The sequence below is a fragment of the Micromonospora humidisoli genome (assembly GCF_016900955.1).
Classification (GTDB): domain Bacteria; phylum Actinomycetota; class Actinomycetes; order Mycobacteriales; family Micromonosporaceae; genus Micromonospora; species Micromonospora wenchangensis.
Window position 1 is genome coordinate 1 of sequence record NZ_JAFEUO010000013.1, and the last position, 57,671, is coordinate 57,671.

Sequence of the window (57,671 nt, forward strand, 5' to 3'; positions counted from 1 at the left end):
GCCGCGGGCGTGGATGTAGTCGCCGAGGGCTTTCATGCCGGAGGGGAAGCGGGTGGGGTCGCCTTGGAGGTTGCCGGCGGAGTCGCGGTTGGGGTTCATCCAGCAGTCGTCGACGACGACGTATTGGTAGCCGGCGTCTTTCATGCCGGTGTTGACCATGGCGTCGGTCATCTGCCGGATCAGGGTTTCGTTGATGTTGCAGCCGAAGGTGTTCCAGCTGTTCCAGCCCATCGGCGGCGTCCGCGCCACCCCATTGTCCAACGCCTGCGCCATCGGGGCGCGTACGCCCACCAGGACGCCCGCCAGGAGCAGGCCGGCCGCTGCCGCCCGCCCCCAGTTCCGGGCCCGCACGAATCGCTTCACGAGGTCTCCAATCAGTGGCGCCGCCCCGGCCGGAGCCTGCGCGGGACGCGGGAATCCGTCCGCTCGACCACCCGGTGTGAGCGCTAACAATGGCCCCTCATGTTACGGAAGCGTTTCGAGGTATTCAACTGCTTCCATGGATCGATCCATGGCCTACCGCTCCGCCGCCGGGACGGAGACTGCGGCGGCATCCGTGGTCATGGAGCCATCATGGAGCCATCGACGCGCCTGACATCGAATACGATGGCTCCATGCCATTTGGCTCCAGACCTGGTCGACGGGCCCGCGGTGAGATCGAGGAGCTACCCAGCGGCTCCCTGCGGGTGCGGGTGTACGCCGGCATCGATCCGGTGTCCGGGCGGCGACGCCACCTCACCGAGACGGTGCCCGCCGGACCGACCGCCGCGCGGCAGGCCGAATCCGTCCGCAGTCGACTGCTCGACACCGTACGGCGGCAACACGAGCGTCCGCCGGCACCGCCCACCCCGGCCGGCGACGCCCGGCCCGTCCCCGTCGACCCCACCCGCGACGCCCCGGTACCCGTCCCCACCACGGTGACAGGTCGGGCGACCGGGCCGCAGCGGCGCAGCCGCCGACGGGGCGAACCCACGCTGACCACCATCGCCCAGCTGGCGGACGTGTCGGCACCCACCGTGTCGAAGGTCCTCAACGGCCGCTCGGGGGTCGCGGCGGAGACCCGCGCCCGGGTGGAGGCGCTGTTGCGCGAGCACGGCTACCGCCGCCCGGAACTGGGCACCCCGCACGCCAGCATTGAGGTGGTCTTCTACGGCATGCAGAGCAACCTGGCGGTGACCATCATGCAGGGCGTGCAGCAGGTGGCCGGGGCGCACCGGTTCGCCGTCGGCTTCACCGACGCCCGCCGGCAGGTCTCGGAGGGCCGGTTCTGGGCCCGTGACCTGCTGTCCCGCCGCCCGACCGGGGTGATCGCGGTCCACCTCGGCTTCACCTCCGAACAACACGCCCTGCTCGCGGCGAGCGCGATCCCGCTGGTGGTCCTCGACCCCACCGGAGAGCCGCCGCTGCACGCCGTCCCGTCGGTGACCTCGACCAACTGGAGCGGTGGCTTCGAGGCCGCCCGGCACCTGCTCGACCTCGGCCACCGCCGGATCGGGGTGATCTCCGGACCGACCGAACGGCTCTGCGCCAAGGCCCGGCTGGACGGCGCGCGGGCGGCCCTGGAGGCGGCCGGCGTCGGACTACCCGCGCGTTGGCTGCGCCACGGCCACTGGTTCTCCTTCGAGGACGGCCTCAACCACGGCCAGGAACTGCTCCGGCAGGACCCGGCGCCGACCGCGATCGTGTGCGGCAACGACCTGCAGGCGCTCGGGGTCTACGAGGCGGCCCGGCTGGCCGGCCGACGGATTCCCCGGGACCTCAGCGTGGTGGGCTTCGACGACATCCCGTACACCATGTTCTGCGGGCCGCCGATGACCTCGGTGCGGCAGCCGTTGACCGAGATGGGCGCCGCCGCGGCCCGGATGGTGCTGACCCTGGCCGCCAACGAGCGCCTCGCCCAGACCCGGGTGGAGTTGGCGACCACGCTCGTGGTGCGGGACAGCACCGCCGTCGCGTACGGCAACTGAGCCGGCCCGGTGACGTGGGCGGATCGCAGAAACCTGTCCTTGTCGTTACCGAACGGTTTCGAGTAGCATCCGATCCGATCGATACGGCAGGTCGGCGGGGCGCGGTTTCCCCACCTGTGGCGCACCGTCGACGCGCCCCCGGCACGCCTGTCGAGGACACGCAGCACCACAGGTCGCCCGGCCCGGCGCGACGCGGGCCGGGCACCCGCGAGGACCCAGGGAGGGACCAGGCCAGCCGTCACCGCCAGTTCGCCCGCCGCCCGCGTTCCGTGATGACGAATATCACGGCACGCGGACGACACTCGGCCGCGTCACCGACCCCTCCTGGGCGACACGCCGCGTAGACTCTCGCTGATCCAGCGTTGTCCACGGCGTGTGCGCCCATGCCTCGTGTCCGTCGTCCCTGCCCGGACGCCGGGCCGGGCCGCTGCGCCGGCAACGGGCTGCGGGGCGGACCGAGAGGTGTGGGATGACTGTGCGCGCTCCAGCGATGAGAGACGTGGCCCGCCTCGCCGGAGTGTCCCACCAGACCGTGTCGCGGGTCCTCAACGGCCATCCACACGTACGGGAACAGACCCGCCTGCGGGTCCAGGCCGCGATCAGCGAACTCGGCTACCGGCCGAACCGGGCGGCCCGCACCCTGGTCACCGGGCGGTCCCAGGTGCTCGGTGTGGTGGCGCTCAACACCACACTCTACGGCCCGGCCTCCCTGCTGTCCGCGTTCGAACTCGCCGCGGCCGAGGCGGGATTCGCGGTCAGTGTGGGCAGCGTGCGCAACCTGGACCGCACCTCCATCACCGCCGTCGTCGAGCGGCACCTCGCCCACCGGGTCGCCGGGATCGTGGTGATCGCGCCGGTCGAGTCGGCCGGTGAGGCGCTGGAGTGCCTGCCCACCGACATTCCGCTGGTCACCGTGGACGGTGATCCCCGGCGACCGGTGCCGCTGGTCACCATCGACCAGGTGGAGGGGGGCCGGCTGGCCACCAGGCACCTGCTCGACGCGGGCCACCGCACGGTCTGGCACGTGTCGGGCCCGGCGGACTGGTTCGACAGTGCCGGGCGGATCGTGGGGTGGCGGGAGACCCTGCAGGCGGCGGGCGCGGAGATCCCGCCGGTGCTCCAGGCCGACTGGTCCGCCGCCTCGGGATACCGCTGCGGGCAGATGCTGGCCCGGACCCCGGAGGTGACCGCGATCTTCACGGCCAACGACGACCTCGCACTGGGCGTGCTGCACGCGCTGCACGAACATGGCCGGCGGGTGCCGGAGCAGGTCAGCGTGGTCGGCTTCGACGACGTGCCGGACGCTGCATACTTCATCCCGCCGTTGACCACCGTCCGGCCGGACTTCGACACCGTGGCGGAGGCCAGCCTCGACCTGCTGCTCGCGCAGATCGACGCGGGCGTCGACCATCGGTTGCGGCGCACCGTCTCCCCCACCCTGATCACCCGGGACAGCGTCGCCCCACCCGGGTGACCGGTCGGCCGCGCCGCCGTCGTCACCGCCGCCACCTCCGGCCCCGACCGGGCCGACGCCGCACCGCGCCCACCAGCTATGGACAGCGGTCACTGTTAACGTTAACGTAACGACAATCGTCAATTCTCGGGAACGACCTCGGACCGCCCGGTGACCTTCCTTCCGATCCCGGGTCCGGCCGACGGCGGCGTGACGCCCGTACCGCACACCTCCGGCGCGGCGCTCCCACCCTGGAAGAAAGGCCATCGATGAAGGGCAGTCTGCGCGCAGCGCTGGCAGCCGTCGTCCTCGGTCTCGCGGCAGCCACCGTCCTGGTGACCGCACAGCCCGCGAGCGCGGCGACCCTGACCAGAGTGACGGGATTCGGCAACAATCCCACCAACCTCAACATGTACATGTACGCCCCGAACACCCTGGCGGCCCGACCGGCGCTGCTGCTCCTGGTGCACTACTGCGGCGGCTCGGCCAGCGGGATCTTCAACGGCAACGGGCACGACTACGTGACCGCCGCCGACCGCTACGGCTACCTCATCGTGGTGCCCGAGGCGACCCGCAGCGGAAACTGCTTCGACGTCTCCACCCCCGCCGCGCTCACCCGCAACGGCGGCGGCGACTCGACCGGGATCATGTCCATGGTCGCGTACGCCCGCCAGCGCTACGCCGTCGACCCGGCGCGGATCGTGGTCTCCGGTTTCTCCTCCGGCGCGATGATGACCAACGTGCTCGCCGCGCAGTACCCCGACGTCTTCTCCGCCGCGTCGGCGTTCTCCGGGGTGCCGGCCGGCTGCTTCGCCACCACCGACGGGTCACTGTGGAACAGCAGGTGCTCCGGTGGCACTGTGATCAAGACGGCGCAGCAGTGGGGCGACCAGGCCCGCGCGATGTACCCCGGGTACACCGGCCGCTATCCCCGGATGCAGCTGTGGCACGGCGTCACGGACACCACCCTGGCGTACCCCAACTTCGGTGAAGAGATCAAGCAGTGGACCAACCTGCACGGGTTGAGCACCACGCCCACCGCCACCGACCGCCCGCAGTCGTCCTGGACCCGCACCCGGTACGGCGGGACGGGCCCGCAGTCCCCGGTCGAGGGGATCAGCATCGCCGGGGTGGGTCACCAACTGCCGATGGCCGGCCAGCTCGGGTACGCCATCACCTTCCTCGGCCTGGACGGCACCGCACCGACGCCCACACCCACCGTGACCCCCACGCCGACGGCCACCCCGACGCCCACCCCGACCCCGACGCCGACGGCCACACCCACGCCGACCCCGACGGTCACCCCGACCACCACGCCGACGCCCACGCCGACGTCGTCGCCGCAGTCGGGGGCCTGCCGGGTCAGCGACACGATCAGCGCGTGGAACAACGGGCTGACCGCGAGCATCACCATCACCAACACCGGGAGCACCACGCTCACCGGCTGGTCCCTGGGGTTCACCCTGCCCGCCGGGCAGGTCATCACCGGCGGCTGGAACGCCAGCTACGCACCGAGCAGCGGCCAGGTCACCGCCACCAACGTCAGCTACAACGGCACGTTGGCCCCGGGGGCGTCGACGACGATCGGCTTCCAGGCCACCCACACCGGCAACGCCGCCGCCCCCGCGACGTTCACCCTCAACGGTGCGACCTGCGTGACCGCCTGACCCGCCACGGCCGGGTCACCCCGTCGTCGTCCCCGCGCGGCAGCGGAGGGTGACCCGGCCGCCGGGGCGTACCGCACCATCCGTCCACCACCAGGAGATCCCGTGCGAGAAAACCGATTCCTCCGCCGACGGCCGGCGCTGGTCGCCGCCACCGCCACCGCGCTCCTGCTCGTCACCGCCGCCGCCACCCAGACCTCGGCCTCGGCCGCCGCCGCCGGCTGCCAGGTGAACTACACCGTCAGCTCGTCGTGGCAGGGTGGCTTCGGCGCGAACGTCACCATCACCAACCTCGGCGACCCGGTGGACGGGTGGCGGCTGACCTGGAGCTACGCCGCCGGGCAGACGATCACGCAGCTCTGGAACGGCAGTTACACCCAGGCCGGCGCCCAGGTCACCGTCACCAACGCCAGCTACAACGGCGCGATCCCCACCAACGGCAGTGCCAGCTTCGGCTTCAACGGGGCGTGGACCGGCAGCAACCCCGCCCCCACCGCGTTCAGTCTCAACGGCACCACCTGCACCGGCGGGGTGAACCCGACCACCGGACCCCCGCCGACCACGCCCCCGCCGACGACGCCGCCGCCCACCACCCCGCCACCGACCACCCCGCCGCCCGCCACCAGCCAACCGTGTGACATCTACGCCGCCGGCGGCACCGCCTGCATCGCGGCGCACAGCACCACCCGGGCGCTCTACGCTGCCTACAACGGCTCGCTCTACCAGGTGCGCCGGTCCTCGGACAACACCACCCGCAACATCGGGGTGCTGTCGCCGGGCGGGCGGGCCAACGCCGCCAGCCAGGACAGCTTCTGCGCGAACACCACCTGCGTCATCACGATCATCTTCGACCAGTCCGGGCGCGGCAACAACCTCGGTTACCAGGGTGCCGGCGGCGTCGGTGGCGCCGTGCAGCCGGCGGTCGCGAACAAGGAGTCGGTGACGGTCGGCGGGGACAAGGTCTACTCGCTCTACATCCCCGGCAAGAGCAGCTACTGGCGTGACGGGCACCTGACCGGGGTGCCGACCGGTGCCGCGCCCGAGGGCATGTACATGGTCACCAGTGGCACCCACGTCAACAGCGGCTGCTGTTTCGACTACGGCAACAGCGAGACCACCAGGCGGGCCGACGGCGCGGGTGCGATGGACGCGATCTACTTCGGCACCAGTTGCTGGTTCGGCGGCTGCTCCGGCTCCGGCCCGTGGGTGCAGGCCGACCTGGAGTACGGCCTCTACCCCGGCGGCAGCAGCTCGTGGAACTCCAACCAGCGGGCCTTCACCAGCAAGTTCGTCACCGCCACCCTGAAGAACAACGGCACCTCCCGGTTCGCCATCAAGGGCAGCAACGCCCAGTCCGGCAGCCTCTACACCCTCTACGACGGCGCGCTGCCGCGCGGGTACAGCCCGATGCGCAAGCAGGGCGCGATCATCCTGGGCAGCGGCGGGGACTGCTGCATCGACAACACCAACCAGAGCGTCGGCACCTTCTACGAGGGGGCGATGGTCGCCGGCTACCCGTCCGACGCCACCGAGAACGCGGTGCAGGCCAACATCACCGCCGCCGGCTACCGCTGACCCGATGGTCGAGGAGGTCCGATGCAGCACCGTGTCGTCCGTCCGGCGACCCGACGGGTGGCCGTCCTGCTCGCCACCACCCTCCTGCTCGTGACGGGCCTGGTCGGCGCGACCGGGCCCGGGCCGGCGCAGGCGTGGGACAACGGCGTGGCCGACACCCCGCCGATGGGGTGGAACAGCTACGACTCGTTCAACTGGAGCGTCACCGAGGCCGACGTCCGGGCCAACGCCGACTACATGGGCGCGAACCTGCGCCAGTACGGCTGGCAGTACATCGTCGTCGACTGGGCCTGGTACTTCCCCGGGCAGCACAACGGCAGCCCCAACCAGGACGCCAACCTGCAACCCCGGCTGCGGATGGACGCCAACGGGCGGCTGCTGCCCGACACCACCCGGTTCCCGTCGGCGGCCGGCGACAACGGGTTCAAACCGCTGGCCGACCACGTGCACGCCCAGGGGCTGAAGTTCGGCGTCCACCTGATGCGGGGCATCCCCCGGCAGGCGGTCGCCGACAACGTGCCGATCCTGGGCACCTCGTGCCGGGCCAACCAGATCGACGCCGGCAACAGCGCGGCCTGGCTCAACCTGATGTGGGGGCTGGACATGGCCAACCCCTGCGCCCAGGCGTACCTCGATTCGGTGTTCCAGTTGCTGGCCGCGTGGGGCGTCGACTTCGTGAAGATCGACGACATCGCCGCGCCGACGTACCGGCAGGCGGAGGTCGAGGGCTACCGGACGGCGATCGGGCGCAGCGGCCGGCCGATGGTGCTGAGCCTGTCGCCGGGGGCGACGCCACTGTCCGCCGGCCCGCACGTGCAGAGCAACGCGCACATGTGGCGGATCGTCAACGACCTGTGGGACAACTGGTCGTCGGTGGACGCGCTGTTCGACCAGTTGCGCAACTGGACGCCGTACCGCAGGACGGGGGCCTGGCCCGATCCGGACATGATCCCGATCGGCCGGCTGTCGAAGTACGGCCCGGTCGGCTCGCCGCGCTACTCGAACCTCAGCGCGGACGAGCAGCGCACCCTCATGTCGCTGTGGGTGATCAACCGGGCCCCGCTGATGTGGGGCGGCAACCTGGTGGAGAACCGGCCGGCGGAGCTGGCGTTGATGACCAACAGCGCGGTGCTGGCGGTCGACCAGCGCAGCGCCAACAACCGGCAGCTCACCGGCGGCACCCGGCAGGTGTGGGTGGCCGACGTGCCGGACAGCACGGACCGGTACGTGGCACTGTTCAACCGGGAGGGTGCCACGGCCACCGTGTCGCTGAACCTCGCCGAGCTGGGCATCGGTTCGGCCACCGCGACCGATCTGTGGTCCGGTGCGGCCCTGGGCACATCGACGGGGACGTTCAGCCGTTCGCTGCCCGCCCACGGCGCCGGGCTCTACCGGCTGACCCCGCAGACCACCACCCCGACCCCGACGACCGCCACGTTGACCGCCCGGCACAGCGCGAAGCTGCTGGACGTCAGCAACGCCGCCGCGAACGACGGCGCGAACGTCGTGCAGTGGGCCGCGAACGGTCAGGCCAACCAGCGGTGGCGGCTCTCCGACGTCGGCGGCGGCTGGTCCACGGTGGTCAGCGTCAACAGCGGAAAGTGCCTCGACGTCTACGGCGGCGCCGGCACGACCGCCGACGGCGCCCGGGTGGTGCAGTGGACCTGCAACGGGGGCACCAACCAGCAGTGGCGGCTCCAGGACGTCGGTGACGGCTGGGTGCAGCTGGTGGCCCGGCACAGCAACAAGTGTCTCGACGTGCTCAACGCCGGGCTGACCGACGGGGTGCAGGTCGTGCAGTGGACCTGCGGCACCGGCGCCAACCAGCAGTGGCGACGGACGCCGGTGTGACGCGGCAGGGACGCCTGCGCCGGTGAGCAGAGGCGCAGGGTCGGGTTCGCTCCCCGGCCCTGCGCCTTGTCGCTGGTCGCCCGGAGTGTTCCGGGTGCGACGGGTCTCCGGGCGGGCACCTCTGCGGGGGGGGTGCGCCGCCCGGAGCCGTCGGTCGCGTCGGTCAGCTGGCGGTGCAGGTGGGGGTCATCCCCGCCCCGCTACCGTTGCCCTGGAAACCGAACTCGGTCGACTGACCCGCACCGAGCACACCGTTGTAGTCCACGTTCGTGAACCGCACCGTCCCGGAACTACCACTGGCCGTCGCCGACCACGTCCCGGTCACACTCGACCCACCCGGCAGGGTCATGCTCACCGTCCACCCACGCGTACCCGACGAACCCGCCGTCACCTTCACCGTGGCCACGAAACCACCGGTCCACGAATTCAACGACACCGACGCCGAACATCCGCCGGTGGCCGGCGGAGTCGTCGGCGGTGGCGTGGTCGGGTTCGGCGGCGGCGTCGTCGGGTTCGGCGGCGTCGTGGTCGGGTTCGGCGGCGGCGTGGTGGGGCTCGCGCTGTCGAAGCCGAGGAAGCGGACGGCCTGGGCGGCGTCGAACGGGATGGAGTGCCCGTAGCCCTGGAAGCTGATCGCCTCCACCGGCGGCGTGCCACCGGTGCCGCCGTAGCGGGTGCGGGTGGCGCTGGTCTGCGGGTAGTCGGTGGAGCTGGGGGTCTGCGAGACACCGAGCACGTTGGTCCACTGCTTGACCTGCTCGCCGAAGTTGACGTAGCTCAGCGTGGTGTCGGTGGTGCCGTGCCAGATCTGCATCCGGGGCCGCTTGCCGGTGTAGCCGGGGTAGGCGTTGCGGACCAGGTCACCCCACTGCTGCGGAGTCTTCACGATCCGCCCGCCGGAGCAGTCGCTGTTCCACTCCGAGCCGTTGGTGGTGGCGAAGCAGCCGAACGGGACGCCGGAGGAGCTGACGCCGGCGTTGAAGACGTCCGGGTAGACCCCCGCCATCACGTTGGTCATCATCGCGCCGGAGGAGAACCCGGCGACGCCGATCCGGTTCGCGTCGACCGGGTAGCGGCTCTGCACGTAGTCGATCATCGACTTGAGGCCGACGGGGTCGCTGCCGCCGTTACGCCGCAGCGCCTGCGGGGAGGAGACGTCCCAGCACTTGCTGCTGCGGGTCACCGACGGGTAGATCACGATGAAGCCGTAGCGGTCGGCCAGCGAGCTGAGCCCGTAGCCGGTGTGCAGCGCCGGGCCGCTGCCGGTGCAGTAGTGCAGGGCCAGCAGCAGCGCCGGCCGGGCGGCCACCCGGTCGGGCACGTAGAGGTGCATCTGCAGGTTGGTCGGGTTGGTGCCGAAGTTGGTCACCTGGGTCAGCGTCGCGGCCGAGGCCGGGTTGGGGGCCGTGACCACGGCCGTGACGGTCGCCAGGGCGGTGGCGAGCGCGGCGGCCAGCAGTGCGAGTCTGGGTTTCATCGACGGTTCCTCTGTCGGAATCGGTGGTCAGCGGCGGACGGCGGGCTGTTCCGACGCGCGGGACGGCGGTCCGGACTGGCCCGGTCCGGGGCTGGGCCGACGATGGTCCGGCGGCGCGACACGCCGGCCGGCGGGTGGTGGTGATGCACCGCCGGCCCGACCCGGTACGCCCGGGTCGGGCCGGCGGCGGTGGTACTCAGTTGGCGGTGGTGCTCAGCTGGCGGTGCAGGTGGGGGTCATCCCCGCCCCGCTACCGTTGCCCTGGAAACCGAACTCGGTCGACTGACCCGCACCGAGCACACCGTTGTAGTCCACGTTCGTGAACCGCACCGTCCCGGAACTACCACTGGCCGTCGCCGACCACGTCCCGGTCACACTCGACCCACCCGGCAGGGTCATGCTCACCGTCCACCCACGCGTACCCGACGAACCCGCCGTCACCTTCACCGTGGCCACGAAACCACCGGTCCACGAATTCAACGACACCGACGCCGAACACCCCGACCCACCCGGAGGCGGCGTCGTCGGGTTCGGCGGGGTGGTCGTCGGGTTCGGCGGCGTCGTGGTCGGGTTCGGCGGCGTGGTCGTCGGGTTCGGGATGCCCGTACCGGCGTTGAGCGCGTTCAGCACCGAGTCGTACGCCGGCTTCTTGTTGCCGTTGCAGTCGAACAGCAGGGCGTTGTCGGAGCCGCGCCACGAGTCGCAGTCCCGCACCCCCCACACGGTGATGCTGGTGCACCGCGAGATGGCCATGCAGGCCCGGGTGACCGTGCCGAAGATGTTGGCCTGGTTGCCGCCGGTCATCACGTCCAGCTCGGTGATCTGGACGTCCACGCCCAGGTCGGCGAAGCGCTGGAGGTTGGCCTGGTAGTCGCCCGCGATCGTGGTGCCCAGGTGGGACTGGAAGCCGACGCAGTCGATCGGCACCCCCCGGGACTTGAAGTCCCGCACCATGTTGTAGATGCCGGTCGACTTCGCGTTGATCCCGTCGGTGTTGTAGTCGTTGTAGCAGAGCTTCGCGCCCGGGTCGGCGGCGCGGGCGGCCCGGAACGCCGCCTCGATCCAGTCGTTGCCGGTGCGCTGCAGGTTGGAGTCACGACGCCCACCGCTGCCACCGTCGGCGAACGCCTCGTTCACCACGTCCCAGGCGTAGACCTTGCCCCGGTAGTGGGTGGCCACCTGGGTGACGTGGTTGATCATCGCGCTGCGCAGGGCGCTGCCCGACATGCTCTGCGCCCAGCCCGGCTCCTGCTGGTGCCAGAGCAGCGCGTGGCCACGCACGCCCATGCCGTTGGCCTGGGCGTGACTGACCAGCCGGTCGCCGCCGGTGTAGCTGAACCGGCCCTGGGACGGCTCGGTGGCGTCCCACTTCATCTCGTTCTCGGCCGTGACGGAGTTGAACTCACGGTTGAGCACGGTGGTGTAGGTGCTGGTGGACAGCTTGCCCGTCGCGACAGCCGCGCCGAAGTAGCGGCCCTTCTCGGCCGCCGCCGCCCGCAGGGTCGTCCCGGCGCTGGCCACGGGGGCCATCGCCAACGTCATCCCGACGGTGAGTGCGCCGGCCACGGCGAGGGTCGCCGTGGCCAGTAGGGCTCTCTTGGGTCTCATGTCGCATCCTTTTCGAGGTGGGTGCAGCGGTGGTGGTGCTGAGGTGCCCGGTTCCCGGTGCGGTGGGCCGTGCCGGCCTGCGGCGTCCGCCGTCCGGCCGGCCAGGACGCACCATCGTGGCCGCCGTACCCGGCACGGACGAGGGACCGTCGGTGACGCCCGCGTCGCGTTCCGTGCCGACCGACGAACTCGGTGACCTCGACGCCGGGGCCGCAGCCCAAGTCGGCGCGAGGATCACCGGCTGCGGGCAACGGCGCAGCGCCTCCCGAAAAGGGCGCCATGATCCTCCTTCGAGGAGACCGGGCCGGCCGTCGACGGAGTCGCCCCACCCCTGGTCGGGGTCGGTCACGCCGTCGCCGGCAGCTGCTGATGGAAAGTCCTGACCCGACGTCCCACATGCCCTGGGGGGACGCCGCGATCCGAGGCTCGACCAGCACGGCTCGCCCGGTGAGCCATCAGGTGCGGTGGTCCTCGACATCGACTGTGAGCGATAACATGTGTTTCGTCAAGTCGTACCGCAGTGAGCTGGGTCGATCGTGGCGACCAGGTTCACCGGCGGAGCGGGCGGGCCGTAGAGTCTCTCGCCGTGATCGAGATCGGCACGCAGGTCGACCTGCTGCACCCCGCTGACCGGGTCTGGCACGCGGTGACCGATCCGGCGCTGCTGGCCCGTTGGTTCGCCGAGGCCGAGGCGGTGCCCGACCGGCCGGGCCGGTGGCGGGTGGGCACGTCCGGGCTGCCCGGCTTCGACGGCGACGTCGAGATCGCGGCCGTCCGACGGCGGGAGCCGGAACTGCTCGTCGTACGGTGTGTCGAGGGGGTCCGACACACCGAGCTGACCTGCGTCGTCACCGCCACCGGCGAGGGCTGCCGGGTGACCGTCCGGGAGACCGTGCAGCAGGGCGGGTGGTCCGTCGGGCAGGGCGCGCGCCGCGAGGAGTGTTACCGGCAGTCGCTGGCCGGACGCCTGCCCGCGCTGCTCGACTGGCTGGCCTTCCGGGAGGTCGACCTGCGGCGGGACAACGCCGCGCCGACGGCCGTGCTGCCGGTGGCGCTGATGGCCGAGGTGGCCCGCCCGTCGACCCGGAGCCGCACCGGCTGGGTGGTGGTCGGGTCGGGCGCGGCGGTGCTGGCGCTCGGGTTGGCCGGGTGGGCCCTGCTGCCGCAGGATCGGGAGGAACCGACAGTCGCGGCCCCGGTGCCGCCGTCGGTACGTCCGAGCGCCACGCCGGGACCGTCGCGCTCCGCCGCGTCGGCACGCCCGACGTCGGCCCCGCCGTCGCGCAGCGCCACGCCGAGCCGGTCGCCGTCACCGACCCCGTCGCGCACCCCCACCCCGACCCCGGCGGTCGCGGAGCCGTTGCAGGCCCGGTACGCGACGGTGTCGACCCGGGTCTTCGGGTACACCGGGGAGGTGGTGGTCGCCAACCCGGGCGGGACGCGGGCCACCGGGTGGACGGTCGTCGTCACGCTGCCCCCGGGCAGTTCGGCGGCGGAGGTGACAGGTGCCGACTGGCGGCAGGACGGGCAGTCGGTCACCTTCAGCGGCCCGGCCGTCGCGGCGGGCGGGACGCAGGCCGTCCGCTTCGAGGTTCGTACCGCCGACCCGGTCACCAAGGCGCCGCAGGGCTGCACGGTCGACGAGCGCCCCTGCGCCGGGCTGTGACGCCCCGCGCCGGCCGGGGTCCGTCGTGGACCCGGGCGGCGGCGACCCGGCTCCGGTCAGGCGGGCGGTGGCGCGGTGCTGTGGCGTACGGTCAGAGTGGTCGCCAGTTCCAGACGGACCTGGCCGGTCGGTTCCCCCCGACCGAGGGCGAGGGCCAGTTCAGTGGCGGTGACCGCCATCTCGCGCAGCGGTTGGTGCACGGTGGTCAGCGCCGGGTCGACCAGGGTGGCCACCGGCAGGTCGTCGAAGCCGACGACGCTGAGGTCGGCGGGGATCCGCAGCCCGAGCGTGCGGGCGGCCTGGTAGACCCCGACGGCCTGCAGGTCGTTGCCGGTGCACACCGCCGTCGGGCGGTCGGGGCGACGGAGCAGGTCGAGGGCGGCGGCCCGGCCCTCGGCGTCGGTCAGGCCGGCGTACCGGACCAGGTCGGACGCCACCGGCAGCCCGGCGGCCTCCAGGGCGGAGCGGTAGCCGTCCAACCGGGCCCGGCAGCACAGGACGTGTTCCGGCCCCGCGATCATCGCGATCCGCCGGTGCCCGAGCCCGATCAGGTGGCGGGTGGCCGATCGGCCGCCGGCCCAGTTCGTCGCACCGACGAACGGGACGTCCTCGGGCAGTTCGGTGGTGGGGTCGAAGACCACGAACGGGATACCCCGGGCACGCAGCAGCCGGTGCTGTTCCGCGTCGAGTTGGGCCACCATGACCAGGCAGTCCGGCCGTCGGGCGAGAGTGTCGTCGATCCAGTACCGGATCGCGTTGCGCTGCGGCCCGAACTCGGTGAGGACGACTCCGACGCGGTGTAGCCGGGCCACCCGCTCGACCCCCCGGATGATCTCCAGGCCCCACATGTCCTCGATCTCGTCGAAGACCAGTTCCAGCATGTTGCTGCGGGTGACCGGGGTGGCCCTGCGGTAGCCGTGCCGGCTGATCGCCGCCTCGACGCGGGCCCGGGTGTCCGCCGCGACGCCGGACCGGCCGTTGATCACTTTCGACACCGTCGGCACCGACACCCCGGCCGACGCGGCGATCGCCGCGATCGTCACCGGTCTGGTGGGAACGGCCAGCGACGCCCGTTCGCCGCCCGGACCGCCCGACTCGACGTGACTCAACCCGGCCTCCTCCCCGGCGGTGGCTGCCGGTCACGCCGGCAGCTGCGCGCGACCGGGCCGCCGGCACCGTCGCGCCGACCGCCGGCATCGTTCAGGGGGCCCAGGATAACCCGACCGCCGACGTCAGCCCTCCGGGTGCGCGGCGGGACCGGAGCGGAAAATTTCCATCGGCCACGGAAAGCATTCGAAGTCCACTCGGGACAGAGCGGCAGGTCACGACCGGCGGGCGGGGCCGGCGGACGGTCCGACCCGGTCATTGACGCACGTCGACCGATACTTGTAAGGTCTGCGGCGGAAACTTTCCGGGATCAGCATCCGATCGTTTCCAGGCGGGAGCCTCGCCACTCATCGCGGACGTCCTGGGCAGCGTCCGCACCCGCTCCGTTCCGGCCGGGCCGCCCGGCCGACGGACGTTCGACGACCCCCCTCCACAGGTGCCATCCCGGCGAGGAGTTCCCCTGATGAGTACCCAGCACCTCCGACGAATGCGACAGCGGGCCGGCCTGCTCGCCGGCACCCTCGCCGCCCTGCTCCTGGCGGGCCTGATGGTCGCCGGCAACGCCCAGGCCGCCGCCGGCTGCCGGGTGGCGTACACCGTGCCGGCCCAGTGGCAGGGCGGTTTCACCGCCGACGTCCATGTCACCAACCTCGGTGACGCGGTCAACGGTTGGAGCCTGGCCTGGACCTTCCCGGCCGGCCAGCGCGTCACCCAGGCGTGGAACGTGACGACCACCGCCGCCGGCGACCAGGTCACCGCGAAGAACCTCAGCTACAACGCGACGATCGCCATCAACGGCACCGTCTCCTTCGGCTTCAACGGTTCCTGGACGGGCAGCAACCCGGTACCGACCTCGTTTACCCTCAACGGGGTCGCCTGCACCGGGGGCGTGAGCACGCCGACCGGCACCACCGCGCCGCCGTCCCCGACGGTCTCCCCCTCCCCGACGGTCTCGCCGACGACCTCGCCGTCACCGTCACCCGGTGGCGACCCGATGGCGGCGGTGGCCGCGATGCAGCCCGGCTGGAACCTGGGCAACACCCTCGACGCGATCCCCGACGAGACCGCGTGGGGCAACCCGCTGACCACCCAGGCCCTGCTGCGGCAGGTGCGCTCGCAGGGCTACCGCAGCATCCGCCTGCCGGTGACCTGGAGCGACCACACCGGGCCGGCCCCGACGTATACCATCGACCCGGTCTGGTTGGCCCGGGTCCGCCAGGTGGTCGACTGGTCGCTGGCCGAGGGCTTCTACGTGATGATCAACCTGCATCACGACTCCTGGCAGTGGCTCAACGGCTACCCGGGCGACCGCACCACGGTCATGAACAGGTACACCGCGCTGTGGACCCAGCTCGCCACCACGTTCCGCGACCACTCGGCCAAGCTGGTGTTCGAGAACATCAACGAGCCGCAGTTCAACGGCACCGCCGACGACGCCCAGGGCGACGAGGTGCTGCGGGAGCTGCACCTGGCGTTCGTCCGCCTGATCCGCCAGTCCGGCGGCGGCAACGCCACCCGGCTGCTGGTGCTGCCCACCCTGCACACCAGCGGCGAGCAGGCCCGGATGGACGCGCTGAACACCACGATCAGCCAGCTGCGCGACCCCAACATCGCCGCGACCATCCACTTCTACGGGTACTGGCCGTTCAGCGTGAACATCGCCGGGGGCACCCGCTACGACAGCAACGTCGAGCAGGACCTGGTCGGCACCTTCGAGCGGGCCCGCGCCTCGTTCGTCGCCCGGGGCATCCCGGTGATCATCGGGGAGTGGGCGCTGCTCAGCTACGACTACACCCGGCCCGGCATCATCGAACGCGGCGAACTGCTGAAGTTCTTCGAGGCGGTCGGCTACCACGCCCGCACCCGCAACCTCACCACCATGCTCTGGGACGCCGGCTCGTTCCTCAACCGCACCACGTTGCAGTGGCGGGACCAGGGCATCTACGACCTGATGAAGGCGAACCTGACCACCCGCTCGGCCACCGCCTCCTCCGACCAGGTCTACCTGCCGCGCAGCGGCACCATCACCGCCAAGTCGCTCACCCTCAACCTCAACGGCACGTCGTTGCAGGGCCTGCGGCAGGGCAGCACCAACCTGGTCGCCGGCACCGACTACACCGTCTCCGGCAGCACGCTGACGCTGACCGCGTCGGCACTGACCCGGCTCGCCGGCAACCGCGCCGCCGGGGTCAACGCCACCATCGAGGCCCGCTTCTCCCAGGGCGTGCCCTGGCAGATCAGCATCATCTCCTACGACCCGCCGACCCAGTCGGCGGCCAGCGGGACGACCGCCTCGTTCGCCATCCCCACCCAGTTCCGGGGTGACCAGCTCGCCACCATGGAAGCCAAGTACGCCGACGGCAGCGGCGCCGGACCGGCCAACTGGACCTCCTACAAGGAGTTCTGGACGCACTTCCAGCCGGACTACACCGCCAACACCATCCTGCTGAAGCCGGAGTTCTTCGCCGAGGTCAACGACGGCCAGGTCACGCTGACCTTCCACTTCTGGAGCGGCACGCAGAAGACGTACCGGATCACGAAGTCCGGGAGCACGGTCACCGGCAGCCCGGCCTGAGCCGGCCGGGGCGTCGCGGACGATGGAGCGCGACGCCCCGGCCGACGGGGTGAGGGTGTCCCGCCGGGCCTCAGGGACACCCTCACCCCACCGGGGACCACGGCCAGGGCACCCGGTGACCGCCAGCTCCACCGCGCCGGGGCGTCGACACCCGCTGACGGTGTGCCACCCGGGCGCGGACGGTCAGGGCAGCCAGGACGCCTCCGCCGACGCCCGGGACGCCGCCTCCTCGTAGACCGCCAACGCCAGCCAGGACTCGGCGAACGCCTGCCCGTCGTCGTCGGTGAGCCGCCCGAAGGCGTCCCGGGGCCGAGACCGGGCCGCCGATCCCATCGCGGCGAGCAGGTGCGCGCCCAGGTCCAGGCGGGCCGAACGCAGCCTCCGCTCCGTCGGGTCGGCCAACGCCTGGATCGCCCGACCACCCGAGACGACCCGCTCAACCTGCCGACGCAGCAGCCCCAGGGCGGGATCGCCGAGCCGGGGACGGGGAGCGGCAGCGTCCGGAAGCCGGTCGGGCGGTGGCACCGCCGCCGCGCCATCAGCCGTCCTGAGCTGGCTCGTGTGCAGCCGGTCGTAGCCGAGGTCGGCGTGACCCGCCCAACTCTCCGGCAGGGCCAGCCCCGGCCCGTCGCCGTCGACAGGTCCCACGGCGAGCGCCTGGACGGTCGCCCGGCGGGTCGGATCGAGACGACCCACCAGGCGCAGCCGCGCCCCCACCGCCTGCCCCAGCAGGCGCAGGTTGGCCCGGTGCGGCAGGGCGGCGTGCTCGTCGGCGACGGTCAGCGTGAGGACCGCCCCGTCGGCGGTGTCGACCAGGACGGTGTGCCCGTGCCCGCCCAGCACCCGTACGGTCAGGAAGAGCAGGTCGGCACCGGCGGGCCGCTCCGGCAGCGGCACGGCCACCGCGCCGAAGGCCCGCCGGACCTGGTCGGGCAGGGGCTGCGTCCAGAGCCCGGCGAGGGGTTCGTCGGCCCAGCCGACCCCGGCGGCCCGGGCCGCGCGGACCGCCCGGCCGGCACCCAACTGCCCCGACTCCGAAGCGGTGCCGCCGGAGACCACCAGCCCGGCCCGGGTGAGCTGCCGGTGGCTGAGCCCCGACTCGCCCACCGCCACCGTCGCGTCACCCGCACCGGCGGCCCGGCCCACGTCCCCCGGGGCGAGGTCGGCGACCATCCAGAGTCGACAGTCGCGGTCGGCCAGGTAGGTGACCACCCCGGCGTACCCGGAATCGGCCACCACCGGGACCGTGCAGAGCCCGTACAGTCGCAGGCCGGCCTGTGGGTCGTAGGCCCGCCGGGCGGTGCCCAGCAACGCGCCGAGCTCACCGGCCGGCGCGTCCCCACGCAGCCGGTGGGACACCGCCAGCAGCTCCCGCAGGTCGTCGGTCAGATCGGCCAGCCGGTGCTGGGGTTCACCCTCCCGGGCGGCCCGCAGCCCCGCCGCGACCCGGGTGCCGGAGGCCGCCGCCCGGTGCAGGCCATTGGCCCGCGCCTCGTGCACCGCCCGCAGCAGGGCCGTCCGCAGCACCACCCCGCAGCCGACGGTCCCCGCCGCGAGCACCGCCACGCCCACCTGCCACAACCCGTCGGCGGCGGCCCGCTGCCGCCCGGTGGGTGCGGGCGGCGACCCGGCACCGGCCGGCACCGCGGCACCTGTCGACCCGGTTGGTGGGTCGACAGCGGCCGGGTCGACGGCCCGCGGCAGGGCCGCCCCGTCCCCCGGAGCCGCCTCCTCCCCCGGAGCCGCGTCGGCGGCCGGAGCCGCCCCACCCACCGGGGTCGCGTCGTGCACCGGAGCCGCGTCGTCCACCGGGGCCAGGGCGAGCACCGCCATCCGGTGCAGGCAGTTCGGCGCGAGCAGACAACTGCACCGGGCGTCGGCGGCGTGGCGCACCACCCCGTCGACCGTCACCAGGGTCACCGTGGTCGCCTCGTCGACCTGGACCGTCACCCCGCCGTCCATGCCGGTCACCGGCCAGCCGCCGGCCCGGACGACCGCGTCGTCGACCTTGCGGCGTAGCCGGGCGGGCAGCGCGTCCAACGCCTCGGCCAGCACCGGGGCGGTCACCGGCGGCAGGCCGGTCACTGCCGCACCTGCTCGCCGACCCACCGGGCCAGCTCCAACGGGCTCAACGCGGCCACCGGCATCCCCGCCGCGACCAGCTGACCCGCCGCCGCCACCGAGTACCGCGGTCGGCCGGTGTCGTCCAGGCTGGCGCAGCCCAGCACCTGACAGCCCGCCTCGACCAGTGCCCGGGTCTCGGCCAGCAGACCACCCATCGGGTACCCCTCCTCGAAGTCGCTGATCACCACCACCATCGTCCGCTGCGGAACGGTGACCAGCGACCGGGCGTAACGCAGCCCGGCCGCGATGTGCGTGCCCCCGCCGACGCTGACCTCCAGCAGCAGGGCCAACGGGTCGTCGACCCGCTCGGTCAGGTCCACCACCTCGGTGGAGAACGCGACGAAGTGGGTGCTGAGCGCCGGAACGCCGGCCAGCACGGCGGCGGTGAGCGCCGACCAGATCACCGACTCCTCCATCGACCCGGAGACGTCGACGACGAGCACCAGCCGCCAGTCCACCCCCCGGCGGGCCCGGGTGCGGAACACCGGCCGCTCCGGCACCAGCGTCACCCGGCCCCGCCCGTCACGGCGGGCGGTGGCCAGGTTGGCCCGCAGCGTCCGGGACAGGTCCAGCGGCCCGCCCGGCCGGTAGGTGGGACGCGGGGTGGTCAACCCGGTCAGCGCCGGACGCAGCCGGGCAGCCAACTGCCGGGTCAGCTCCGCCACGATCCGGGCCACCAGCGGGCGCAGCCGCGCCACCGTGGACTCCGGCAGCCCACCGGCGAGGGTGAGCAGGTCGCGGAGCAGTTCGACGGACGGGCGGACCGCCGCCGGGTCCAGCTCGGTGGCCGCGTCCAGCCGGCCCGCCTCCACCGCCCGGGCCAGCACCTCCTCGCGTACCCCGGGGCCGAACAGGGCGGACAGTTCCCCGGCCCACTCCCGTACGCCGGGAAAGGACACCTCCCGACCGGCGCGACCGGCCGCCTCGGCCGCCGCCCCCTCGCCCCGGCCCGCCCCGTACAGCTCGTCGAGGGCGGTGGCGTACCGGCGGGCGCGCGGCCCGACCCGAGTCGACTCCCGGCCGAGCACCAGTCGCCACCGGTCCACCGTCGACAACCCGCCGGCCGGGGTGGACCGGGTGGCCGGTCGCGTCGCGTCGGCGGCCGTCGGCGGCTCCGGCGACGGGTCCGGCGGCTCGGCGGCGAGCAGGCCCTGCGCCTGGAGCGCCAGTCGGCCCGCCGCGTCGGCACGCAACCGGATCAGCAGGGCGTCCGGATCGTCGAGCACCGCGATGTCGGCGTCCGGGCCGGTGTCGTCGAGCCGCCCCCGGACCACCTCCAGCAGCCGGTCCCGGCCGGCCGGGCTGACCACGTGGAAGCCGGCGCGCAACGCCGGCAACCGGGTGAGGAACTCCTCGTCGGGCAGGGTCTCGACCCGCTCCAGGAGCCCGTCGAACACCTCGCCGCTGGCCCGCAGCAGCGGTTCGGCGACGACCAGCAGCCCGGTCAGGTGGCCCTGGAGCTGCTGCCGCCCGGCGGGCGTGGACGCGGTGTCCACCCAGGACGCGACGAGTCGCCCGAAGGCGGCGGGTTCCCGCAGGCCCAGCAGCACCCGGACCGCCCCGGCGGCGGCGGCCATCAGCGGGGTGCCCCGGGCGGCGAGCCGGGCCAGGCAGTCGGCCAGCCGCAGCCCCGCCCCGGCGGCGTCGGCCCGCTGGGCGAGCGTGGCCAACGCCTCGGCGTCAGCGACGTCCTGGGCGCCGGTCAGCCCGTCGACCTGCCGGACCGCCGCGCTCTCCAGCGCCTCGGCGACCCGGCCCAGCTCGTCCGGCGGCAAGTCGGCACCGCCCGGCAGCTGACCGAGACGCAGCCGGTCGAGCAGCGCCAACGCGGTGACCAGCTCACCGAGGGTGCCCTCGGCCGGCACGGTGACCGCCACCTCGGCGAGCCGGCGGGCCGCCAGCCCGCTCAGGTCGCACCGGGCGGCGTCCGCCAGGCCGGTGATCACGGCGGCGACGGTCGGGCCGTCCTCGGCGCGTTCCCGCCGTCGCCGCTGCACCAGCGCGCCCTCGGCGGCCTGGCCGAGGGTCACCCCACGCAGCCCGGCCACCTCGATCGTCGCCTCGGTCCGGGGCGACCACTGCACCCGCCACCGGGTGGTGACCGCGTCGACCCCGCCGACGCCCGTGCCGCCGACCTGTTCGGCGTACGCGACGTCGCAGACCTGGAGCCGGTGCAGGGTGACCTCCCGCCGCCGGTCCAGGGCGGAGCGCAGCGGGTCCAGCCGCAGCTCCCGGGCCGGGTCGCCGGCACCGGGCAGCCGCAGCCCGGCCAGCAGCTCACGGACCGCCGGGGCCAGCCCGGAGCGGGGGGTGCCGGGGGCCAGCACGCCGCGCCGGTCCCCGACGAGCACCTGTTCCATCGCGTGGGCCACCGCCCGGCCCCGGCCGAGCACCTCGCCGTGGGCCAGCACGCTCTGGATCGCCTCGACCAGTTCGCCCCGGCCGGGCGCGGGCAGGCCGCGCAGCCGGGCCAGGTCGAGCGCGAGCCGGACGGCCTCCCGGGCCTCCCCCGGGCCGGCCGGGTGACCGGCCCGGCGGATCGCCGCGCAGACCGCCACCACGGCGTCCGTCGTCGCCGACTCGACGGCGGCCGGGTCGCCGTCGGCGGTGAGGACCGACTGCTGCCACTGCGGGTCACGGATGCCTGCCGGATAGCCCGACCGGGCGTCCAGCAGCCCGAACGTGTACGGCACCAGCGAGGTCACCACCTCCGACGCCCCGGTCGGGTCGGCCGGTGCCGGGGCCTCCTCCCCGGCCAGCAACGCCGGGGCGTGGAACGCGCCGACCAGGGCGGCGACCCGACGCTGTCCCGCCTCGGCCAGGCAGTGCCGCATCCGGGCCTCGCGGCGCAGGTCGAGGGGGGACACCCCGGGCCCCCGTTCGGCGTCGGCGCGCAGCGCCCAACCGACCGCGAGCGCCGCGCGGCGTACCGCCTCCGGGTCGGCGCCCGGGGCGCGGGCCTCGACCGTCCGGTCCCACAGGTCCTCGTCGGCCCGCCCGCTGCCGGCGGCGCGCAGCGCGCCGGCGAACGACAGGCCCGGCGTCGGGGCGGCACCCGGCTCCCGCTGCCGCCAGGCCGGGTCGGCCAGCGGCAGGTCACACGGTACGACCGGGACCCCGTTACGGGCGGCCCAGCGCACCGCGACCAGCTCCGGGGAGAAGTCGGCGAACGGGTAGAACGCCGGCCCGCCGCCGTCGCCGAGGACCCCGGCCAGTGCCACCGGGGCGGTGGTGGCCGGGTCGGCGAGCCACGGCAGCCACCGCCCCAGCTCCGGCGGGAGCTCCAGGAGCAGCACCTCGGGGCGGTATCCGGCCAGCAGCCGGGGCAGGGCCACCGCCAGCGCGGGCGAGTGGTGCCGTACCCCGATCAGGTACGGCCGGCGGTGCCCGGCCAGCGCGGCGACCGCGACCGTGGGGTCGACCGCCGTCGGCTCCCCGGCGGCGGGCGCGGTCGGGTCAGTCGGTGAGGACATCGCGCAGTTCCCACAGCCGCCGCCACAGTCGTGCGCCGTCCTCGGCCCGTCGCCGCACCGCGCCGTCCCAGTAGCCGAGCAGCTTGGCCCCGTCGGCCGGGTCGTCCTTGCGGACCACGCCGAGCAGGTGGCCGGGCAGCAGCGACACCACGTCCCGGTCGCCGGGGAAGTAGGCCGCCGCCAGCGCCAGCGACGACGCGACCGCCACCGCCTCGGCGGTGCTCATCACGGTGGACGGCCGTTCCACCTCCCAACCCTCGACCGACTGCCCGGCCCGCAGGTCACGGAACGCGGTGACCAGCGCCTCCAGCACGGCGTCGTCGACGGCGAACGGGGCGTGCACCCGCTCCAGGGTGGCGCGGGCCTGCCGCTGCACCAGGGCGATCTCCTGGGCCAGGTCGCCGATCGGGCCGACGGTCTCGAAGTTGAACCGGCGCTTGAGCGCCGCCGACATCTCCGACACCCCCCGGTCGCGCAGGTTGGCGGTCGCGATCAGGGTGAACCCGGGTGCGGCGGGGACGGTGGCGTCGGCGGTGCCGGACAGCTCCGGCACCGCGATCCGCCGGTCGGACAGGATGGACACCAGTGCGTCCTGGACCTCCGGCAGGCAGCGGGTGATCTCCTCCACCCGGGCCACCGCGCCGGTGCGCATCGCGGACAGGATCGGCGAGGGCACCAGCGCGGCGGCGCTCGGCCCGTGCGCGAGCAGCAGCGCGTAGTTCCAGCCGTAGCGGAGCTGGTCCTCGGTGGTGCCGGCGGTGCCCTGCACGACCAGTTCGCTGCTGCCGCAGATCGCGGCGGACAGCAGCTCCGACAGCATCGACTTCGCGGTGCCCGGTTCGCCGACGAGCAGCAGGCCCCGTTCCCCGGCGAGGGTGACGACGCAGCGTTCGACGAGCGCCCGTTCCCCGACGAACTTGGCGGTCACGGTCAGCGTGCGGGGCAGGTCGTCGCGGCGGGCCGACCGGGGCAGCTCCAGCGCGACGCCGCCGCTGCCGACGATGAACGTGACGACCGCGCGCGGCGTCAACCGCCAGCCCGGCGGCCGGGGCCCGTCGTCGTACGCGGCGAGGAACGCCAGTTCGGCGGCGTGGGCGTGCTCGGCCGGCTGGACCTGCCGGGCCGCCGGGGTGGTCGTGGTGCTCATCGGCGCCTTTCCGTAACGAGATCGTCGAAGCGGGGTGCGTCGCCCGCGCACACCCGGGCCCAGGCGAGCGCGAACAGCCGGGGCGGGGGAGCCACCGGGGAGACGATGCCCAGCGCGGTCACGCCGCCCTCGCCCCCGATCAGCAGCGGGAGTTTCCACCGTTCCAACGGCAGCAGCGGCGCCTTGAGCGTCAACCAGCCGCCGGGCAGGAACAGCGTCCGCCCGGCCCGGGGCCGTTTCGCCGCCACGACGTGCCCGGTGGCGGCCAACTCGGCGCGGGCGGCCTTGAGCCGGGCCGGCTTCCAGCCGGTCCACCGGGCCACGTTACGGTCGGTCGGATCGGGCAGGGCGAGCAGTTGCAGGTACAGCGCCGCGGCGTCGCCGCCCAGCCCGAGCGTCGAGGCGACCGTGGCGACCAGGTCCGGGTCCGACCGGGTCGGGTCCTGTGCGAAGCCGTCGTCCATCGCCGGGACGACGTGCGACACCACCTCGGTGAGCTGACCGCCGACCAACGCCCCCAGGGCCGCGAGGAGTTGCTCGTTGACGTGGTCGAGGCGGGCCCGCAGCACGGTCAGCGCCGGGTCGTCCGTTCCGGACAGCCGGGCCGGGTACAACCGGACGCGGTGCCAGCGGTCGGTCGGTGGGATCAGCACCGGGCCGACCTCGGTGCCGGCCGGGCCGGTCGTCACCGGCAGGCCGAACGCGCCGGTGAACGCCGGCAGCCTGGTGCCGTCCACGTGCCCGACGAACACGGTGAAGCCGGGGTCGGCCAACCGCTGCCGGGCCACGTCGGCGGCCACCGGCAGCGCCGAGCGGATCGGGTCGTCGACGGCCAGGTGGTACGCCAGCCACGGCAGTGTCCTGGTCAGCGCGATCAGCGCGTCATCGTCGTCGACGCCGGTGCCGGCACCGGCCAGCCACCGGCCGGTGGCCGCGTTGGCGACCCAGTGGAGCACCGTCGAGGCCGGCAGCGGGCTGGTCACCTCGGCCCGGTCCACTGCGACGATCAACTCGTCGGGCACGGGCCGCCGTGGCCCGTGCCGCCGCACCCACTCCTCGACGATCAGATCCTGTCGGGGCCCGTCGACCCACAGCTGCGCCGGGTCCTGCGGGATCAGCTGCCCGAGTAGCCTGCCGAAGGCCTGCCGACCGCGACCGTCGGTGCCCCAGAACCGGGCCGCCGCGGCGGGTGCCGCCGGGTCGGGCAGTTCGAGGATGGTCAGCAGTTCGTCGGGGGCCTTCCCCCACACGAGCCGGGGCAGGCCCGTCAGCAGCAGCACCGCCTCGGCGTGGCTCATGCCCGCCGTGTCGGACAGGGTGCGGGCCCACTCGGGCTGCCACTCCAGCGGCCCGTTGGCCCGGGCGAGCCGGACGAATGCGTCGATCCGCTGCGGCGTGACGTCACCTGTCGGCAGGATCTCCTCCTCGGTGATCCGGAAACCGGGCACCGCCGAGAACCGCCCGGTCGGCGTCCAGTCGAGCACCTCGACCTCCCGGTCGTCGGTGTCGACGGCGAGCACCAGCAGCCGCCGGCCGTCCACGGTGAGCACCTGCCCCCGGACCTGGTCGACCGGCTGGTGGGCGTCGGCGACCAGGGTGGCCCGCCGCAGCCGGCTGCCCGGGGCGAGGAGCCCGGAGCGGGCGCACACCTCCAGCATCGTCAGCAGCGCCTCGCGGACCTCGGACAGGCAGATCGGGGCCACCGCCCGGTACATCGCGGCCGGCAGCACCCCCAGCAGGTCGAACCAGTCGAGGTCACCGTCGAGCTGGATCCGGGCGGCAGGCGTCGGGTCGGGGCCGGTGAGCGCGGCACCCGCGCTGGCGATCAGCCGCAGCGAGCTGTCCTCGGCGGCGTAGCAGTACTGGATCAGCCCGGCGAGCCCTTCGGAGAGCAGCCGGTCGACCGCCGGCGACCCGGCCGGGGCCTCCTGCGCCGGCAGGGCGTTGTCCTGCTCGCCGTCGAGCACGGCGGCCAGCGTCCGCAGCCGCGCCACCTGCTCGGCGGCGCGGGTGACGAGCCCGGCGACCCCGGCGACGAGGGCGGGCGCGGTGAGCTGCGGCAGGTGCCGGCCGACCAGGGCAGGCACCTGGGCGGCGTCCAGCCCGGCCGCCTCGGCCAGCAGGGTGCCGGCCTGCGCGTCGGTGACGCCGCGCAGCGCCGCCGAGCCGGCCTCGTCGCGGGGCCGCAGGAAGTGCCAGTACTCCGGCGGCGGCACCAACCGGCTGCCGGCGGCGAAGGCGGACCGCTCACCACCGGACTGGTAGCGCCCGAGCAGGAAGCCGTCCTCGGCGCAGATCAGCAGCTCGCCGTTGGCGCCCCGGCCCCCGTGCAGCAGTCCGAAGGTGGTGTCCGCGCCCGGGAACCGCACCGCCGCCGCGAGCCTGCCGTCGGCGGCACCCGCCGGCAGGGCGAAGGACCGCCCGTTCACGGCCTCACCGGACCAGCCGCCGTCCGCCGTGCGGCGGACCCGCCAGCCGGCCAGCCCGTCGGCGCGGCCCAGCGGGCTGTCGGACGACCCGGTGGGGCGCAGCCAGGACGCCCCGACGTCGAGGGGTCGACCGTCGACGGTGCCGTCCTCGAAGAACGTCGGCCGGGAGAACCGTCCGCGCTCGCCCGTCGTGGGGTCGTACTCCTGCCAGCCCATCGGGTGGTCGGCGGCGCGCACCCAGTACGTGTCGCCGTCGCTGATCACCCGGCCGCCGGTCCGCTCGGCCCGGTCACCGACCCGCAACGGACGCCGGCCCATGGTGCGCCCGCCGCCGGGCAGCGGCAGCGACAGCTGCGGGTAGGTGGTGAAGGCGTCGTCGGCGAGGGTGAAGATGTCGTCCGGGGTGCCGCTCCAGTAGGCGGCCCGGTCCCGGCCCCGGTCCCAGCAGACCAGCAGCTGCCCGTCGACGTGGCGCAGCACCAGCCGCCAGCGGTACCGGTTCTCCCCGGCCGGGATCCGCATCAGGTGTTCCTGCTCCACCCCGTCCGGCCCGACGACCGTCACCAGGTCGCCGGTGACCAGCAGCAGGTACGGCCACTGCCCGGTGAGCGCGACGTCCACGGTCGACTCGGTGAGCCGTTCGGCGGCGGTGTCCAGGGCGGGCCAGCCGTATTCGTCGAGCAGACCGGAGCGCAGCGTACGGCCGAGGACCGGGCCGAGGTCGTGGTCGACGAGCCGGCGTACCGCGTCGGGGTTGACGGCGAAGCCGGTCGGGCAGGCGACCGTGCCGACCCGGTCGAGGTGCTGGTCGAGCGTCGGCAGCCCCTGTCGCCCGACGGCGTCGGCGAGGGTGTCCAGCCAGCTGCGCAGGGCGGTCCGCAGGCCGGGCACCGCGACGATCTCGCGTACCCGGGGCGTCGGGTCGTGCTGGTCGCGCCCACCGGTGCGCAGTCGCCGTTCGACGCCCTCGACCAGCACCGGCAGGAACCGCGGGTCGGCGGCGACGGCGACCAGGTCACGCCGGCCGTCGGTGTCGTCGGAGAACCAGTTGTCCAGCCGGTGCCGGACGTCGCCGGCCGGGTCCGCGACGGGCACCCCCAGCGCGAGGCAGGTGTCGAGCAGGTCGAGGTCCACGGCGTCGTGGGCGCGGCAGAGCGCGACCGGCACCCCGTCGGCCTTGAGTCGTCCCGCCATCCGCTCCACCAGGGCGAGCAGCCCGGGGTGCCGCTTGCGGACCCGCCACGAGCGGCGTTCCCGGTGCTCGTCGAAGCGGCGCAGCCAGCCGGCGGGCCCGTCGGGCGACTCGGCCTCGGCGGGTACGGCACCAGCCGGCCCGGTCAGCGCGCTGGTGGCGTCGGCCTCCTCCAGCACCGCCAGCCACACGTCGTCGCCGCAGTTGCGGGGGGTGAGCCCGAGCAGCCGGCCGCGCAGTGCGGAGTCGGTCGTGGCGAGCCGGGCCAGTGGCTGCCGGTAGGCCGTCCAGAACGCCTCCGGGGCCCGGTGCAGGGCCGGCGCGGCCAGCAGTTCGCCGAGCACCCGCTCGTCCTCGGTGGCCGGGTCGAGGCCCGCGGCGCGGGCCAGTCGACGCAGGTCGGTGTGCATCGCCGCGTACGGCGGCAGGCCGCCCAGGGTGCGCTCCACGCACAGCCGCAGGAACATCGCGTACGCGTCGGCGGGCGTACGCCGGGCCGCGAGGTCCCGGGCATGGCCGGAGAGCGCCTTCGCGGTCAACGCCCCGGCCAGCGCGAACTCCAGGAACACGGCGTGCTGGCGGTCCTCGTCGATGGTCAGGGCGTAGGCGCGTTCGGCGTCGCGGGCCTTGCCGAACATGGTCGCCGCGTGGGTGACGCTGTCGGCGGCGAGGAACGCCCGGCCGGCCTCCTCGTAGAACGTCGGCAGGAAGTGCGGCACCGACCGGGCCAGCCGCTCGCCGAGGGCGTTGAAGCCGTCCTTGGCCGGGCCGACCCGGGAACGCGCCATGCGGGCCAGCCGCTCGATCTCCTTGACCAGGGCGAGCGCGTGGTGGCCGTTGGCGGGGTCGTGGACCAGGGCCCAGGCCGGGAAGCCGAGCGCCTGCTGGCGGACCACGCCGACCGGGGTCACCCGCTGCGGCCGGTCGAAGCCCAGGAACTCCATGGAAAGGTCCTCGGCCTCGCCCAGCGCGTCGCTGACCAGCCGGACCACGGTCCGTCCGGCGAGGACGGGATGGGTGTACCGGCGGGCGGTCAGGGTGTCGGTGGTGTCGTCCTTGGCCACCACCGTGCCGACGGGCAGCACGGCGCCCGCCTCCAACAGGTCCGTCGCGTCGACGCTCACCGGTCCTCCTCCTGCTCTGCTGCCACGACCCGGCCGGCGTACAACGCGGCGGCCATCCGGGTTCCCTCCGACCAGGCCACCGGGCCGACCGCGCCCAGCGGCAGGGCGGTGCCGTGCCGGTCGGTGAAGACGAGGTCACCGGTCTCGGTCTCGTAGTAGGGGTCGTCCGCGCCGACCCACGACCGGGCCTCGACGGTGACGCCGTTCTCGACGATCCGGCACACCGCGTTGCCACCGCGTACCGGGTAGCCGAGCGACGTCGCGCGGGCGGTCAGGTGCCGGAGCTGGTCGTACCGGCCGCCGGCGTAGCCGCCGTAGCGGGTCGCCGTCGCGTCGACGTCCGCGCCCCGGACCCAGGTCTGCCGGAAGAGCTGGTCGACTGACTGTCGCACCTGGAGTTCCGCGGCGAACTCCCGCAGGTCGTCGAGGTCGTCGAGGGTGACCGGGTGGGGGATGACCACCCGGTCCGCGCTGCGGCGGACGCTGTCGCCGTCGAGGTCGACCAGACCGACCTGGCCGTCGACCACCTCGCGGAGCAGCCCCACGCCGTCCGGGTCGCGCCGGCCGTCGTCGTCGAGCACCGCGACGACCAGGTCGGTGAGCGCGGAGCGCCACGTCTCGTCCGGCCACACCTCGGTCAGGACCGCGACCGGCACCGGCAGCGAGCGCACCATCCAGCGTTCGATGTCGGTGCGGCACTGGGTCTCGTGCCGGGTCAGCCACTCGGTGAGCTGCCGCAGCCCCACCACCGTCGGATCGTCGCGCAGGGACGCCGGCACGGAACGCAGTTCCCGCCCCTTGGCGTTCCGGGCGACGACGTCACCGTCGCGGAGAGTGACCTGGTAGCCACCCGACACCTCTGACCATCCCATGTGGACTCCCCACGTCTCGACGGAAGAAGACACCGGAGGCTAGCCCACCCGGACGACAAAGTCGGGGCGTCGTCCCGCCACCCGGCGGGGCCGCGACAACGACACGACGACCTCACCGTCGGTGACCATCGATGGGCATGCCAGCAGGTGTCCGGTGGACCGCGCCACCCCGCCCGCCCGGCACCGGTCCGCACCCGCGACCGGCAAGGCTTTGCGGACCGCGACCGACGGACCACCCCGGGGCCCCCGGGGGCACGACAACGGCCCGCCGCGTCGGCCGGGGCAGGGCGGCGGAACACGGCCGGCGGTTCACCGCCAGTGATGATTCTTACTCGACGTCGACCGCCGACAGCACCGTGACCTGTGGGGTTGGTGGGGCGACTGGGACCACCGCGAGTCAGGACACCCGGGCGGCAACCACGCGTCCGGGCTGCCGCGACGCCGAAAACTGACCGAACGGACGGTGACCCACCGTAGCCTTTCCGCGGCCGGACGGCTGTTCGACGGACAGTCGACGGGGCGGCCGGGTCGGCACTCTGGGGTCACCACTGTTCACCTTCCGTGAGGGCCACCGACCATGTCGCAGCTCCTGCCCGCCGCCCGGGCCGACCTCCCGACCAGCGCGCCCGCCTCCCCCGTCGCCCCGCCGGAGCCGGCTGCCGCCGTCGCCGCCGGACCCGGTGCGCGTACCGCCGTGGTGGGCCTCGGCTACGTGGGCCTGCCGACCAGCCTGGCCCTGGTCGCCGGCGGTGCCCGGGTCACCGGGGTGGACATCTCCCCGGCCCGGCTCGACGACATCCGGGCCGGGCGGGCCGACCTGCTCGACGACGACCGGGACCGGCTGCGCGACACGCTGCGGGCATCCGACCCGGCGCTGCGCCTCACCACCGCGGTCGCCGAGATCGCCGACGCCGACACGGTGCTGATCTGCGTGCCCACCCCGGTGGACCGGCACCTCGCCCCCGACCTCACCGCGTTGCGGACGGCCTGTGCGGCGGTGGTCGCCCACGCCCGCCCCGGCCAGACCATCGTGCTCACCTCCACCAGCTACGTCGGCACCACCCGGGAACTGCTGGTCGAGCCGCTGGCCGCCCGGGGCCTGCGGGTCGGGCAGGAGGTCTTCGTGGCGTTCGCCCCGGAACGGGTCGACCCCGGCAACGACCGGCACCGGCAGGAACTCACCCCCCGGGTGGTCGGCGGCACCACCGGCGAGTGCACCGCGCGGGCCGCCGCCGCGCTGGCCCGGATCACCCCGCTGGTGCACCGGCTCGGCTCACCCGAGGCCGCCGAGATGACCAAACTGCTGGAGAACACCTTCCGGGCGGTGAACATCGCCCTGGCCAACGAGTTCGCCGACCTCTGCCGGGACCTGCACCTGGACGTCACCGAGGTGATCGACGGGGCGGACACCAAGCCGTACGGCTTCATGGCCTTCCAGCCCGGCCCCGGCGTGGGCGGGCACTGCATCCCGTGTGACCCGCACTACCTGCTCTGGCAGGTCCGTGGCCAGCGCCGCGAGGCACCACTGATCGAGACCGCGATGCGCGGGATCGCCGCCCGCCCCCGCCGGGTCGTCGACCGGGTCCGGGAACTGCTCGCCGGGGCCGGCCGCCCCCTGCTCGGGGCCCGGGTGCTGCTCGCCGGGGTGACCTACAAGCCCGGGGTCGCCGACGTCCGGGAGTCCCCCGCGCTGGAGATCATCGGTGAGCTGATCCGGGCCGGCGCGCAGGTCGGCTTCGTCGACGACCTCGTCGACACCGTCCGCACCCCCGACGGCCACACCCTGCACCGGGTGGCCGACCCGGCCGACCGGGAGTGGGACCTGGTGGTCGTGCACACCCACCAGTCCGACCTGGACGAGGCGTGGCTGCGTGGGCAACCGATGGTGCTCGACGCCACCTACCGGCTGGCCGGGCTGCCCCGGCGGGAGGTCGTCTGAGATGCCGGCGACCGCCCCCGTCCGGCGCGGCCTGCGTCGGCTGCTCACCGTGCTCGCGCTGCTGCCGCTGATCGTGCTGCTGGCCCGCCAGCTGCCCCAGCTGCCGTACGCCCCGCTGCTGGCGTTCTACGGCTTCGCCGTGCTCACCGCCACCGTCGCCGTGTTCTACCTGGCCTACGCCCGCTACGTCGACCCCGCCGAGGCCCCGGCGCAGCCCCGGCACGCCGCCGCGTTCCCGCCGCTGCCGCCGGCCCCGACGGTCAGCCTGCTGGTCGCCGTCAAGGACGAGGCCGACGGCATCGAGGCGTGCGTCAGGTCGATGACCGGCAGCGACCACCGCCCGTTGCAGGTGATCGTCGTCGACGACGGCTCCACCGACGGCACCGCCGAGGTGCTCGACCGGCTCGCCGCCGAACTCCCGGTCACCGTGCTGCACCTGCCCCGCAACGTCGGCAAGAAGCGGGCCCTGGTGCACGCCGCCCGGTACGCCACCGGCGACGTGCTCGCCTTCACCGACTCCGACTGCGTGCTCGCCCCGGACGCGGTGGGGCGCTGCGTCGAGGCGCTGCTGCGGCGACCGGACCTCGGCGCGGTCAGCGGCCACGCCCGCGCGCTCAACCCCGACGAGTCGCTGCTCAGCCGGGTGCAGGATGTCTGGTACGAGGGCCAGTTCCGGGTTTCCAAGGCGGCCGAGGCGTCGTTCGGCGCGGTCACCTGCGTCTCCGGCCCGCTGGCGGTGTTCCGGCGGGAGGCGGTGCTCAACTACCTGCCCGCCTGGGCGGCCGACCGGTTCCTCGGCGGCGAGTTCCGGTTCGCCACCGACCGGCAGCTCACCGGCTACGTGCTGGGGCAACGCTGGATCGGCGACCGGCTCAAGGCGCGGTTCGCCGACTCGCCGTTCGTCCGCGACGAGGACCATCCGCCGCGCGCCTGGCGGGTCGGCTACGTCCGCTCGGCGAAGGTGTGGACCACCGTGCCGGCCCGGCTGCGGCCGTTCCTGCGCCAGCAGACCCGCTGGAAGAAGAGCTACGTGCGGAACCTCTTCTTCACCGGCACGTTCATGTGGCGGCGGGGCGCCGGCCCGGCCGCGCTCTACTACGGGCACGCGCTGTGGGTCGCGCTGGCCCCGGCGATGGCCTTCTCCCACCTGGTCTGGGCGCCGCTGCGCGGCTGGTGGGCGGTGCCGTTGCTCTACCTGTGCGGGGTGCTGCTCAAGGGCACCGCGTGGGGGCTGGCCTACCGGCTGGACAACCCGGGTGACCCGCGCTGGGCGTACCGGCCGTTGATGAGCGTGCTGTCCGCCACCATGTTGTCCTGGCTGCTGCCCTGGTCGGTGGGGACGATCCGGCGTGGCGTGTGGTCGCGGAGCACGGTGTGAACGCCGGGCGGCGGGTGCTGACCCGACTGGCCCGGGTCGCGCTCACCCTCGCCGGAGCGGGGACGCTGGTGCTGCTCTACGCGGTGGTGTTCACCCGGGGCGGGGTGCTCCGGTGAGCCGGCTGTGGCCCCGCGCGCTCGGCGGGCTGCTGTCGCTGGTCACCCTGCTGGTGGTGGCGGCGCCCTTCGGGGTGTCCTGGTACCTCGACGACCTGCGCCGCCACGTCAGCGGGCAGCACGACACCCCGGTCACCCGGGTCGACCCCGCCGACCTGAGCCGCTTCACCGAGACGGCCGGGCGGCTGCCGGACCGGGCCGCGCCGGTGGTGGTCGCGTACCACGACATCCGGCCGCACGGCGACGACCCCGAGGCGACCGGGCCGACCGGCCGGGAGCACTACGTGGTCACCCCGGAGGCGTTCGACGCCCAGCTCACCGCCCTGCGCACCGCCGGCTACCGGACGATCTCCTCGGCCCAGTACGTCGACTACCTGCGCGGCGGCGAGGTGCCGGCCCGCTCGGTCTACCTCACCTTCGACGACGGCACCCGGGGGCTGTGGTCGTACGCCGACCCGATCCTGAAACGACACCGGATGGTGGCCGCCTCCTACCTGATCACCGGGCAGGTGGGCACCCACCGGCCGTACTACCTGAGCTGGGCCGAGATCGACCGGATGCGGCGCTCCGGCCGGTGGGACTTCCAGGCGCACACGCACGACCTGCACACCCGGGTGCAGACCGCGCCGGGGCGGCTCGGCTCCCCGCTGACCCACCGACGGTGGGAACCGGCCACCGGGGCGCAGGAGAGCCTGGCCGGTTACCGGCAGCGGTTGACCGCCGACTTCGACGCGATGTTCGCCGCGTTCACCGACCACCGGCTGCCCCGCCCGCAGTTGTTCGCGTACCCGTTCTCCGAGATCGGCGACGCGACGACCGACCCGGAGGCCGCCGCGTTCAGCCGCGACCTGATCGCCACGCGGTTCGTCGCCGCGCTGACCAACAAGTCGCTCGCCCCGCAGCCGAGCAGCCGCCGGTCGGCCGCCGACGGGCAGGTCGAGCGGGCCGAGGTGTACGCCCGGACCACGGCCGCCGAACTGGTCAGCGCCGTCGTCGAACGCACGGCCGTGCCCGCCGTGGTGACCGACCCGTTCGCCCGCGCCTGGGACTGGCGTGACCAGCACGGTGAGCCGATGACCGAGCTGTCCCCGCTGACCGCCGGCCGGTTCCCCGCCGACAGCCCACGCCGTGCCTACGGCACCCTGCTCGCGTACGCCAGCGCGGACTGGACCGGCTACACGGCCGACGCCACGGTGCGCGGCCTGCGCGCCGACGGCGGCACGGTGACAGTGCTGGTCGGGGTGGACGGTGACGCCACGGTGTCGGTCCGGGTGACCCATGGCCGGGTGGCGGTGCTGCGTGCCGGCCGGGTGGTCGCCGAGGCCACGCTGGACCCGGCCGCCACCCACCGGGTCACGGTCACCGTGCGCGACGGCGTGACGGCGGCCCGGGTCGACGGCGGCCCGGCCCTGCGGGTGCCCACCCCCACCGGGCCGGGGGCCACCGGCGGGTTGGCGGTGGCGATCGACGACGCCGAGGGCCCCGTCCACCCGTCGGTCGCCACCCTGGCGGTGACCGCCGCGGGGTGAGCGACGGTCACTCCCGCCAGCCGGCCAGCTCGACGCCCTTGCCGAGTTCGACCCGGAACCCGAGGGTGATGTCGCCGCCCTCCCCCGGCCCGAGCCGCAGCCGCCAGGTCAGCTCGCCCAGTTCGGTGCGCTCGTCCGGCGGCGGGACGACGGTGGCCTCGCGGACGGTCACCGCTTCGTCGCGGGAGACCGGCAGCTGGTCGTGGACCTCCACGGTCGCCGGTCGCGGGGTGTGGTTGGCCACGCTGATCCGGTATTCCACGTCCCGCCGCCGGGTGGAGCCGAGCGCGGCCCGGGTGTCGGAGCGCCGGGTCAGCTCGCGTTCCACCCGGACCCGGTCGTCCACCCCGAGCGCCACCTCGGTCTCCTCGCCCGGCGCCCAGGTCGGCAGCTTGGTGGTGGCGACGAAGTCGGCGTCGTGGAACACCGCCGCCGGGCCGGGCAGCAGGGTGTGCGTGGAGGTGTTGCGGACCGTCGCCCGCAGGTGCGCCTCGGCGGCCCGCAGCGGCACGGTCACGTGGTCGAGACGGACCGGCAGGTCCAGCACGGCGATGACGGCCCGGTAGGCACTGCCGTCGGCGGGCACCGCCACCGGGCGGGCCGGCCGGTAGGTCGCGGCGGTGACGCCCTGCTCGATCTCGGCGACGCTGTCGCGTACCACCGGACGCGGCCCGCCCCCGCGGGCCACCCCGCCGCCGCCGGCCGGGGCCACGCCCGGCGCGGGCGGTGGCGGCGCGCCGAAGCTCGCCGCCGCCGACGTCGCCGGCATCGGCCGGACCCGGTCGAGGTACCAGGGCGACAACTCCGGTACGCCGGCAGCCGCCGCCGGGCGGGCGGTGGAGAGCTGCAGCGCGCACTCCGGCCAGTCCTCGCCGGTGTCCTGGGTGACCAGGGCCGACCAGGTGACGGTCATGGCGTCCCCGACCAGCCGCAGGTCGTAGGAGGACTGCCAGCGTGCCCCGTCGACCAGGTAGGTCAGCTCCAGGTCCACGGTGGTGTCGTCGGCGTCCACCGCCACGGTCACGTCGGCGGCCAGCCGGTCCGGCTGCCGCTTGCCGCCCGCGTCGGCCAGCTGCCGCTGCACGGCCGACAGTTCCTCGGTCAGGTCGGTGCGCCGCCGGGCCAGCCCGCGTCGGCGGCGGTGGGATTCGGTGAACTGGGCGGCGACCGCGTCGGCGAAGGCCGTCACGTCGGTCGGGGCGGTGTCACCGGTGGCCAGCGTGCGGGCGTACGTGCCGCCGGCCCGCTCGGCCAGCCGGGTGAGGAACTGTTGCCGCTGCGTCTCGACCTCGGCGGCGTCGTCGGTCTCGGCGAGTTCGTCGGCCAGGTCCCGGGCCCGCCGGGTGAGCGCGTCGACCTGGTCGTCGGTGCTGCGGGCCTGCCGCCAGGTGCTCACCTCCACGCCGAGGACGGTGACCGCGCCGGCGCCGCCGGTGCGCAGCGAGTCCCGGCGCAGTCGCATCGGCAGCGGGGCGATCCGGAGCCGGTGCTCACCGGCGGCCAGCCGCAGGCTCGCCCGGCGGGTGACCCGGGCCCGGTCCGGGTACACGGTCACGGCGACCACGGGTGCTTCGATCTCCACAGCGTCCACGGCGGCGAGGGTAGCCGGGGCGCGCACCCCGGCCGCAACGGCGGGCCGACCGGCGGGTGGGTGGGTTACTCCGGTGGCAGGCAGACGATGTCGAGGCGGCGCGGGCCGTGCACGCCCTCCACCCGGCTCAGCTCGATGTCGCTGGTCGCGGACGGGCCGGAGATCATCGTGATCGGGCGGGTGGGGTCGGGCAGCGCGCCGACCAGGTCGGGCACGTCGGCCACGATCTGCGCGGCCCGGACCACGCAGACGTGGTGGTCGGGGACCAGGGTGAGCAGCCGGCGGCCCTGCGCCGGGCCGCCGTCGAGGACCAGGGTGCCGGTCTCGGCGACGGCGAGCGCGCAGCCGGTGAGCACGGCCAGGCCGGGCGCGTCCAGTTCGGTGGCGGTGAGCAGGTCACCGGGGAGGGTGGGCGGGCCGAGCCGGGCGGTCCACTGCGCTGGTGTCGCGGGCGGCAGCACCACGGCGGTGGCCCCGGCCAGCAGGGTGGCGAGCAGGTCGGGCAGCTCGGTCGGGGTGCAGCGGTGCACCCCGGCCCGGTAGTCACCGGCGCGGGCGGCGAAGAGCGCACCCAGCTCAGGAGTCATGGGTCCGACGCCACCAGTCGCGGAAGGACTCCGGGGCCGGCAGCGGGGCGTCGCGGTGCGCCGTCCAGGCCGACAGCGGCCAGGGTGCCCGGCGCAGCCGCCCGCCGTGCCGCCGGCTGAGCACCCGCAGGGGCCGGCCACCGGCGCGGGCCGTGCGCAGCGCCGCCCGCCACCGTCGGCGGTCGCGCATCGTCCAGGCGAGCCACGCCATCGCCGCGCGTTCGGCTGCCGGCTTCGGCCCCGTCTGGCGCAGGTGCACCAGGATCGCCGGAATGTCGATCTTGACGGGGCAGACGTCGTAGCAGGCCCCGCAGAGCGTCGAGGCGTAGGGCAGGGTCGCGTTGTGGCCGGCGTCCTGCCCGGTGAGCTGGGGCGACAGGATCGCGCCGATCGGGCCGGGATAGACCGAGCCGTAGGCGTGGCCGCCGACCCGCTCGTACACCGGGCACACGTTCAGGCAGGCCGAGCAGCGGATGCAGCGCAACGCCGCCCGACCCACCGGGTCCGCCGCCATCCGGCGACGACCGTTGTCGAGCAGCACGACGTGCAGCCGGCGCGGCCCGTCGCCGGGCGTCACCCCGGTGAAAATCGAGGTGTACGGGTTCATCCGCTCGCCTGTCGACGAGCGTGGCAGCAGCCGCAGGAAGTCGCCGAGGTCGGTGAACCGGGGCAGCAGCTTCTCGACCCCGACCACGGCGATCAGGGTGTCCGGCAGGGTCAGGCACATCCGCCCGTTGCCCTCGGACTCGACGACCACCAGGGAGCCGGTCTCCGCCACCGCGAAGTTGGCCCCGCAGATGGCGACCCGGGCGGACAGGAAGGTACGCCGCAGGTACTCCCGGGCGGCGCCGGCCAGCACCGCCGGGTCGTCCGAGTCGGCGGTGAAGCCGGGCATCCGGCGGGTGAACAGCTCGCGGATCTGCCCCCGGTGGTAGTGGATCGCCGGCACCAGGATGTGTGACGGGGTGTCGTCGGCGAGTTGCACGATCAGCTCGGCCAGGTCGGTCTCGACCGCCGTGACACCCACCGCCGCGAGCGCCTCGTTGAGGCCGATCTCCTGGGTCGCCATCGACTTGACCTTCACCACCCGGTCGACGCCCTGCGCCCGGACCAGCTCGGTGACCAGCGCGTTGGCGGCGGCGGCGTCCACCGCGTGGTGCACGTTCGCCCCGGCGGCGGTGGCCGCCCGCGCGAACTGGTCCACCAGCTCGGGCAGCCGGTCGATGACGTCGTCCTTGACCCGGGCGGCCCGCTCGCGCAGCCGTTCCCAGTCGGGCACCTCGGCCACCACGGCGGCCCGCTTGTCCCGGATGGTGCGGGTGGCCCGGCCCAGGGTGGCCCGCAGCTGGGCGTCGCGCAGCGCGCCGGCCGCCGCCCGGGGGAACGGGGTGGCCGCCACGATGGGCAGTCGCCGCCGGGCCGGGGGCGTCATCCGGTCACCCCCGGCCCGGTGGCGGCGAGGATCTCGGCGTAGTGGATGGGTCGCGGGGCGTCGGGGCGGCGGGCCAGGCCACCGCCGATGTGGGCCAGGCAGGAGCTGTCGGCGGCGGCCAGGTAGTCGGCGCCGGTGGCGACCGCGTGGGCGCACTTGTCGGCGAGCATCGCCGCGGAGACGGCGGCGTTCTTCAGCGCGAAGGTGCCGCCGAAGCCGCAGCACTGCTCCGGTTCGGGCAGCGCCAGCAGTTCCAGGTCGCGTACGGCGGCGAGCAGCCGCAGCGGCCGGTCGCCCAGCCGCAGCATCCGCAGCCCGTGGCAGGTCGGGTGGTAGGTGACCCGGTGCGGGAAGCGGGCCCCCACGTCGGTCACCGCGAGCACGTCCACCAACAGTTCGGACAGCTCGTGCACCGGCAGCCGGGTGTGCGCCCGCAGGTGCGCCACGCAGGAGCCGGACGGCGAGACGACGACGTCGTGTCCGGCGAACGCCGCCTCGGTGTGCCGTTCCAGGTCACGGGCCGGGGCGCGGTGGCCGGTGTTGGCGTGCAGCTGGCCGCAGCAGCTCTGCCCGACGGGGAAGGTGACGGTGTGGCCGAGCCGCTCCAGCAGGGTCACGGTGGCGATGCCGACCCGGGGGAAGAACGCATCGTTGAGGCAGGTGACGAACAACGCGATGCGCACCGTGCCCCCTCGCCCTGCCTCCTCGCCGTGCCCCCTCGTCACGCCCCCTCGCCAGCCCGGGACGTGATTGACGGATTCTATATGATCTATGCAGTCGGCGCGGGGTGCGGCATCCTGGCGCACCGGCGGGGGCGGGCCGGCGGCCCGGCGGCCGTCGCGGCGTGCCGGCCCGGTGGGCGTCGGGCGCGGGTGGGCGTCCCCCGGCCGCCACCGCCCGTCGACGAGGTGCCGAGATGACGGATTTCCGCGGCCTGGTGGCCGCCGTGACCGGGGGTGGTTCGGGCATCGGCGCGGCCGTCGCCGACCTGCTGGCCGCGCGCGGGGCCCGGGTCGCTGTGCTCGACCGCGATCCCGGGACCGGCGGGGCGCACCTGCGGCTCACCGCCGACGTCACCGCCCCGCTGGAGCAGACCATGGACCGGGTCGCGGCGACCCTGGGCGGTCTCGACGTGCTGGTGAACTGCGCGGCGGTCAGCGCGGTCGGTGCGGTGGAGGCCGCCGACGACGCCGAGTGGCACCGGTGCCTGGACGTCAACGTCGTCGGGGTGGCCCGCGCCTGCCGGGCGGCCCTGCCGCACCTGCGCCGCTCGACCAGCGCCGCCATCGTCAGCATCACCTCGATCGCCGCGACGGCGGGCCTGGTCGACCGGGCCGTCTACTCGGCCACCAAGGGCGCGGTGCACGCGCTCAGCCTGGCGATGGCCGCCGACCTGGTGGGCGACGGCATCCGGGTCTGCACGGTGGCGCCGGGCACGGTGGACACCCCGTGGGTGGCCCGGCTGCTCGCCAACGCGCAGGACCCGGCGGCGGAGAAGCGACGGCTGGCCGCCCGGCAGCCCACCGGCCGGCTGGTCACCGCCGACGAGGTCGCCCAGGCGGTGGCGTTCCTGGCCTCCCCGGTCTCCGGGGCGACCACCGGCACCGCGCTGGCCGTCGACGGGGGCATGTCCGGCCTGCGGCTGGTCCGCTGACCCGGGGCCGCGGCCCCGGCTCCCGACCGCCGGCTCACCCGTCGCCGGTCAGGCCGCCGCCATGGTGACCCGCTGCCGGCCCAGGCCCTCCACCTCGACCTCCACCACGTCACCGGGGCGCAGGTAGGGGAACCGGCCGGACAGGGCCACCCCCTCCGGCGTACCGGTGTTGACCACGTCGCCCGGGTCGAGGACCGTGTACTGCGACAGGTGCCAGATCAGGTACGCCACGTCGAAGATCATGTCTGCGGTGCGCGAGTCCTGCCGGGGCTCGCCGTTGACCCAGGACCGCAGGCGGAGGTCCTGCACGTCGGGGATCTCGTCCGGGGTGACCAGCCACGGGCCGAGCGGCTGGAACGTCTCGCACGACTTCCCCTTGGACCACTGGCCACCGGAGTCGCGCAGTTGGAAGTCGCGTTCGGACACGTCGTTGGCGACCAGGTAGCCGGCGACGTGGGCCAGGCTCTGCGCGGGCGACTCCAGGTAGCGGGCCCGCCGGCCGATGACCACGGCCAGCTCCACCTCCCAGTCGGTGGCGGTGGCGCCCCGGGGCACCAGCACGTCGTCGTACGGGCCGACCACCGTGTTGGGCGCCTTGTAGAAGACGATCGGGGTCCCGGGCGGAGCGACGCCCGACTCGGCGGCGTGCGCGGCGTAGTTCTGCCCCACGCAGAGCACCACGCCGGGGCGGGCCACCGGCGGACCGACCCGCAGCCCGGTGACGTCCAGCTCCGGCAGGTCGCGGGCCGCCCGGATCCGGTCCGGGCCACCGGAGGCGAGGAACGCGCCGTCGATGTCGGGGGTGAGTGCGGACAGGTCGAAGTACCGGCCGTCGGCGTACAGCACCGGCCGTTCCGCGCCGGCCGGGCCGACCCGCATCAGCTTCATCAGGCACCCCCTCCACTGACGACAGTGCACGCCATCCTGCCCGACGGCACGGCGACGACGCTCACCACCCACGGGTGCGCCGGCGCTCGCGGGCCTGCCGACGGCGACCGGCTGTTCGGGCACCGCCGGGCCCGGTGCCGCAGGGCCACCCGGGGCACGCGCGGCATGGTCCCCCTCACCGGCTTTCCGCAGAACACCCGTCCGGAGAAGGTCCTCCGGCGGATCCGGCCCCGGACCGAGCACGCCGCGCGCTGAGGCCACGGCTGCCCCCGGGGCGGGCCGCCGACGGCTCCTCGACCTGCCCGGGGGCCGGGAGGTCGAGGAGCCGTCGGCCGAGCTGTCAACTCGACGCGGTGGCGGGCTCCCCGGTGCCGTTCTCCGGCCCGACGGCGACCGGCGTGGCCTGCCGGTCGGCCAGGTGCCGGCGCAGCGACCAGGTCACCGACGCCGCCCAGAGCACCGCGACGACCAGGTAGCAGGCGTACCGGACGGCGTCCGGAGCGTCGATCCACTCGCTGCGCAGCAGGGTCCGGATGTTGGTCAGCACGATGACCCCGCCGACGGCGGAGCCGAGCACCCGGGGCGGGACCAGTCGCACCAGCCAGGCGGCGATCGGCGCGGCGATCATGCCGCCGAGCAGCAGCGCGCCCACCCAGCCGAAGTTGATGTTCTCCGAGCCGATGCCGACCAGGAAGCCCAGGCTGGCGGCGACCGCCACCAGGAACTCGCTGGTGTCGATCGAGCCGATCACCCGGCGGGGTTCCAGTCGGCCGCTGGCCAGGATCGCCGGGGTGCCGACCGGCCCCCAACCGCCGCCGCCGGTGGCGTCGACGAAACCGGCGACGAGTCCCAGCGGGCCGAGGAAGCGCTTGCGCAGGGGCAGGCCGACCCGGTCGCGGGGCAGGCCGGCGACGGTGAACCGGATCAGCACGTAGAGGCCGAGGGCCAGCAGGATCAGCGACATGATCGGGGCTGCGGTCGCGGTCGAGAGGCTGGACAGGAAGGTCGCCCCGGCGAACGCCCCGACCGCACCCGGCACGCCGACCCGGCGGACCACCGTCCAGTCGACGTTGCCGAACCGCCAGTGGGCGGCGCCGGAGACGAGGGTGGTGCCGATCTCAGCCAGGTGGACGGTCGCCGAAGCGCTCGCCGCCCCTGTGTTGAGAGCCAGCAATAATGTGGTGGATGTCACGCCGTACGCCATCCCGAGACTGCCGTCGACCAGTTGCGCACCGAGGCCGACGAGGGCAAGAAGAAGCAGGCTACGCACAATTACCGCCGATCCGGAAGGAGAATTGGGAAGGCCTGCCCCGCCGGGCCTGACCATCGTCGCGGTGATGGCCGTCCCGGCTGGTCGCGGCCTGTGTGAGGTCGGTACTGCCGGAGGAATCGCCCCCGCAGATCGCGCGCCGCGGGCAGGTATGACCACCCGGCGGACTGCGCGTGAAACGTTCGTTAAGGGAGTACGTCAACCGTCGTCATGGGGTGGCGTTTTGCCAGCCCAGAGCCGCTATCGGTGACGCCTGCGGGGCTTCGTCGCCCGGTCGGCGGTCACCGCCGAGGTCAGCGGCGGCGGGTGGGACGGATGCACGGTCGGCGACCTATCCGCGCCCCACCAGGGAGTCTAAAGATCGGAAACCAATCCCACCTCGCCTCACGAATGCCACAGCTAATCGATGGGCAATGACGGCATGAATACCAATACGGATCTTTGATGTACACCGCAATCGATGGCAAGGGCCGTTCCACATAGTGGGATACGGGAAGGATCGGTTTCCACTACCAGGGACTTCATCGTTGGCAGAAAACAGTTTGGAAATAAAACCGCAAATGACTGGACAAGCATCGGTGCCACGATCTGGTGGCAGCGGTGTCACATCGAAGAACATCGTCCCTGGTTAACCCGACGTCATATCCGGTAGCCTTGGTAGGAAATCTTCATCCAGAGCCCGATGATCGTTGGATTTAACCGGGCTGTAACTGGCAGCCGTTAGATTGTGACGCAGCGCGACATTGACTGCGGCAAATCAGCACCGCGCTCGCCGGCCCTCTGCCGGCAGATCCCCTAGTCAGCACGCGATCCTTCGCGACCGAAGTGGGAGCCCGATGAGTAGCGCACCGTACACACGTGACCTGATCCTGGTCGTCAACCCCGTCGGCGTCCTGGAACCCGGCCCACGGATCACGGCCGCCACCGCAGCCGGTGGTGGGCGCGGCATCATCGACCTGGCCACCGGCGACGACTGGTCGCTGCGGGCGCTCGCCCGCGCCGCCAGCTGGTCGTCCGCCCCGATCGGCGTCCGGGTCCCGGCCGGCTGCCGGGCCACCCCCGCCGAGGTGCAGCGCGCCGCCGACGGCCGGGTGGACCTGATCGTGGTCGAGCCGACGAGCCCGTGGCCACTGGCCGACATCACCGCCCACCACCGGGTGCTGGTGGAGGTGACCAGCCGGGCTGAGGCCCACGCCGCGGCGCAGGCCGGCGCGCACGGGCTGATCGCCCGCGGCATGGAGGGCGGCGGCCGGGTCGGCGAACTCAGCTCCTTCGTCCTGCTCCAGCAGCTCGTCGCCGACGACACCCTGGACCTGCCGGTCTGGGTGGCCGGCGGGATCGGCCCACGGACCGCCGGGGCCTGCCTGGTCGGCGGCGCGGCCGGCGTGGTGCTGGACACCCAGCTCGCCCTGATGCCCGAATCGGAGCTGCCGGCCGACGTACAGGCAGTCATCAGGCGGATGGACGGCTCGGAGACCGTGCTGCGCGACGGCGTACGCGGCATCCGCCGGGGCGGCCCGCACCAGGGCGACAGCGAACTGCTCCCGGTCGGCCAGGACGGCTGGCTGGCGGCGGCCTTCGCCGACCGCTGGGCCGACACCGCCACCGCCGTACGCGGCATGCGCGCGGCGATGCTCGACGCCGTCGACGGCCCCGACGCCGCCGACCTGCTCCAGCCGCACGCCCCCCTGGCCGAGGCCCTCGGGGTACGGGTGCCCGTCGCCCAGGGCCCGATGACCCGGGTCAGCGACGAGGCGTCCTTCGCCGCCGCCGTCGCCGACGGCGGCGCGTTGCCGTTCATCGCGCTCGCCCTCAACTCGGCCGACCAGTGCCGCCGGATGCTCACCGAGACCGCCGCCCAGCTCGGCGACCGCCCGTGGGGCGTCGGGGTGCTCGGCTTCGCCCCCGAGGAGCTGCGCGCCGCCCAGCTGGAGGTCATCCGGGAGATCCGGCCCGCCTGCGCGATCATCGCCGGTGGCCGGCCGCCGCAGGCCCGCGCCCTGGAGGAGCAGGGGATCAGCACCTTCCTGCACGTGCCCTCCCCCGGCCTGCTGCGCCAGTTCCTGCGCTCCGGCGCCCGCAAGTTCATCTTCGAGGGCGCCGAGTGCGGCGGGCACGTCGGACCCCGGGCGAGCTTCCCGCTGTGGGAGGCCCAGCTGGCGGTGCTCGACGAGTACCTCGACACCGATCCCGCCGCCGGCGCCCAGCTGCAGATCTTCTTCGCCGGTGGGGTGCACGACGCCCGGTCGGCGGCGATGGTGGCCACGATGGCCGCCCCGCTGGCCCGCCGGGGCGCCCGGATCGGCGTGCTGATGGGCACCGCCTACCTGTTCACCGCCGAGGCCGTGACCCACGGCGCGGTCCAGCCGTTGTTCCAGCGTGAGGCGCTCACCGCGGAGCACACCGCGCTGCTGGAGACCGCCCCCGGACACGCCACCCGCTGCCTGCACACCCCGTTCGTCGACGACTTCCACCAGCTGCGCACCCAGCTCGAAGGTGCCGGGGCCGAGAACCGCGAGGTGTGGGAGCAGCTGGAACTGCTCAACGTCGGCCGGCTGCGGATCGCCAGCAAGGGCCTACGCCGCTCGGGCGACGTCGTCGAGTCCGTCGACGAGAGCGTCCAGGCCAGCGAGGGACTGTTCATGGCCGGCCAGGTAGCCGTGCTGCGCGACCGCGCCACCACCGTCGCCGAGCTGCACGACGACGTCACCACCCGGGTCCGCGGCTTCCACGCCGACCGGCTCGACGCGCTGCGGGCCCGGCTCACGCCGCCGGCCGTCGAGATCGCGGAGCCGCCCGCGCCGCTGGACATCGCCATCGTCGGGATGGCCTGCATGCTGCCCGGCTCCCCCGACCTGGACAGCTTCTGGCGTACGGTGCTCAGCGGCGTCGACACCGTCACCGAGGTCCCGGCGCAACGTTGGGACACCGAGCACTACTACGCCCCCGAGGTCGGGCCGGGGCAGACCGGCCGGATCAGCGTCTCCAAGTGGGGCGGGTTCATCGACCCGGTCCCGTTCGACGCCATCGGCTACGGCATCCCCCCGGCCGCGTTGAGCAGCATCGACCCGACCCAGCTGCTCGCCCTGGAGGTCTCCCACCGGGCGCTGGTCGACGCCGGCTACCCGTACGACGCACCCGGCGCGGACCACGCCCGCACCGGCGTCGTGTTCGGCGCGGAGGCCGGCAGCGACATGGGCCACGCGCAGACCCTGCGCACCATGCTGCCGGCGTACCTCGGCGAGGTGCCCGAGCAGATGGAGGAGCTGCTGCCCACGGTCACCGAGGACAGCTTCCCCGGCGTGCTGGCCAACGTGATCGCCGGCCGGGTCGCCAACCGGCTCGACCTGGGCGGGCCGAACTACACCATCGACGCCGCCTGCGCCTCGTCGCTGGCCGCGATGGACGCCGCCTGCAAGGAACTGGTCGCCGGTGACAGCGACCTGATGATCTGCGGCGGGGCCGACCTGCACAACGGGGTCAACGACTACCTGATGTTCACCTCGGCGCACGCGCTGTCCCCCACCGGACGGTCCCGCCCGTTCGACAGCACCGGTGACGGGATCGCCCTCGGTGAGGGCGTCGCGTGCGTCGTACTCAAGCGGCTGGCCGACGCCGAACGCGACGGTGACCGGATCTACGGCGTGATCAAGGGGCTCGGCGGGGCCAGCGACGGGCGGGCCCTGGGCCTGACCGCGCCGCGCCCCGACGGGCAGCGGCGGGCCCTGGACCGGGCCTACCACCGCACCGGCATCTCCCCCCGGGAGGTCGGGCTGGTGGAGGCGCACGGCACCGGCACGGTGGTCGGCGACCGCACCGAACTGGAGACGCTCACCAAGATGTTCGTCGAGGCCGGTGCCGAACCGGGCAGCTGCGCGCTCGGCTCGGTGAAGTCCCAGATCGGGCACACCAAGTGCGCCGCCGGGCTGGCCGGCCTGATCAAGGCGACGCTCGCCCTCTACCACGGCATCCGGCCGCCCACCATCCACCTGGAACGACCCAACCCGGCCTGGCACCCGCAGCAGAGCCCGTTCGCGTTCTTCACCGAGGCCCGCCCGTGGCCGGTGCCGGCCGCCGAGCGCATCGCCGGGGTCAGCGCGTTCGGCTTCGGCGGCACCAACTTCCACGTCGTGCTCAGCGCCCACGCCAACGCGCCGGAACCCCGGCACGCGCAACGGATCTGGCCGGCCGAACTGTTCTGCTTCCGGGGCACCGACCGGGCCGCCGCCCACCAGGGCGTCCGGCAGCTGTTGGAGAGCCTGGCCGCCGACGGGCCCGGCAACCGGGCGGGACGGCTGGCCGAGCTGGCCGCTTCGGTCGCCGCCAAGGCCGCCAACCGGCCCGGGACGACCCAGGTCGCGGTGGTCGCCCGTGACCTGACCGAACTGGAGACCCTGCTGCACCGGGCGCTGGCCGGCGAGCACGACCCGGCCCGGGGCCTGGTCCAGCCGAGCGGGGTCGACCCGGTCGGGCCCGGCCAGGTGGCGTTCCTCTTCCCCGGCCAGGGCAGCCAACGCCCCGGCGCCCTCGGGGAACTCTTCGTCACCTTCCCCGAGCTGCGGCACTACCTCGAACTCGACAAGGCCGCCGCGGAGCTGCTCTTCCCGCCGGCCGCGTTCGACCCGGACTCCCGCCGCGCCCAGGAGGACGCGGTACGCGACACCCGGACCGCCCAGCCCGTGCTCGGCATCGGCGGGCTCGCCGTGGACCACCTGCTGCGCCGCCTCGGCGTCCGACCCGACATGACCGCCGGCCACAGCTACGGCGAACTCGTCGGGCTCTGCGTCGCCGGGGCGTTCGACGCGGCCACCCTGCTCGACCTGAGCCGGCAGCGGGCGGCGGCCATCCTCGACGCCTGCGGCGAGGACCCGGGCACCATGGCGGCGGTCGCCGCCAGCGCCGAGCAGGTCGCCCAGGTGCTCGCCGGGGCCGGCCTGACCAGCGAGGTGGTGCTGGCCAACCGGAACGCCCCGCAGCAGGTGGTGGTCTCCGGCCCGACGGCGAAGGTGCAGTCGGCGGTGGTCGCGCTCAAGGAGGCCGGCCTGTCGGCCCGCGCCATCCCGGTGGCCTGCGCCTTCCACAGCCCGGTGGTGGCCGGCGCGGTGGAGACCTTCGCCGAGGTGCTCGCCGAAAGGTCGATCAGCGAGCCGCGCATCCCGGTCTGGTCGAACCTGACCGCCGCCCCGTACTCCGGCGACGCCGGCCAGGTCCGCCACCACCTCGCCGAGCAGATCGGCGCGCCGGTGCGCTTCGTCGAGCAGATCGAGGCGATGTACGCCGCGGGCGCCCGGCTGTTCGTCGAGGTGGGCCCCGGCCAGGTGCTCAGCCGGCTGGTGCAGGCGGTGCTCGGCGACCGGCCGCACCAGACGGTCGCCTGCGAACGCGGCCCGGCCGACGGCCTGCGCGGGTTCCTGATCTCGGTCGCCGAGCTGGCCTGCGCCGGCACCCCGGTCCGCACCGACTGGCTGTTCCACGGCCGGATCGCGGACGGCACCGCCACCACCGCACCGACCCGTCGTCCGCTCTGGACGGTCGACGGCCAACTCGTCCGGGACCAGCACGGCAACTGTCTTCCCGGTGGCATGACCCCTCCCCGACGGATCAAGGAGTTGTCGATGACCCCTGCCAATGGCACCGCCACCACCCCCGGCGCCGCCACCGGCACCGTCAGCGGCCCCGCACCGTCGACCGTCCGGGACGTCCGGACCGTCGACGAGCCCGCGCCGGCCACCGTCCGGGACATCCGGGGCGAGCTGCTCAGCGAGTACCTGCGCACCACGCGGGAGATGATCGCCACCCAGCGGGACGTGATGCTCGCCTTCCTCGGAGACCCCGGGGACGGGGGCAGCCGGCCCGCCGGGGAACCCACCGGGACGTACCGGGTCGAGGGGTACGCCGGGCCGGCACCCACGCCGACGCCCGCCCCGGCCCCCCGGTCGCTGCCCGCCGCCGCCCCCGCGCCGGCCCCGACCCCCGCCGCCACCCCGCGCCCCGCCCCGGCCCCCACCGTGGCCGGGTCCAACGGCGGCACCGCGCTGGCCATCGCCCCCGCGCCGACGGTCGCCCGGCCCCGACCGGTCACCCCGGACGTCATGCCGGTCTCCCCCGCGGTCGGCGGTCCCGTCGCGATCCCCGCGCCGGTCGCCGCTCCCGTCGCCGCTCCCGTCGCCGCGCCCGTCGCCCCGGTCGCCGCACCGGCCGGACCGGGCATGGCCGAATTCCAGCAGGCGATCCTGGCGGTGATCAGCGAGCGCACCGGCTACCCGGTCGACCTCATCGAACTCGACCTCGACCTCGAAGCCGACCTCTCCATCGACTCCATCAAGCGCGCCGAAGTCGCCGGCGAGGTCGCCCAACGCCTCTCCCTCAGCGTCGAAGGCGACGAAAGCGAACTCGAAGACCTCGTCAAGGCCCGCACCGTCCGCGCCATGGTCACCTGGCTCGACGAGAAGATGAGCGGCACCGTCACCACCACCGCCACGCTGACCGCCGCGCTGCCGTCGGGCGACCAGATCGGCGTCACCGCAGCGGACTTCCAGCAGGCGATCCTGGCGGTGATCAGCGAGCGCACCGGCTACCCGGTCGACCTCATCGAGCCCGACCTCGACCTCGAAGCCGACCTCTCCATCGACTCCATCAAGCGCGCCGAAGTCGCCGGCGAGGTCGCCCAACGCCTCTCCCTCAGCGTCGAAGGCGACGAAAGCGAACTCGAAGACCTCGTCAAGGCCCGCACCGTCCGCGCCATGGTCACCTGGCTCGACCAGAAGATGAGCGGCACCGTCCACGTCTCGGCCAGCACGACCGGTCCGCTGGCGCTCGCCCCGGCCCCGACGGTGGCACCGGCCGCCGCGCCGGCCGTGGCCGCCGTGCCCGCCGCCGTGGCCGCCGCGCCCGCCGGGGCCAGCCTCGCGGAGTTCCAGCAGGCCATCCTCACCGTGATCAGCGAGCGCACCGGCTACCCGGTCGACCTCATCGAACTCGACCTCGACCTCGAAGCCGACCTCTCCATCGACTCCATCAAGCGCGCCGAAGTCGCCGGCGAGGTCGCCCAACGCCTCTCCCTCAGCGTCGAAGGCGACGAAAGCGAACTCGAAGACCTCGTCAAGGCCCGCACCGTCCGCGCCATGGTCACCTGGCTCGACCAGAAGATGAACACGACAGTCACCGCGACGGTGACCGTCGCCGCGCCGGCCGCCGTGCCCGCCGCCCCGCCGGCGAGCGTCGCCGCGCCGGCCGTCGCACCCGCCGTGTCGCCCGCGCCGACCGAGGTCGGGGTGGGGATCGCGCCGAAGCGGCTGGTCGCCCGGGAGAGCGTCCAGCCCGGACAACGCGTCGACCCGGGCACGCTCGCCGGGATGCGGTTCCTGATCACCGGGGGCGGACCGGTCGGGGCGTACCTGGCGGAGCTGCTCGGCGCGCACGGCGCCGGCGGCCAGCTGGGCGTGCTCGACAGCGAGCAGGCCGACCAGGGCTTCGACGGGGTGCTGGTACTCGACGGGTTGACCAACCTCGACGAGCCGCTGCTGCCCGCCGTGTTCCCGCTGTTGCAGCGGGCCCTGGCCGCCGGACCGCGCTGGCTGCTCGCCGCCGGGGCGCAGGACGTCGCCGGCGCGGCCGACGGCATGCCCGGCCTGTTCCGCACGATCGCCCGCGAGTACCCGGGGCTGACCGCCCGGTTCGTGGCGGTGGACCCGGCGGCGACGCCTGAGGTGCTGGCCCGGCAACTGCTCGACGAACTGCTCACCGCCGCCGACGCCCCGGTGGTCGCCAGGCGTGGCGACGGTCGCTACGTCGCCGACCTGGTCCCGGTCGAGCTGGGCGCGCTGGCCGCCGGCGGTGCCGGACCGGCCGGCGACGGGGTGTCCGAGGCCGCCGCGATCGGGTTGGAACGCGACTCGGTGGTGGTGCTGATCGGTGGGGCACGGGGCATCACCCCGTGGTTCGCCCGGGCGCTCGCCTCGGCCAGCGGCTGCCGCATCGAGCTGGTCGGCCGTACCCCGCTGCCGTCCGGCCCGGAGGACCCGGAGCTGGCCGCCGCCACCGACCGTGCCGCGCTGGTCGGGGTGCTGGCCCGGCGGGGGCTGTCCTCGCCGGCCGAGATCTCCCGCACCGCGCAGGCCGTCCTGGCGGCCCGGGAGGTGACCGCCACGATCGCCGAGCTGACCGAACTGGGTGGCGAGGTCCGCTACCACGCCCTGGACGTCCGGGACGCGGCGGCGACCCGCGCGCTGCTGGCCGCGATCCACGCCGAGTACGGCCGCCTCGACGGGGTGGTCTACGCCGCCGGGATCATCGAGGACAAGCTGATCGCCGAGAAGGACCCGGCGTCGTTCACCAGGGTCTTCGACACCAAGGTCGACGGGGCCCGGGGGCTGCTGGCGGGTCTCGACGCGCTGCCCGGCGCGCCGCGGTTCCTGGTCTTCTTCGGCAGCATCGCCGCCGCCTACGGCAACCGGGGACAGGCCGACTACGCGGCGGCCAACGACGCCCTGGACGCCATCGGCACCCGCTACGCGGCCCGGACCGGGGTGCGCACCGTGACCGTCCACTGGGGGCCGTGGGCGCCCGGTGCCGGCCACGGCGGCATGGTCACCGCCGAACTGAGCCGCGAGTACGCCCGGCGCGGCATCGGCCTGATCGACCCGGAGGAGGGCGCGCTGGCCCTGCTGCGCGAGCTGGCCTGGGCCGACGCGTCGGTCACCTCGGTCGTCTACACCGCCTCCGGGTGGTGAGGGCGTCGATGAGCCGTCCCGCCCCCACCCGCCCCACCCGTCGGAGGAACCGATGAACAACGGCGCCGCTGCGCCCGGCCAGATCGCGATCGTGGGGATGGCCGCCCTGATGCCCTCCGCCGGTGACCTGGAGAGCTACTGGCGCAACCTGATCGGCGGGGTCGACGCGATCACCGACGTCCCCGCGCACCGCTGGGACGAGGAGTTCTACGACCCGGAGCAGTCCCACCGGGCCGACCGGATGTACTGCCGGCGTGGCGGGTTCGTCGACGAGTTCGCCACCTTCGAGCCGCTGCGGTTCGGGGTGATGCCCGCCTCGGTGGGCGACATCGAGCCGGACCAGCTGATCACGCTGGAGGTGGCCGCCGCGGCGATCGACGACGCGGGCGGCGGGGACCGGCTCCCGGCCCGCGACCGGATCGGCGTCATCCTCGGCCGGGGCGGCATCCTCAGCCCCGCCCAGGCCCGCTACGCCCAGCGCGTGCGGATGTCCAGCCAGGTGGTCAGCATCCTGCGGGAGCTGATCCCCGACGTCGACCCGGCCCGGTTGGAGCTGCTGCGCAAGAAGTTCGACGAGCGGCTCGGGCCGTACCAGCCGGAGGGGACGATCGGCCTGGTGCCCAACCTGGCCGCCTCCCGGGTAGCCAACCGGCTCGACCTGCGCGGCCCGGCGTACACCATCGACGCCGCCTGCGCCTCGTCGCTGATCGCCGTGGACCAGGGCATCACCGAACTGCTCAACGGCCGGTTGGACGCGGTGCTCGCCGGTGGCGTGCACCACGTGCACGACATCAGCTTCTGGTCGGTGTTCAACCAGCTCCGGGCGCTGTCGCGGCGGGGCGAGATCCGGCCGTTCGACGCCGCCGCCGACGGGCTGCTGATCGGCGAGGGCACCGGCGTGGTGGTGCTCAAGCGGTACGCCGACGCGGTGCGCGACGGCGACCGGGTGTACGCGGTGATCCGCGGCAGCGGGGTGTCCAGCGACGGCAAGTCGGCGAGCATGTTCAACCCGGCCGTCTCCGGCCAGGTGCTGGCGATCCGGCGGGCCTGGGAGTCCGCCGGGCTCGACCCGACCGCCCCGGACGCGCTGGGGCTGCTGGAGGCGCACGGCACCGGCACCCCGACCGGGGACGCCGCCGAGCTGACCACGGTGGCGCAGGTGTTCGGCCCGTACACCGGCGGGCCGCGCCCGGTGATCGGCTCGGTGAAGTCGATGATCGGGCACACCATGCCGGCCGCCGGGGTGGCCGGCCTGATCAAGGCGGCGCTCGCGGTGCACCGGGGGGTGCTCCCGCCCACCCTGCACTGCGAGACGCCGCGCAAGGAGATGGCCGCGACCCGGTTCGCGCCGATCGACACCGCCCGCCCGTGGGAGAGCGACGGCCCGCGCCGGGCCGGGGTCAACGCGTTCGGGTTCGGCGGGATCAACGCCCACCTGATCATCGAGCAGGCCCCGGTGTCGGTGGGTGAGCCGGTGGTGGGGCTGACCGCCCCGGCCGCCGGCCGGGCCGTGGTCGACGAGCCGGACCAGGTGCTCTGGCTGGCCGCGTCGGACCCGGCCGGGCTCGCCGACCTGCTGGACCGCGACGACCAGGAGGTACGCCGCATCGGCGTCGAGCTGGCCGCCCGCTCCGGCGGGGAGGCTCCGCCGCAGACCCGGCTGGGCATCGTCAACCCGACGGACAAGCTGCTCGCGGTGGCCCGCAAGACGGTGGCCCGGGGGCAGGCGTGGCGGGGCGGGCGGGACATCTGGTTCAGCCCGCAGCCGCTGCTCGGCGCGGGGGCCGGCAAGCTCGCCTTCGTCTTCCCCGGGCTGGAGGCGGAGTTCGCCCCCCGCACCGCCGACCTGGCCGCCCACTTCGGCCTGCCGGACCGCGAGTGGTCCGCCGCCGACCTGGGCCGGCACGGCGCCGGCCTGATCGAGGTGGGCAAGCTGCTCGACACGGCGCTGGCCCGGATCAAGGTACGACCCGACGCGGTCGCCGGGCACAGCATCGGCGAGTGGACCGCCGCCGCGGTCAGCGGCCAGATCAGCACCGCCGCCATGGACGAGTTCCTCGACCTGTTCAACGCCGACTCGGTGGAGGTCTCCGGCTACGTCTTCGCGGCCGTCGGGGCCGGCGCGGACCGGGTCGCCCCGCTGCTCGGCGACTACCCGGGGGTGGTCCTGTCACACGACAACGCCCCGGCGCAGTCGGTGGTCAACGGCCCGGAGCCGCAGGTCGACCGGCTCGTCGAGGCGCTGCGTACCCGCAACATCCTGTGCCAGAAGCTGCCGTTCCGCTCGGCGTTCCACACCCCCGCCTTCGCCGACGGGCTCACCTCGATCGGCGCCGCCCTGGGCCGCTGGGAGGTGCACCCGACCCGGATGCCGGTGTGGTCGGCGACCCTGCACGCGCCGTTCCCCGCCGACGAGGAGCAGGTCAACCGGATCTTCGTGCGGCACATGATGGAGCCGGTCTGGTTCCGGCAGACCGTCGAGGCCATGTACGCCGCCGGGTTCCGGGTGTTCCTCCAGGTCGGCGCGGGGCAGCTCGCCTCGCTGATCGGGGACAACCTGCGCGGACGCGAGCACCTGGCGATGCCGGTGAACACCGCGCACCGCAGCGGGCTCAACCAGTTGCGCCGGGTCGCCACCGCCCTGTGGGTTGAGGGGGCGGCACCGGACCTGGGCGCGCTGTCCACGCCGGCCACCGCCGCACCGGCGGCCCCGACCGGCCGTACCCCGGCCACGGGTGGTGTCGACGGCGCGGCGAAGGCCGGCGTCCGCAAGGGCCCCCGGTTGAAGCTCGACCTCGGTGGGCCGCTGGTCCGCCTCGGCGCGGACGCCGCCGGCCTGCTCGGGGTCACCGTGTCCGACGGCTCGGTGGCCACGCCGGGCGCCGGCGACGGCGTCACCCGGCCGGTCGTCGCCGGGCCCGGCCGGCCCGGGTCGACGCCGGTCGCGGCAGCGCCCCCGGTGACCCGGGCGGCGACCGTGCCGACGCCCGCCGCCGGGCCGACCGGCGTGCCGGCCACGACGCCACCGGCCGCAGCGCCACCGGCTGCCACGCCGCCGGCCGCTGCGTCGGTGCCGGCCGCACGGGCGGCCGGGCAGCCCGGCGTGGCGAAGCCCGCCGCCGCGCCGTCCGGCGACCCGGCGGCCGCGCTGGACGCGCTGCACCGGCTCGCCGGCGGCTCCAGCGCGGCGGCCGAACTCGCCGCCCTGCTGAAGGAGAACACCCGGGGCACGGCCACCGCCGGCACCACGACCCCGGCCCGGCCCGCCACGCCGGCCGCCCCCGTCAGGGCGGCAACCCCCACCGCTCCGTTGGCGAAGCCGACCGTCACCCCGGCGGCGACGCCGCCCACGGCGGTCCGCCCGACCGGCGCGGCCGGTACGGAGGTCGGCCGGATCACCAGGCGGATCTCCCTGGACACCATGCCGTACCTGCTGGACCACTGCTTCTTCGTGCAGCCCGACGACTGGCCGGACCCGGAGGACCGGTGGCCGGTGGTGCCGGCGACCGCCCTGGTCGCACACATGATGGAGGCGGTGGAGCAGCTCGTGCCCGGCGTCCCGGTGGTGGCGGTGCACGACGCGAAGTTCAACAAATGGCTGATCGCCGAACCGGCCACCGACGTGGAGATCGTGGTCCGCACCGCCGGGGAGAACCGGTACGCGGTCGCCTTCGCCGGGTACGCCCGGGCGACGGTCGAGGTCGGCCCGGCGTACCCGCCGCCGCCGCCGGTCTGGACCCACGACCCGGCCACCGAACGCCCGCCGACCCTCGGCGCCGCCGAGATGTACGCGGAGCGGCTGATGTTCCACGGCCCGCAGTTCCAGGGCGTGACCGAGGTACACGCGCTCGGCGACATGCACGTACGGGGCATCGTCACCGCGCCGGTGCCACCGGGGGCGCTGCTGGACAACGCCCTGCAGCTCATCGGCAACTGGCTGATCACCACCCAGCCGTTCCGCACCGTCGCGTTGCCCGTGGGGCTCGGCCAGGTGCGGTTCTACGGTCCGCCGCCGCCGGCCGGCCGGGCGTTCGAGTGCGTCGCCCGGGTCCGCGCCATCGACGACGGGAAACTCGTCGCCGACACCCAGCTCAGCTACCAGGGGCGGGTGTGGTCGGAGATCGAGGGCGCGACGGACCGCCGGTTCGACAGCCACCCACAGGCCCGGGTGGCGGAGCGGTTCCCCGAGCGGCACCCGATGTCGCTGTTGCAGCCCGAGGGCTGGACGATGGCGTTCGACTGCTGGACCGACCTGGTCACCCGGGGCATGGCCGCCCGGGGCATCCTCGGCGGGGCCGCCTACGCCGACTACGAGCGGCAGCCGGCCAAGACCCGCAAGCAGTGGATGCTGGGCCGGATCGCCGCCAAGGACGCGGTGCGGGCCCGGCTGTGGGAGGACGGCCACACCGACATCTACCCGATCGAACTGACCGTCGGCAACGATCCGAACGGCCGGCCGTGGGTACGCGGACGGCCCGGCCGGGGGCTCGGCGACTGCGACGTCTCCCTGGCGCACTGCGCCGAGATCGGGGTGGCGATCGCCAGGCGCCGGGCACCCGACGCGGTGCCCGGGGGACCCGGGGTGGGCATCGACGTCGCGGAGGTCACCGACCACCCGGAGAGCACCCTCACCTTCGCCCTCACCCCGGCCGAGTTGACCCTGCTGGCCTCGCTGGCCGGCGGGGACGTCGAGGCCCGACGGTTGTGGTTCACCCGGTTCTGGGCCGCCAAGGAGGCGGTCGCCAAGGCCGAGGGCACCGGACTGGACGGCTCGCCGCGCCGGTTCCGGGTCTACTCGGCCACCGACTCGGGGCTGACCGTGGAGATCGGCGGTCGGGCGTACCGGGTCGGCCACCGCGACGTCGCCAACCCCGAGGACCTGCCGCCGCGCCGGTACGTCGTCGCCTGGACCTGGGGGCCGGAGCCCGCGCCCGCCACCCCGCCCGGGGTGTCCCGGCCGTGAGCCGGCACCCGGCACGCAGCACCGCCCAACCCATCCGATCAGCAGAAGGAGCAACGCCCATGGCCTCGGCCCAGGACACCATCCTCGCCGACCTCACCGAGATGATCGACGCCGTGCTGGGCGACTTCGCGGACGACCAGGTGGTCACCATGGACACCACGTTCTCCGAGGACCTGGGCATGGAGAGCATCGACGTCATCGCGCTCGCCGGCCGGCTCCAGACCCGCTACGGCGACACGGTCAACTTCGCCCACTTCGTCGCCAAGCTGGATCTGGACACCGTCCGGGAACTCAAGGTCGGGCAGCTCGTGAACCACATCGCCGAGTCGCTGGCGCAGGCCGACGAGGTCGGGGCGGGCAGCCGGTGACCATGGTCCGGGCGAACGGGATCACGCTGCACACGCAGCGGCTCGATCCCCCCGGTCCGGCCGTCGACGGCCGGACCGGGCCGACGCCGACCGCCGTGCTGATCCACGGGATGGCGTCGGACACCATGGCGAGCTGGTACTTCACCCTGGCCGAGCCGCTGTCCCGGGCCGGTTTCCCGACCGTGCTGTACGACCTGCGCGGTCACGGGCGCAGCGACCGTCCCGCCACCGGGTACGCCCTGGACGACTTCGTCGACGACCTGACGGCTCTGCTGGCCGCCCTGGACGTCACCGGCCCGCTGCTGTTGCTGGGCAACTCGTTCGGCGGCACCATCGCCTTCGGGTACGCCGCCCGGCACCCGGAGCGGGTGGCCGGCATCGTGACTGTCGAGTCGGCGCCGCCGATCCCGCAGTGGATGCGTCGGGTCCGCGAGCGGCTCGCCCGTGTCGCCGCCCGGCTGCCCCGCGAGGGGGCGGTGACCGAGATCGGGGTGCGGCGGGGTCGGGTCGCCGCGCAACGCGCCGCCGAGACGCACCGGATGCTCTCCGACACCACGCTGGAGCAGGAACTGCCGGCGAGTCCGCTGCCGCCCGCCGAGGCGTTGGCCGCGATCGGCTGCCCGGTGCTCTGCCTCTACGGCGGTGACTCGGCGGTGGTGGAGCTGGCCCCGGAGGTCCGCGCCCTGCTGCCGCAGACCCGGGTCGAGGTGCTGCCCGACCAGCGGCACACGGTGCTGATCGACCAACCGCAGGAGGTCCGCCGGCTGGTCTTCGCCTGGCTCGCCGAGTCCTGCTCGCTCGACGTGACCCAATCCACCACCGCATGACGACGCGACATCCAGGAGGTCTTCCGATGGACACCCCGATCACCGGCCGGTCGATCATCATCAGCAACGGCCGGTGCGGTTCCACGCTGTTGTCCGACCTGATCCACGAGGAGCCGGGCACGCTGTCGGCCCAGGAGTTCTTCATGTCGGTGGCGCCGTGGGCCCGCAGCGCCGAGGTGATCAGTGGTGCCGAGTACTGGGAGGTGTTGTCCAGTCCCAAGGCGGAGCTGGCCACCCTGTTCCGGATCGGCCTGCCGCCGAAGGAGGTCCGCTACCCGGCGACGGGCCGCTGGAGCGACCGGCTGACCGAGCTGCCCCGGATCCTGGCGATCACCCTGTCGAAGCTCACCACCGATCCGGACGCGCTGTTCGACCAGCTCGCCGCGCGGGTGCCGCAGTTCCCCGACCAGGCCGTGACCCAGCACCACCGCGACTTCCTGGACCTGCTCGCCGTGCTGACCGGCAAGACCCGGTGGGTGGAGCGGTCGGGCGGCTCCAGCCACGTGGCGCCCTACCTGCTGCGGGGCTTTCCGGACTGCAAGTTCGTCTACCTGACCCGCAGCTGGGAGGACACCGCCCGGTCGATGAGCCGGCACTCGTCGTTCCAGCTGCTGCAACTGCGGGTGGAGTTCCTCGGCAAGTGCGGCCTGGACCCGTTCCGGATCGAGGACGACCAGGCGGTGCCGGAGGACCTCAAGCCGTACCTGCCGGACCGGCTGACCCCCGACGCGCTGCGCGAGCGGGGTGCGGACCTGCGCCGCTACCTCGGGTTGTGCGCGTTCATGAGCAGCCAGGCCGACCAGGCGCTGCGTGACGTGCCCCCGGATCACCTGCTGCGGATGTCCTACGAGGACCTGGTCGCCGACCCGGTGGCCGAGCTGACCGGCCTCGGCCGGTTCCTGGACTTCCCCGACCCGTCCGGGTGGGCCGAGCGGACGGCGTCGCGGGTCGTCGCCCCGGCCTCCCGGAAGTTGCCGGCCGCCGTCTGAGCGGCCCCTGTGTGTCCCTGCCCGCCCCGGGTCCGCCTCCGTCGGGCCCGGGGGCGGGTGTCCGCCTTCCTTCGAAAGAGAGACTGTTGGTGAATCCACTCCGG

At 74.2% G+C, this 57,671-nt stretch carries 31 protein-coding genes and 1 pseudogene (1 of these 32 running past the window's edge); 17 read left to right on the forward strand and 15 right to left on the reverse strand.

The genetic code is table 11. From position 1 onward, the window contains the following. A pseudogene (locus JQN84_RS30030) lies at positions 1-273 on the reverse strand (alpha-galactosidase); the annotation flags it as partial. A gap of 341 nt (positions 274-614) precedes the next feature. On the opposite strand from JQN84_RS30030, the gene JQN84_RS30035 reads away from it, so the two are divergent. The 5 genes from JQN84_RS30035 (at position 615) to JQN84_RS30055 (ending at position 8,510) form a co-directional block, all read left to right on the forward strand. Continuing rightward, a complete protein-coding gene (locus JQN84_RS30035) occupies positions 615-1,967 on the forward strand; it encodes a LacI family DNA-binding transcriptional regulator (protein WP_204961964.1) in 1,353 nt (450 codons plus the stop codon). Between the two features lie 490 nt (positions 1,968-2,457). Beyond that, positions 2,458-3,441, forward strand: coding sequence for a LacI family DNA-binding transcriptional regulator (locus tag JQN84_RS30040; RefSeq protein ID WP_204961965.1), 984 nt, complete (start codon positions 2,458-2,460; stop codon positions 3,439-3,441). A 248-nt stretch (positions 3,442-3,689) separates the two neighbouring features. After that, positions 3,690-5,087 carry an extracellular catalytic domain type 1 short-chain-length polyhydroxyalkanoate depolymerase gene (locus JQN84_RS30045; protein ID WP_204961966.1) on the forward strand — a complete coding sequence of 466 codons (1,398 nt, stop codon included), beginning with the start codon at positions 3,690-3,692 and terminating at the stop codon, positions 5,085-5,087. A 102-nt stretch (positions 5,088-5,189) separates the two neighbouring features. Further along, positions 5,190-6,659 (forward strand): arabinofuranosidase catalytic domain-containing protein, encoded by a 1,470-nt coding sequence (locus tag JQN84_RS30050; protein WP_204961967.1) that lies wholly within the window; start codon positions 5,190-5,192, stop codon positions 6,657-6,659. Positions 6,660-6,680: 21 nt separating this feature from the next. Continuing rightward, the gene (locus JQN84_RS30055; RefSeq protein WP_204961968.1) at positions 6,681-8,510 is read left to right on the forward strand and encodes an alpha-galactosidase; all 1,830 of its coding nucleotides are present in this window, start codon (positions 6,681-6,683) and stop codon (positions 8,508-8,510) included. A gap of 163 nt (positions 8,511-8,673) precedes the next feature. Here the strand turns inward: JQN84_RS30055 and JQN84_RS30060 are convergent, their stop codons facing one another. Both JQN84_RS30060 and JQN84_RS30065 read right to left on the reverse strand, forming a co-directional pair. Continuing rightward, on the reverse strand, positions 8,674-9,987 hold the full coding sequence (locus tag JQN84_RS30060; protein ID WP_204961969.1) for an extracellular catalytic domain type 1 short-chain-length polyhydroxyalkanoate depolymerase: 1,314 nt from the start codon (positions 9,985-9,987) through the stop codon (positions 8,674-8,676). A 213-nt stretch (positions 9,988-10,200) separates the two neighbouring features. After that, on the reverse strand, positions 10,201-11,595 hold the full coding sequence (locus tag JQN84_RS30065; protein ID WP_204961970.1) for an endo-1,4-beta-xylanase: 1,395 nt from the start codon (positions 11,593-11,595) through the stop codon (positions 10,201-10,203). 586 nt (positions 11,596-12,181) lie between these two features. On the opposite strand from JQN84_RS30065, the gene JQN84_RS30070 reads away from it, so the two are divergent. Further along, positions 12,182-13,261, forward strand: coding sequence for an SRPBCC family protein (locus tag JQN84_RS30070; protein ID WP_204961971.1), 1,080 nt, complete (start codon positions 12,182-12,184; stop codon positions 13,259-13,261). A 56-nt stretch (positions 13,262-13,317) separates the two neighbouring features. Here JQN84_RS30070 and JQN84_RS30075 read toward each other — a convergent pair whose 3' ends face one another. After that, complete coding sequence (locus tag JQN84_RS30075; RefSeq protein ID WP_204961972.1) at positions 13,318-14,370, reverse strand: LacI family DNA-binding transcriptional regulator; 1,053 nt, start codon at positions 14,368-14,370, stop codon at positions 13,318-13,320. A 461-nt stretch (positions 14,371-14,831) separates the two neighbouring features. On the opposite strand from JQN84_RS30075, the gene JQN84_RS30080 reads away from it, so the two are divergent. Next, entirely contained in the window at positions 14,832-16,943 is a 2,112-nt protein-coding gene (locus JQN84_RS30080; RefSeq protein WP_239486485.1) for a cellulase family glycosylhydrolase, read from the forward strand. A 183-nt stretch (positions 16,944-17,126) separates the two neighbouring features. Here JQN84_RS30080 and JQN84_RS30085 read toward each other — a convergent pair whose 3' ends face one another. From JQN84_RS30085 to JQN84_RS30105, 5 genes are read right to left on the reverse strand one after another with little or no spacing between them, the layout of a single operon-like run. Then, positions 17,127-19,028 carry a hypothetical protein gene (locus JQN84_RS30085; RefSeq protein WP_204961973.1) on the reverse strand — a complete coding sequence of 634 codons (1,902 nt, stop codon included), beginning with the start codon at positions 19,026-19,028 and terminating at the stop codon, positions 17,127-17,129. Beyond that, positions 19,025-22,540 (reverse strand): vWA domain-containing protein, encoded by a 3,516-nt coding sequence (locus tag JQN84_RS30090; protein WP_204961974.1) that lies wholly within the window; start codon positions 22,538-22,540, stop codon positions 19,025-19,027. The genes JQN84_RS30085 and JQN84_RS30090 overlap by 4 nt, the downstream gene beginning before the upstream one ends. After that, entirely contained in the window at positions 22,524-23,687 is a 1,164-nt protein-coding gene (locus JQN84_RS30095; RefSeq protein WP_204961975.1) for an ATP-binding protein, read from the reverse strand. Before JQN84_RS30095 ends, JQN84_RS30090 begins: the two co-directional genes overlap by 17 nt. Beyond that, positions 23,684-28,432: a hypothetical protein gene (locus JQN84_RS30100; protein WP_204961976.1), complete on the reverse strand. Its 4,749-nt coding sequence runs from the start codon at positions 28,430-28,432 to the stop codon at positions 23,684-23,686. Before JQN84_RS30100 ends, JQN84_RS30095 begins: the two co-directional genes overlap by 4 nt. Next, complete coding sequence (locus JQN84_RS30105; RefSeq protein ID WP_204961977.1) at positions 28,429-29,304, reverse strand: DUF4132 domain-containing protein; 876 nt, start codon at positions 29,302-29,304, stop codon at positions 28,429-28,431. The genes JQN84_RS30100 and JQN84_RS30105 overlap by 4 nt, the downstream gene beginning before the upstream one ends. Before the next feature lie 577 nt (positions 29,305-29,881). Between JQN84_RS30105 and JQN84_RS30110 the strand changes: the two genes are divergently transcribed. From JQN84_RS30110 to JQN84_RS30120, 3 genes are all read left to right on the forward strand, one after another. After that, the gene (locus JQN84_RS30110; protein ID WP_204961978.1) at positions 29,882-31,243 is read left to right on the forward strand and encodes a nucleotide sugar dehydrogenase; all 1,362 of its coding nucleotides are present in this window, start codon (positions 29,882-29,884) and stop codon (positions 31,241-31,243) included. Between the two features lies 1 nt (position 31,244). Further along, on the forward strand, positions 31,245-32,621 hold the full coding sequence (locus JQN84_RS30115; protein ID WP_204961979.1) for a glycosyltransferase family 2 protein: 1,377 nt from the start codon (positions 31,245-31,247) through the stop codon (positions 32,619-32,621). A 112-nt stretch (positions 32,622-32,733) separates the two neighbouring features. Beyond that, entirely contained in the window at positions 32,734-34,266 is a 1,533-nt protein-coding gene (locus tag JQN84_RS30120) for a polysaccharide deacetylase family protein (RefSeq protein ID WP_204961980.1), read from the forward strand. Positions 34,267-34,273: 7 nt separating this feature from the next. Here JQN84_RS30120 and JQN84_RS30125 read toward each other — a convergent pair whose 3' ends face one another. The 4 genes from JQN84_RS30125 to JQN84_RS30140 form a co-directional block, all read right to left on the reverse strand. Continuing rightward, a complete protein-coding gene (locus tag JQN84_RS30125) occupies positions 34,274-35,857 on the reverse strand; it encodes a DUF4139 domain-containing protein (RefSeq protein ID WP_204961981.1) in 1,584 nt (527 codons plus the stop codon). 65 nt (positions 35,858-35,922) lie between these two features. After that, positions 35,923-36,444 carry a LutC/YkgG family protein gene (locus JQN84_RS30130; protein ID WP_204961982.1) on the reverse strand — a complete coding sequence of 174 codons (522 nt, stop codon included), beginning with the start codon at positions 36,442-36,444 and terminating at the stop codon, positions 35,923-35,925. Further along, positions 36,434-37,876 carry a lactate utilization protein B gene (locus JQN84_RS30135; RefSeq protein ID WP_204961983.1) on the reverse strand — a complete coding sequence of 481 codons (1,443 nt, stop codon included), beginning with the start codon at positions 37,874-37,876 and terminating at the stop codon, positions 36,434-36,436. Before JQN84_RS30135 ends, JQN84_RS30130 begins: the two co-directional genes overlap by 11 nt. Then, on the reverse strand, positions 37,873-38,559 hold the full coding sequence (locus JQN84_RS30140; protein WP_204961984.1) for a (Fe-S)-binding protein: 687 nt from the start codon (positions 38,557-38,559) through the stop codon (positions 37,873-37,875). The genes JQN84_RS30135 and JQN84_RS30140 overlap by 4 nt, the downstream gene beginning before the upstream one ends. 233 nt (positions 38,560-38,792) lie before the next feature. Here JQN84_RS30140 and JQN84_RS30145 point away from each other — a divergent pair, with 233 nt between their 5' ends. Next, positions 38,793-39,530, forward strand: coding sequence for an SDR family NAD(P)-dependent oxidoreductase (locus JQN84_RS30145; protein ID WP_204961985.1), 738 nt, complete (start codon positions 38,793-38,795; stop codon positions 39,528-39,530). A gap of 48 nt (positions 39,531-39,578) precedes the next feature. Here the strand turns inward: JQN84_RS30145 and JQN84_RS30150 are convergent, their stop codons facing one another. Beyond that, positions 39,579-40,418 carry a fumarylacetoacetate hydrolase family protein gene (locus tag JQN84_RS30150; RefSeq protein ID WP_204961986.1) on the reverse strand — a complete coding sequence of 280 codons (840 nt, stop codon included), beginning with the start codon at positions 40,416-40,418 and terminating at the stop codon, positions 39,579-39,581. Positions 40,419-40,758: 340 nt separating this feature from the next. Next, positions 40,759-41,688: a sulfite exporter TauE/SafE family protein gene (locus JQN84_RS30155; protein WP_204961987.1), complete on the reverse strand. Its 930-nt coding sequence runs from the start codon at positions 41,686-41,688 to the stop codon at positions 40,759-40,761. Between the two features lie 836 nt (positions 41,689-42,524). Here JQN84_RS30155 and JQN84_RS32175 point away from each other — a divergent pair. The 6 genes from JQN84_RS32175 to JQN84_RS30200 form a co-directional block, all read left to right on the forward strand. After that, entirely contained in the window at positions 42,525-50,420 is a 7,896-nt protein-coding gene (locus JQN84_RS32175; RefSeq protein WP_305070903.1) for a type I polyketide synthase, read from the forward strand. 52 nt (positions 50,421-50,472) lie between these two features. Further along, a complete protein-coding gene (locus JQN84_RS30180; protein WP_204961988.1) occupies positions 50,473-55,383 on the forward strand; it encodes a type I polyketide synthase in 4,911 nt (1,636 codons plus the stop codon). Positions 55,384-55,442: 59 nt separating this feature from the next. Then, positions 55,443-55,751 (forward strand): acyl carrier protein, encoded by a 309-nt coding sequence (locus tag JQN84_RS30185; protein ID WP_088647663.1) that lies wholly within the window; start codon positions 55,443-55,445, stop codon positions 55,749-55,751. Between the two features lie 2 nt (positions 55,752-55,753). After that, positions 55,754-56,578 (forward strand): alpha/beta fold hydrolase, encoded by an 825-nt coding sequence (locus tag JQN84_RS30190; protein WP_239486494.1) that lies wholly within the window; start codon positions 55,754-55,756, stop codon positions 56,576-56,578. A gap of 26 nt (positions 56,579-56,604) precedes the next feature. After that, positions 56,605-57,567, forward strand: coding sequence for a sulfotransferase domain-containing protein (locus JQN84_RS30195; protein WP_204961990.1), 963 nt, complete (start codon positions 56,605-56,607; stop codon positions 57,565-57,567). A gap of 89 nt (positions 57,568-57,656) precedes the next feature. Further along, positions 57,657-57,671, forward strand: the 5' portion of a protein-coding gene (locus JQN84_RS30200) for a hypothetical protein (protein ID WP_307821496.1). 1,815 nt of this gene lie beyond the right edge of the window; only the first 15 of its 1,830 coding nucleotides appear in the window; its start codon is at positions 57,657-57,659; its stop codon lies off the right edge, out of view.

Coding starts and splice junctions, on each gene's coding strand:
- JQN84_RS30185 (WP_088647663.1), top strand. CDS start 55,443: ATGGCCTCGGCCCAGGACACCATCCTCGCCGACCTCACCGAGATGATC.
- JQN84_RS30105 (WP_204961977.1), bottom strand. CDS start 29,304: ATGGGATGGTCAGAGGTGTCGGGTGGCTACCAGGTCACTCTCCGCGAC.
- JQN84_RS30090 (WP_204961974.1), bottom strand. CDS start 22,540: ATGTCCTCACCGACTGACCCGACCGCGCCCGCCGCCGGGGAGCCGACG.
- JQN84_RS30195 (WP_204961990.1), top strand. CDS start 56,605: ATGGACACCCCGATCACCGGCCGGTCGATCATCATCAGCAACGGCCGG.
- JQN84_RS30040 (WP_204961965.1), top strand. CDS start 2,458: ATGAGAGACGTGGCCCGCCTCGCCGGAGTGTCCCACCAGACCGTGTCG.
- JQN84_RS30110 (WP_204961978.1), top strand. CDS start 29,882: ATGTCGCAGCTCCTGCCCGCCGCCCGGGCCGACCTCCCGACCAGCGCG.
- JQN84_RS30130 (WP_204961982.1), bottom strand. CDS start 36,444: ATGACTCCTGAGCTGGGTGCGCTCTTCGCCGCCCGCGCCGGTGACTAC.
- JQN84_RS30055 (WP_204961968.1), top strand. CDS start 6,681: ATGCAGCACCGTGTCGTCCGTCCGGCGACCCGACGGGTGGCCGTCCTG.
- JQN84_RS30045 (WP_204961966.1), top strand. CDS start 3,690: ATGAAGGGCAGTCTGCGCGCAGCGCTGGCAGCCGTCGTCCTCGGTCTC.
- JQN84_RS30035 (WP_204961964.1), top strand. CDS start 615: ATGCCATTTGGCTCCAGACCTGGTCGACGGGCCCGCGGTGAGATCGAG.
- JQN84_RS30080 (WP_239486485.1), top strand. CDS start 14,832: ATGAGTACCCAGCACCTCCGACGAATGCGACAGCGGGCCGGCCTGCTC.
- JQN84_RS32175 (WP_305070903.1), top strand. CDS start 42,525: ATGAGTAGCGCACCGTACACACGTGACCTGATCCTGGTCGTCAACCCC.
- JQN84_RS30190 (WP_239486494.1), top strand. CDS start 55,754: ATGGTCCGGGCGAACGGGATCACGCTGCACACGCAGCGGCTCGATCCC.
- JQN84_RS30065 (WP_204961970.1), bottom strand. CDS start 11,595: ATGAGACCCAAGAGAGCCCTACTGGCCACGGCGACCCTCGCCGTGGCC.
- JQN84_RS30150 (WP_204961986.1), bottom strand. CDS start 40,418: ATGAAGCTGATGCGGGTCGGCCCGGCCGGCGCGGAACGGCCGGTGCTG.
- JQN84_RS30060 (WP_204961969.1), bottom strand. CDS start 9,987: ATGAAACCCAGACTCGCACTGCTGGCCGCCGCGCTCGCCACCGCCCTG.
- JQN84_RS30180 (WP_204961988.1), top strand. CDS start 50,473: ATGAACAACGGCGCCGCTGCGCCCGGCCAGATCGCGATCGTGGGGATG.
- JQN84_RS30145 (WP_204961985.1), top strand. CDS start 38,793: ATGACGGATTTCCGCGGCCTGGTGGCCGCCGTGACCGGGGGTGGTTCG.
- JQN84_RS30095 (WP_204961975.1), bottom strand. CDS start 23,687: ATGAGCACCACGACCACCCCGGCGGCCCGGCAGGTCCAGCCGGCCGAG.
- JQN84_RS30115 (WP_204961979.1), top strand. CDS start 31,245: ATGCCGGCGACCGCCCCCGTCCGGCGCGGCCTGCGTCGGCTGCTCACC.
- JQN84_RS30135 (WP_204961983.1), bottom strand. CDS start 37,876: ATGACGCCCCCGGCCCGGCGGCGACTGCCCATCGTGGCGGCCACCCCG.